44 protein-coding genes and 1 pseudogene are annotated in these 40,892 nt (G+C 57.4%); 18 read left to right on the plus strand and 27 right to left on the minus strand.

Features of this window, described 5'->3' with window-relative positions; translation table 11 throughout:
- Positions 1-183: 183 nt before the first annotated feature.
- Positions 184-498: a flagellar hook-basal body complex protein FliE gene (gene fliE / locus JHD74_RS19580; protein WP_024528887.1), complete on the minus strand. Its 315-nt coding sequence runs from the start codon at positions 496-498 to the stop codon at positions 184-186.
- A 318-nt stretch (positions 499-816) separates the two neighbouring features.
- Between fliE and fliF the strand changes: the two genes are divergently transcribed.
- From fliF to sra, 14 genes are all read left to right on the plus strand, one after another.
- Positions 817-2,505 carry a flagellar basal-body MS-ring/collar protein FliF gene (gene fliF, locus JHD74_RS19585; RefSeq protein ID WP_199063346.1) on the plus strand — a complete coding sequence of 563 codons (1,689 nt, stop codon included), beginning with the start codon at positions 817-819 and terminating at the stop codon, positions 2,503-2,505.
- Positions 2,502-3,494, plus strand: a complete 993-nt coding sequence (fliG, locus tag JHD74_RS19590; RefSeq protein ID WP_024486395.1) for a flagellar motor switch protein FliG — start codon at positions 2,502-2,504, stop codon at positions 3,492-3,494. The genes fliF and fliG overlap by 4 nt, the downstream gene beginning before the upstream one ends.
- The gene (gene fliH / locus JHD74_RS19595) at positions 3,487-4,185 is read left to right on the plus strand and encodes a flagellar assembly protein FliH (RefSeq protein ID WP_021180959.1); all 699 of its coding nucleotides are present in this window, start codon (positions 3,487-3,489) and stop codon (positions 4,183-4,185) included. Before fliG ends, fliH begins: the two co-directional genes overlap by 8 nt.
- Entirely contained in the window at positions 4,185-5,546 is a 1,362-nt protein-coding gene (gene fliI / locus JHD74_RS19600) for a flagellar protein export ATPase FliI (protein ID WP_021805706.1), read from the plus strand. Before fliH ends, fliI begins: the two co-directional genes overlap by 1 nt.
- 18 nt (positions 5,547-5,564) lie before the next feature.
- A complete protein-coding gene (gene fliJ / locus JHD74_RS19605) occupies positions 5,565-6,011 on the plus strand; it encodes a flagellar export protein FliJ (protein WP_024528889.1) in 447 nt (148 codons plus the stop codon).
- The gene (locus JHD74_RS19610; RefSeq protein WP_199063347.1) at positions 6,008-7,228 is read left to right on the plus strand and encodes a flagellar hook-length control protein FliK; all 1,221 of its coding nucleotides are present in this window, start codon (positions 6,008-6,010) and stop codon (positions 7,226-7,228) included. Before fliJ ends, JHD74_RS19610 begins: the two co-directional genes overlap by 4 nt.
- Positions 7,229-7,363: 135 nt before the next feature.
- Positions 7,364-7,855 carry a flagellar basal body-associated protein FliL gene (gene fliL / locus JHD74_RS19615; RefSeq protein WP_021180955.1) on the plus strand — a complete coding sequence of 164 codons (492 nt, stop codon included), beginning with the start codon at positions 7,364-7,366 and terminating at the stop codon, positions 7,853-7,855.
- Between the two features lie 6 nt (positions 7,856-7,861).
- A complete protein-coding gene (gene fliM, locus JHD74_RS19620; protein ID WP_024528892.1) occupies positions 7,862-8,866 on the plus strand; it encodes a flagellar motor switch protein FliM in 1,005 nt (334 codons plus the stop codon).
- The gene (gene fliN, locus JHD74_RS19625) at positions 8,859-9,272 is read left to right on the plus strand and encodes a flagellar motor switch protein FliN (RefSeq protein ID WP_021180953.1); all 414 of its coding nucleotides are present in this window, start codon (positions 8,859-8,861) and stop codon (positions 9,270-9,272) included. Before fliM ends, fliN begins: the two co-directional genes overlap by 8 nt.
- Positions 9,272-9,676: a flagellar biosynthetic protein FliO gene (fliO, locus tag JHD74_RS19630; protein WP_024528893.1), complete on the plus strand. Its 405-nt coding sequence runs from the start codon at positions 9,272-9,274 to the stop codon at positions 9,674-9,676. The genes fliN and fliO overlap by 1 nt, the downstream gene beginning before the upstream one ends.
- Positions 9,673-10,428 carry a flagellar type III secretion system pore protein FliP gene (gene fliP / locus JHD74_RS19635; protein ID WP_199063348.1) on the plus strand — a complete coding sequence of 252 codons (756 nt, stop codon included), beginning with the start codon at positions 9,673-9,675 and terminating at the stop codon, positions 10,426-10,428. Before fliO ends, fliP begins: the two co-directional genes overlap by 4 nt.
- Positions 10,429-10,643: 215 nt before the next feature.
- The gene (gene fliQ / locus JHD74_RS19640) at positions 10,644-10,913 is read left to right on the plus strand and encodes a flagellar biosynthesis protein FliQ (protein ID WP_021180950.1); all 270 of its coding nucleotides are present in this window, start codon (positions 10,644-10,646) and stop codon (positions 10,911-10,913) included.
- Between the two features lie 2 nt (positions 10,914-10,915).
- Positions 10,916-11,698 (plus strand): flagellar biosynthetic protein FliR, encoded by a 783-nt coding sequence (gene fliR / locus JHD74_RS19645; RefSeq protein ID WP_024528895.1) that lies wholly within the window; start codon positions 10,916-10,918, stop codon positions 11,696-11,698.
- 291 nt (positions 11,699-11,989) lie between these two features.
- Positions 11,990-12,115 (plus strand): stationary-phase-induced ribosome-associated protein, encoded by a 126-nt coding sequence (gene sra / locus JHD74_RS19650; RefSeq protein WP_098930689.1) that lies wholly within the window; start codon positions 11,990-11,992, stop codon positions 12,113-12,115.
- A 225-nt stretch (positions 12,116-12,340) separates the two neighbouring features.
- Here sra and flgL read toward each other — a convergent pair whose 3' ends face one another.
- The 11 genes from flgL to flgB form a co-directional block, all read right to left on the minus strand.
- The gene (gene flgL, locus JHD74_RS19655) at positions 12,341-13,303 is read right to left on the minus strand and encodes a flagellar hook-associated protein FlgL (protein ID WP_024528896.1); all 963 of its coding nucleotides are present in this window, start codon (positions 13,301-13,303) and stop codon (positions 12,341-12,343) included.
- 61 nt (positions 13,304-13,364) lie between these two features.
- A complete protein-coding gene (flgK, locus tag JHD74_RS19660; RefSeq protein WP_024528897.1) occupies positions 13,365-15,017 on the minus strand; it encodes a flagellar hook-associated protein FlgK in 1,653 nt (550 codons plus the stop codon).
- Positions 15,018-15,158: 141 nt separating this feature from the next.
- On the minus strand, positions 15,159-16,100 hold the full coding sequence (gene flgJ, locus JHD74_RS19665) for a flagellar assembly peptidoglycan hydrolase FlgJ (RefSeq protein ID WP_074028529.1): 942 nt from the start codon (positions 16,098-16,100) through the stop codon (positions 15,159-15,161).
- On the minus strand, positions 16,100-17,200 hold the full coding sequence (locus JHD74_RS19670; protein ID WP_024528899.1) for a flagellar basal body P-ring protein FlgI: 1,101 nt from the start codon (positions 17,198-17,200) through the stop codon (positions 16,100-16,102). The genes flgJ and JHD74_RS19670 overlap by 1 nt, the downstream gene beginning before the upstream one ends.
- Positions 17,201-17,210: 10 nt before the next feature.
- Positions 17,211-17,864, minus strand: coding sequence for a flagellar basal body L-ring protein FlgH (locus JHD74_RS19675; protein WP_051363241.1), 654 nt, complete (start codon positions 17,862-17,864; stop codon positions 17,211-17,213).
- Between the two features lie 125 nt (positions 17,865-17,989).
- Positions 17,990-18,772: a flagellar basal-body rod protein FlgG gene (flgG, locus tag JHD74_RS19680; RefSeq protein WP_021180943.1), complete on the minus strand. Its 783-nt coding sequence runs from the start codon at positions 18,770-18,772 to the stop codon at positions 17,990-17,992.
- A gap of 17 nt (positions 18,773-18,789) precedes the next feature.
- Complete coding sequence (locus JHD74_RS19685; protein WP_024528900.1) at positions 18,790-19,545, minus strand: flagellar basal body rod protein FlgF; 756 nt, start codon at positions 19,543-19,545, stop codon at positions 18,790-18,792.
- A gap of 12 nt (positions 19,546-19,557) precedes the next feature.
- Entirely contained in the window at positions 19,558-20,796 is a 1,239-nt protein-coding gene (flgE, locus tag JHD74_RS19690) for a flagellar hook protein FlgE (protein WP_024528901.1), read from the minus strand.
- A gap of 79 nt (positions 20,797-20,875) precedes the next feature.
- Positions 20,876-21,586 carry a flagellar hook assembly protein FlgD gene (gene flgD / locus JHD74_RS19695; protein WP_024528902.1) on the minus strand — a complete coding sequence of 237 codons (711 nt, stop codon included), beginning with the start codon at positions 21,584-21,586 and terminating at the stop codon, positions 20,876-20,878.
- Between the two features lie 15 nt (positions 21,587-21,601).
- Positions 21,602-22,006, minus strand: a complete 405-nt coding sequence (gene flgC, locus JHD74_RS19700) for a flagellar basal body rod protein FlgC (RefSeq protein WP_021180939.1) — start codon at positions 22,004-22,006, stop codon at positions 21,602-21,604.
- 5 nt (positions 22,007-22,011) lie between these two features.
- Complete coding sequence (flgB, locus tag JHD74_RS19705; RefSeq protein ID WP_024528903.1) at positions 22,012-22,425, minus strand: flagellar basal body rod protein FlgB; 414 nt, start codon at positions 22,423-22,425, stop codon at positions 22,012-22,014.
- Positions 22,426-22,587: 162 nt separating this feature from the next.
- Here flgB and flgA point away from each other — a divergent pair, with 162 nt between their 5' ends.
- The 4 genes and pseudogenes from flgA to JHD74_RS19725 all read left to right on the plus strand — a co-directional run.
- Entirely contained in the window at positions 22,588-23,244 is a 657-nt protein-coding gene (gene flgA / locus JHD74_RS19710; RefSeq protein ID WP_024528904.1) for a flagellar basal body P-ring formation chaperone FlgA, read from the plus strand.
- Between the two features lie 122 nt (positions 23,245-23,366).
- Positions 23,367-23,678, plus strand: a complete 312-nt coding sequence (gene flgM / locus JHD74_RS19715) for a flagellar biosynthesis anti-sigma factor FlgM (RefSeq protein WP_024528905.1) — start codon at positions 23,367-23,369, stop codon at positions 23,676-23,678.
- A 21-nt stretch (positions 23,679-23,699) separates the two neighbouring features.
- Positions 23,700-24,134, plus strand: coding sequence for a flagella synthesis protein FlgN (locus JHD74_RS19720; protein ID WP_024528906.1), 435 nt, complete (start codon positions 23,700-23,702; stop codon positions 24,132-24,134).
- Positions 24,135-24,297: 163 nt separating this feature from the next.
- Positions 24,298-24,477: pseudogene (locus tag JHD74_RS19725) on the plus strand (LysR family transcriptional regulator); the annotation flags it as partial.
- Between the two features lie 10 nt (positions 24,478-24,487).
- Here JHD74_RS19725 and JHD74_RS19730 read toward each other — a convergent pair.
- The 15 genes from JHD74_RS19730 to flhD all read right to left on the minus strand — a co-directional run bounded on the left by JHD74_RS19730 (position 24,488) and on the right by flhD (position 40,686).
- On the minus strand, positions 24,488-24,889 hold the full coding sequence (locus JHD74_RS19730) for a flagellar protein FlhE (protein WP_199063349.1): 402 nt from the start codon (positions 24,887-24,889) through the stop codon (positions 24,488-24,490).
- Positions 24,889-26,967 (minus strand): flagellar biosynthesis protein FlhA, encoded by a 2,079-nt coding sequence (gene flhA, locus JHD74_RS19735; RefSeq protein ID WP_024528908.1) that lies wholly within the window; start codon positions 26,965-26,967, stop codon positions 24,889-24,891. Before flhA ends, JHD74_RS19730 begins: the two co-directional genes overlap by 1 nt.
- Entirely contained in the window at positions 26,960-28,102 is a 1,143-nt protein-coding gene (gene flhB, locus JHD74_RS19740) for a flagellar biosynthesis protein FlhB (protein ID WP_065684263.1), read from the minus strand. Before flhB ends, flhA begins: the two co-directional genes overlap by 8 nt.
- Before the next feature lie 153 nt (positions 28,103-28,255).
- The gene (gene cheZ, locus JHD74_RS19745; protein ID WP_024485789.1) at positions 28,256-28,900 is read right to left on the minus strand and encodes a protein phosphatase CheZ; all 645 of its coding nucleotides are present in this window, start codon (positions 28,898-28,900) and stop codon (positions 28,256-28,258) included.
- Positions 28,901-28,914: 14 nt separating this feature from the next.
- Complete coding sequence (cheY, locus tag JHD74_RS19750; RefSeq protein WP_021180929.1) at positions 28,915-29,304, minus strand: chemotaxis response regulator CheY; 390 nt, start codon at positions 29,302-29,304, stop codon at positions 28,915-28,917.
- Positions 29,305-29,353: 49 nt separating this feature from the next.
- Positions 29,354-30,403 (minus strand): chemotaxis response regulator protein-glutamate methylesterase, encoded by a 1,050-nt coding sequence (locus JHD74_RS19755; RefSeq protein WP_021180928.1) that lies wholly within the window; start codon positions 30,401-30,403, stop codon positions 29,354-29,356.
- Positions 30,403-31,275, minus strand: coding sequence for a protein-glutamate O-methyltransferase CheR (gene cheR / locus JHD74_RS19760; RefSeq protein WP_199063350.1), 873 nt, complete (start codon positions 31,273-31,275; stop codon positions 30,403-30,405). The genes JHD74_RS19755 and cheR overlap by 1 nt, the downstream gene beginning before the upstream one ends.
- Before the next feature lie 21 nt (positions 31,276-31,296).
- The gene (locus tag JHD74_RS19765; protein ID WP_074031590.1) at positions 31,297-32,928 is read right to left on the minus strand and encodes a methyl-accepting chemotaxis protein; all 1,632 of its coding nucleotides are present in this window, start codon (positions 32,926-32,928) and stop codon (positions 31,297-31,299) included.
- A gap of 87 nt (positions 32,929-33,015) precedes the next feature.
- The gene (tsr, locus tag JHD74_RS19770) at positions 33,016-34,683 is read right to left on the minus strand and encodes a methyl-accepting chemotaxis protein (protein ID WP_024528912.1); all 1,668 of its coding nucleotides are present in this window, start codon (positions 34,681-34,683) and stop codon (positions 33,016-33,018) included.
- A gap of 456 nt (positions 34,684-35,139) precedes the next feature.
- Positions 35,140-35,640: a chemotaxis protein CheW gene (cheW, locus tag JHD74_RS19775; RefSeq protein WP_024528913.1), complete on the minus strand. Its 501-nt coding sequence runs from the start codon at positions 35,638-35,640 to the stop codon at positions 35,140-35,142.
- Positions 35,641-35,671: 31 nt separating this feature from the next.
- Positions 35,672-37,639 (minus strand): chemotaxis protein CheA, encoded by a 1,968-nt coding sequence (cheA, locus tag JHD74_RS19780; protein ID WP_199063351.1) that lies wholly within the window; start codon positions 37,637-37,639, stop codon positions 35,672-35,674.
- 4 nt (positions 37,640-37,643) lie between these two features.
- Positions 37,644-38,720 carry a flagellar motor protein MotB gene (gene motB, locus JHD74_RS19785; RefSeq protein ID WP_024528915.1) on the minus strand — a complete coding sequence of 359 codons (1,077 nt, stop codon included), beginning with the start codon at positions 38,718-38,720 and terminating at the stop codon, positions 37,644-37,646.
- A complete protein-coding gene (gene motA, locus JHD74_RS19790; RefSeq protein WP_024528916.1) occupies positions 38,717-39,607 on the minus strand; it encodes a flagellar motor stator protein MotA in 891 nt (296 codons plus the stop codon). The genes motB and motA overlap by 4 nt, the downstream gene beginning before the upstream one ends.
- Before the next feature lie 144 nt (positions 39,608-39,751).
- Positions 39,752-40,336, minus strand: a complete 585-nt coding sequence (gene flhC / locus JHD74_RS19795; protein ID WP_152529929.1) for a flagellar transcriptional regulator FlhC — start codon at positions 40,334-40,336, stop codon at positions 39,752-39,754.
- Entirely contained in the window at positions 40,336-40,686 is a 351-nt protein-coding gene (gene flhD, locus JHD74_RS19800) for a flagellar transcriptional regulator FlhD (RefSeq protein WP_024528918.1), read from the minus strand. The genes flhC and flhD overlap by 1 nt, the downstream gene beginning before the upstream one ends.
- Between the last annotated feature and the right edge of the window lie 206 nt (positions 40,687-40,892).

Here is a 40,892-nt window from a genome sequence, read left to right on the forward strand (position 1 = left end):
CCCCCCCCCCCCCCCCCCCCCCCCCCCCCCCCCCCCCCCCCCCCCCCCCCCCCCCCCCCCCCCCCCCCCCCCCCCCCCCCCCCCCCCCCCCCCCCCCCCCCCCCCCCCCCCTTTTCAGTTGGCATCGTCGGCAGCGTCAGATGTGTATAAGAGACAGGTGCTATAGCCACCCTTTATTTACCCCTACACCGCCATATTCATGACGTCTTGATAAGCCGCAACCAGTTTATTACGCACCTGCACTCCCAGTTGCAAAGAAACCGAAGATTTTTGCAGATCGACCATCACGTCGTTCAAACTGATCCCCGGCACACCCAATTCAAAATCCTGTGCTTGCTGGCGTGCAGTTTGTTGAGTCTCGCTGATCTTACCGAGAGCCGCCTTTAACTCATTGGCAAAGCTTGCTCCCTGCACCGGATCGTTTTGTCGCAGCGCTCCGGCCTGAACTGCCGTGGCTTGCAACTGCTGCACCACTCCTTCAATACCCTGAATTGCCATCATGACCTCGTCACTTCATTCATAGCCTATGGATTTCATGCGGTGGTCTGAAAGACGACGGGAAAACCGCGCCTTCATTCACCTGCATGATCCCGATGCTGCACACCCTACCACAGTGTTTTCCGGCTAAAGCGGCTAATTAACTGCAAAAACACCGGTTTATCGGGCCATCAAAATTGGTCCCAAGAGCAAATAATGGCATGCCCAAAAATGGGGGCGCTTCTGTTAGGCCGTAAAGAACTGTGTATTCAGGGAGTCTGTTTTGTCATCACTCAACAACGCTAGCCATACCTCGAACCCACCAGAGTGGGTACCAGCATGAATGGTGAAAGCCGTGATAACGGCCTGCTGGCCCTATGGAATCGCCTGCGTGCCAACCCTAAAATTCCACTGCTGATCGCAGCCTCGGCGGCGATCGCCATCGTGGTTGCCCTGACGCTATGGGCCAAAAGCCCGGATTACCGCGTGCTGTACAGCAATCTCAACGATCGCGACGGCGGCGCCATCGTCACGCAACTCACGCAGATGAACATCCCCTATCGCTTTACCGAGAACGGCTCGGCGTTGATGATCCCGGCGGAGAAGGTGCACGAAACCCGCCTGCGTCTGGCGCAACAGGGGCTGCCTAAGGGTGGGGCCGTCGGCTTTGAGCTGCTGGATCAGGAAAAATTCGGCATCAGCCAGTTCAGCGAACAGATCAACTACCAGCGCGCGCTGGAAGGCGAACTGTCACGCACTATCGAATCCCTGGGGCCGGTACAGAATGCCCGTGTGCATCTGGCACTGCCTAAGCCTTCGCTGTTTGTACGCGAACAAAAGAACCCTTCAGCTTCCGTGACGCTAACGCTGCAACCAGGCCGCACCCTGGACGACGGCCAGATCAATGCCGTGGTGTATATGGTGTCCAGCAGCGTGGCCGGTTTACCGCCGGGCAACGTCACGGTGGTCGATCAGGCTGGCCGCTTACTGACCCAATCCGACGGCACCGGACGCGATCTCAATGCCGCACAGCTGAAGTACGCCAATGAGGTTGAGAACCGCTATCAGCGTCGTATTGAAGCCATTCTGGCACCGATCGTCGGCAGCGCGAACGTGCGTGCACAAGTAACGGCACAAATCGATTTCTCCACCCGTGAGCAAACCGACGAACAGTACCAGCCCAACCAGCAACCGGATAAATCCGCAATACGCTCCAGACAGCTCAGCCAGAGTGAACAGAACGGCGGGCAACAGATCGGCGGCGTACCGGGTGCCCTTTCCAACCAGCCGAGTGCAGCACCGACTGCACCGATAGAAACACCAAAAGCTACAGCTGCGGGTAATACTAATACTCCTGCCACGGCAAACAATGCCAATAACAGCACGCGAACCGGGGCTAGCGGTAACGTAGCGCAAAACAGTCGCCGTGATGAAACCACCAACTACGAGGTGGATCGCACCATTCGTCATACCCAGCACAAGGCTGGAGCGGTGGAACGCCTGTCGGTCGCCGTGGTGCTCAACACCCTGGGTACCGATAAAGACGGCAAACCGCAGCCGATGAGCAAAGAGCAGTTGGCCCAGGTGGAGTCACTGGTCCGTGAAGCGATGGGTTACTCCAGCAGCCGTGGCGATACGCTTAACGTGGTCAACACCCCGTTCAACGATGTAGAGCAGACCGGCGGCGAGTTGCCTTTCTGGCAGTCACAGTCGTTTATCGATCAGTTGTTCAACGCAGGCCGTTATTTGCTGGTGCTGCTGGTAGCCTGGATTTTGTGGCGCAAGCTGGTTCGTCCGCAGCTGCAAAGCCGTCAGATCGCACAACAGGCCGCGGTTACTGCTGCCAAGGCACCAGCTAGCCGCCCGGCTGAGGTCAATAAGCCAAGTCATGAAGAGCAGGCGCTGCATAAGAAATCACAGCAGCGCGTCAATGCTGAAGTCCAGGGCCAGCGGATCCGCGAACTGGCAGATAAAGATCCACGCGTGGTCGCCCTGGTGATCCGTCAATGGATGAGTAACGAATTATGAGCCTGACAGGTACCGAAAAGAGCGCCATCCTGCTGATGACGCTGGGTGAAGATCGCGCCGCCGAAGTCTTCAAGCACCTCTCGTCACGGGAAGTGCAGCAGTTGAGTGGCACCATGGCCAGTATGCGTCAGGTGTCTCACAAACAGCTGGGGGAAGTCCTCAGCGAGTTTGAAGACGATGCCGAACAGTATGCCGCGCTGAGTGTCAATGCCAGCGACTACCTGCGATCGGTGCTGGTTAAAGCCTTGGGTGAAGAACGTGCCAGCAGTCTGTTGGAGGATATTCTCGAATCACGCGAAGACACCTCCGGCATGGAAACGCTCAACTTTATGGAACCGCAGAGCGCGGCCGATCTGATCCGCGACGAACACCCGCAGATCATTGCCACCATTCTGGTTCACCTCAAGCGCGGCCAGGCGGCGGATATCCTGGCACAGTTCGAGGAGCGCCTGCGCAACGACGTGATGCTGCGTATCGCCACCTTCGGCGGTGTACAACCGGACGCCTTGGCAGAGCTGACCGAAGTGCTGAACAATCTGCTGGACGGCCAGAACCTCAAGCGCAGCAAAATGGGGGGAGTCCGTACCGCCGCCGAGATTATCAACCTGATGAAAACCCAGCAGGAAGAGGCGGTTATCGGTGCCATGCGCGACTACGACGGCGAGCTGGCGCAGAAGATCATCGACGAAATGTTCCTGTTCGAAAACCTGGTCGAAGTGGACGACCGCAGCATCCAGCGCCTGTTGCAGGACGTGGAAAGCGAATCCCTGTTGATCGCCTTGAAAGGGGCAGAACAACCGCTGCGCGAGAAGTTCCTCAAGAACATGTCGCAACGTGCCGCCGATATCCTGCGCGACGATCTGGCCAACCGTGGCCCGGTGCGCATGTCGCAGGTGGAGAACGAACAGAAGGCTATCCTGTTGGTGGTACGCCGCCTGGCAGAAACTGGCGAAATGATCATCGGCGGTGGCGAGGACACCTATGTCTGATCGCCTCAATACCCTGCCCTGGCAGCCCTGGTCGCTTAACGACCTGGCGGATCCCAAACCGGTGCTGGAACCGGAAAGCCCGCCTGAGGTGATCATCATCCCGCAGGATGACAGCATCAACGAACAGCAACGGCTGGAGATGCTGCGTTTGCAGGCCCAACAGCAAGGTCAGCAACAAGGCTTTGCCGAGGGCCAGCAGAAAGGCTATGACGCCGGTTTCCAGGCCGGGCTGGAGGAAGGCCGTCAGCAAGGCATTCTGGCGGGCCAACAGCAGCAGCAACCGATCACGGAACATTGGCAACAGTTGGTCACCGAGTTCCAGCACACGCTGGACGCGCTCGACAGCGTGATTGCCTCACGCCTGATGCAACTGGCCCTGACGGCGGCCAAACAGGTCATCGGGCAAGCACCAGTGTGCGACGGTACTGCCCTGCTCGGCCAGATCCAACAGCTGATCCAGCAAGAACCGATGTTCAGCGGTAAACCTCAGCTGCGCGTACACCCGGATGATTACGAACGGGTAGAGCAGCAGCTTGGCATGACCCTCAGCCTGCACGGCTGGCGGCTGCTGGCCGACGGACAGTTACATCCAGGCGGCTGCAAGGTCAGCGCAGAAGAAGGCGATCTGGATGCCAGCCTGGCCACCCGCTGGCATGAGCTGTGCCGTCTGGCCGCACCGGGAGAGCTGTGATGACCGTTCGTCTCGGCCGCTGGCTGAACTCGCTGGACAGTCTGGAAAAACGCATTGCCCGTGCGCCAGCGGTGCGCCGCTATGGCCGCCTGACCCGAGCTACCGGGCTGGTACTGGAAGCCACCGGTTTGCAGTTACCGCTGGGGGCCACCTGCCTGATCGAACGCCATGACAGCGGTGTGGTGCAGGAGGTAGAAAGCGAGGTGGTCGGTTTTAACGGCCAGCGACTGTTCCTGATGCCGCTGGAAGAAGTCGACGGTATCGTGCCCGGCGCTCGGGTCTATGCTCGCGTCTCCCCCGAAGGGCAAAGCGCCAGCAAACAGTTACCCCTCGGCCCGGCATTGCTTGGCCGGGTGCTCGACGGCGGAGCCAAACCGCTCGATGGTCTGCCAGCACCCGATACCGGCTACCGTGCGCCGCTGATCACTGCCCCGTTCAACCCGTTGCAGCGCACCCCGATCGAACAGGTTCTCGACGTGGGCGTGCGCACCATTAACGGGCTGCTCACCGTGGGCCGTGGCCAGCGTATGGGCCTGTTCGCCGGTTCTGGCGTGGGTAAAAGCGTACTGCTCGGCATGATGGCGCGTTACACCCAGGCCGACGTGATCGTCGTCGGGCTGATCGGCGAACGTGGCCGCGAAGTGAAAGACTTTATCGAAAACATCCTCGGCACCGAGGGAAGAGCCCGTTCGGTGGTGATCGCTGCACCGGCAGACGTTTCCCCGCTGCTGCGCATGCAAGGCGCTGCCTATGCCACCCGCATCGCCGAAGATTTCCGCGATCGTGGCCAACACGTGCTGCTGATTATGGATTCCCTGACCCGCTACGCCATGGCGCAACGTGAGATCGCCCTGGCGATCGGCGAACCCCCAGCGACCAAAGGCTATCCCCCTTCGGTATTCGCCAAACTGCCCGCGCTGGTGGAGCGTGCCGGTAACGGCATCAGCGGCGGCGGTTCCATTACCGCTTTTTATACCGTGTTAACCGAAGGTGATGACCAGCAAGACCCGATTGCCGATTCGGCACGCGCCATTCTCGATGGCCATGTGGTGCTCTCCCGGCGCTTGGCAGAGGCGGGCCACTACCCCGCCATCGATATTGAAGCCTCGATCAGCCGAGCCATGACCTCGCTGATCGATGAGGAGCATTACCGGCGGGTACGTAATTTCAAACAGATGCTGGCCAGTTACCAACGTAACCGCGATCTGATCAGTGTAGGAGCCTACGCCGCAGGCAGCGATCCGCTGCTGGACAAAGCCATGACGCTATATCCGCAGATGGAAGCCTACCTGCAACAGGGCATCTTCGAGCGCAGCGGCTACGACGATGCCTGCCAGCAGTTACAGCAACTGATTGTTTAACCACGGAGCCTGAGCACCATGAAACCACAGTCACCGCTGATTATCCTGCGCGATCTGGCGCAGGATGCCGTAGAACAGGCCGCACAGCACCTCGGTCAGGCACGTCAGGCGCAACAGGCGGCGGAGCAACAGCTTGCCATGCTGCTCAACTACCAGGATGAGTATCGGCAAAAGCTGAACAACACCCTGTCTAGCGGCATGGGTTCCGCCAGTTGGCAAAACTACCAGCAGTTTATCGGCACGCTCGAGCAGGCCATCAGCCAGCACCGCCAGCAGTTGCTGCAGTGGAGCGAGAAGGTAGAACGGGCGGTCAAGCAGTGGCAGGACAAACAGCAGCGGCTGAACGCTTTTGAAACGCTCAACACCCGTGCCCTCAGCGCCGAGCTGGTGCTGGAAAACAAGCGTGACCAAAAACTGATGGATGAGTTCGCTCAACGCAGTTCACAAAGGAATCTAAACCCATGAATCTCAACGTTCTCTCTGGCTTGCCGGCGGCCGCTGACGGCACGGAGACTGGCCTTACCGCGCTGTCGTTGGATGATGCCGGGCTGTCTGCCAGCTTTGCTCAACTGCTCGGTGAACGCTTCGCGCCTGAAGGTCAACTGAAAGGCAAGCCGAACGTGGCACAGCTACTGGCCAAAGATCCACAACTCTCAACCCTCAGCCGCCAGCAGCTTAACCAACTGCTGACCTCGTTTAGCGATCGTGGCCGATTGCAGGCTGCCCCGCAGGATCTGGATACGGCAGACGATAACCAAACCCGGTTAACCAAGCGAGATGACGAACAGCCGTTGCACCCTGTCGATACTTTGGATGCGGCCAGTTTGCAGGCCCTGTTTGCCATGCTGCCTGCCGCCGTTGTGCAGCCGCTACCGGGAAATGGGGTAGCAACCGCCGCTGAGCCAAGCGGGGATGAAGCGCCGCTGACGGGAGCTGCATCACTGTTAGCCACCCTGAGCGAAAAACCCGCGTTATCCACTGCCAGCCTACCAGCGTCAAAATCGCAGCCGCACGCAGACGATAAATCCGCCTTGGCCGCCAAAACTGACGCAGCGGCGGTACTGTCTTCTCAGGCCGATGACAATCAGGATCGCGGCACCTCCCCACTGAAATTGGTGGCCGAATCGGCGCAATCTTCTGCAACGCCACAGCACGCAGCCCCTGCACCAGTGTCCAGCCCGGTGATCGCCAGCCAACCTGTCAGCGCGACGGTAAGCGCACCGGCAACGCCACAGTTGAACGCTCAACTCGGCAGCCCTGAATGGCAGCAGGCGCTGAGTCAGCAGGTGCTGATGTTCCACCGCAACGGCCAACAGAGCGCCGAATTACGCCTGCATCCGCAGGAACTGGGTGCCTTGCAAATCACGCTGAAGCTCGACGATAACCAGGCCCAGTTGCATATCGCCTCGGCACACGGCCAGGTTCGTGCGGCGGTGGAAGCCGCGCTGCCCCATCTACGCCATGCGCTGGCGGAAAGTGGTATCAACCTTGGCCAGAGCAGCGTTGGCGGTGAGTCACTGCCGCAGCCGCAACAGTCACAGCAGCAAGCCTCTCACCAAGGCGGGCAGCCTTCTTACCGTGAACAGCACGGCAGCGCCGAAACCGGCGTTGAAGCCCTGAGCGCTCCAGCAGCGCTGCAGGCAATGGCTCGTTCGGTCGACGGCGTTGATATTTTCGCCTGACGGCGTGCAAACGCCCAAGCTGGCACGCTTTTCCCCGCCTATTCTGGCTATTGCAGCCTGGAATAAGCGGGATAATAGCTTTACATGTATTGCGTGCTGCCTATCTGCACGCAGAGAACAGGATTTGACTTGGTAATGTCTCAGAACTCCCTTCCAACAGCAGCAACAAAGAAACGTCCAATACTGGTGATCCTGCTGGTACTGATCGCCTTGGGCGCATGTGGTGCCGCAGGCTATAGCTGGTGGTTGATGCAGCAGCATAAGAACGGTCAACCCGCCGCCGAGGAAAAAAAGCAGCCGCCTCCGGCACCGGTGTTTATGCCGCTCGATACCTTTACCGTCAATCTGGTGACGCCGGATAATAATCTGGACCGCGTGCTGTATATCGGCCTGACGCTGCGCCTGCCAGATGAAGAAACACGCCGCCGGCTGAACGATTTTCTGCCGGAAGTGCGTAGCCGTCTGCTAATGCTGCTTTCACGGCAGGAAGCAAGCCAACTGGCCAACGAGCAAGGGAAACAGCAACTGGTGGCACAGATTAAAGACGTGCTCAGCCCACCGCTGGTAACGGGACAACCGAAGCAAGTGGTCAGCGATGTGCTGTTCACTGCCTTCATACTGCGGTAATTAACCATGGGCGACAATATTCTTTCACAGGCCGAGATCGACGCACTGCTCAATGGCGACAGCGCGGGGGATGAACCCGCCGCCGTCATCGGTAATGAAAGTGAGGTCAAACCTTACGATCCCACAACCCAACGCCGCGTGGTGCGTGAGCGCCTGCAAGCCCTGGAGATCATTAACGAGCGTTTTGCCCGTCAGTTTCGCATGGGGTTGTTTAACCTGTTACGCCGTAGCCCGGATATCACCGTCGGGGCGATCAAAATCCAGCCATACCATGAATTTGCCCGCAACCTGCCAGTGCCGACCAACCTGAACCTGGTCCACCTGAATCCACTGCGCGGCACGGCGCTGTTTGTGTTTGCCCCCAGCCTGGTGTTTATCGCCGTGGATAACCTGTTCGGCGGCGATGGCCGTTTTCCTACCAAGGTGGAAGGCCGGGAATTTACGCCAACCGAACAGCGGGTGATCAAGCGCATGCTGCGCTTGGCGCTGGATGCCTACGGCGATGCCTGGAGCGCCATCTACAAGATCGACGTGGAATACGTACGTGCCGAAATGCAGGTCAAGTTCACCAATATCACCACCTCTCCCAACGATATCGTGGTAACCACGCCGTTCCAGGTGGAGATCGGGGCGCTGAGCGGTGAATTCAATATCTGTATTCCATTCGCCATGATCGAACCACTGCGCGAGTTGCTGACTAACCCACCGGTGGAGAACTCCCGCCAGGAAGACAGCCAGTGGCGAGAAACGCTGGTGAAACAGGTTCAGCATTCCGAACTTGAACTGATAGCCAACTTTGTCGATATCCCGATGCGCCTGTCGAAAGTGCTGAAACTGCAACCGGGCGACGTGTTACCGATCGATAAGCCGGAACGCCTGATCGCTCATGTTGACGGCGTCCCGGTATTGACCAGCCAATACGGCACTTTGAACGGGCAGTACGCCCTGCGTGTTGAACATTTGATTAACCCTATTTTGAATGCCCTGAGCGAGGAACGGCCCAATGAGTGATCCTAAACAACCGTCTGGCGAAGAGAAGGACTCCGTAGACGATCTGTGGGCTGATGCGTTTAACGAGCAACAGGCGACCGAAAAATCCGCCTCTACCGAAGGCGTATTCAAGTCGCTGGAAGCTCAGGATGCGTTGGGTAGCCTGCAAGATATCGATCTGATCCTGGATATTCCGGTCAAGCTGACCGTGGAGCTGGGCCGCACCAAGATGACCATTAAAGAACTGCTGCGCCTGTCGCAAGGCTCGGTGGTGGCGTTGGATGGTCTGGCCGGTGAACCATTGGACATCCTGATTAACGGCTATCTGATTGCCCAGGGCGAAGTGGTGGTGGTCGGCGACAAGTTCGGCGTACGCATCACCGATATCATCACACCTTCCGAGCGCATGCGCCGCCTGAGCCGCTGATGAACCCCAACGCCAGCGTGCAGACGCAAAGCACTCAGCAGCCCGTCGGTACGGCGCTGCCCACCGGCTCGGTATTGATGCAGGTCAGCAGCGCGCTGGGCGCTATTTTGTTGCTGATCCTGCTCGCTGGCTGGTTGTTTCGTCGGCTGGGCTTTGCTCCGCAGGCCCGTGGCAATCAAAAATTGCTCAACCTGCGTGCCAGTTGTCAGGTTGGCCAACGCGAACGCGTGGTGGTGGTTGAAGTGGATAACACCTGGCTGGTGCTGGGCGTTACGGCTCAGCAGATCACCCCGTTGCACACCCTGCCCGCACCACCGGTACAGGAAGCAACCGACCATAAATCACCGGCAGATTTCCGCCAGCTGATGCAAAACGTACTAAAACGCCCGGATAAATCGGCATGAATCCATTCTCCCTCCGCCGGGCTTTTGGCCCGCTGCTGGCCGCAGGCCTGCTACTTCTCAGCCCTGCCGCCTTGGCACAGTTGCCGGGGCTGATTAGCCAACCTACGGCCAACGGCGGCCAAAGCTGGACGCTGCCGGTACAGACGCTGGTACTGATCACCTCACTCAGCTTCCTGCCCGCAATGCTGCTGATGATGACCAGCTTTACCCGCATCATCATCGTGCTGGGGCTGCTGCGTAACGCCCTCGGCACCCCGTCGGCACCCCCCAATCAGGTGATGCTGGGGCTGGCGCTGTTTCTGACCTTCTTTATCATGTCACCGGTGTTCGACAAGGTGTACCAGGATGCCTATCTGCCGTTCAGCCAGGACAAGATCAGCATGGAAGTGGCGATCGACAAAGGTTCGCAACCGCTGCGCGAGTTTATGCTGCGCCAGACGCGGGAAAGCGATCTCGCCCTGTATGCCAGGCTAGCTAACCTGCCCGCGTTGGAAGGCCCAGAGGCCGTCCCGATGCGTATTCTGTTGCCCGCCTATGTCACCAGTGAGCTGAAAACCGCCTTCCAGATTGGTTTTACCGTGTTTATTCCTTTCCTGATCATCGACCTGGTGGTAGCCAGCGTGCTGATGGCGCTGGGGATGATGATGGTGCCGCCCGCGACTATCTCGCTACCGTTCAAGCTGATGTTGTTTGTGCTGGTGGATGGTTGGCAGTTGCTGTTGGGTTCGTTGGCGCAGAGTTTTTATAGCTAGATCGGTGTTGCCCCCTCGCCCTCACCCTAACCCTAACCCTATCCCCCAGGAGAGGGGACCGATCGAGCTTGCTGAAAATTTAGTTATCCATCTGAAAGAAAAGAATGACTAACAGCACAATATTCTTTCCGAAAGAGCACAGACTAGCCCCCTCTCCCTTTGGGAGAGGGTTGGGGTGAGGGGCAGAACGCAACCTCCCATATTGGAGAAAAGAGATGACACCTGAATCGGTAATGGCGCTGGGTACGGAAGCGATGAAAGTGGCACTGGCGCTGGCCGCCCCGCTGCTGTTGGCCGCGCTGTTCAGCGGGCTGATCGTCAGCCTGTTGCAGGCCGCCACGCAAATTAACGAAATGACGCTGTCGTTCATTCCCAAAATTCTCTCCGTGGTCGCTACCCTGATCGTTGCCGGGCCGTGGATGCTCAACCTGCTGCTGGACTACATGCGCATGCTGTTCAGCAACCTGCCGAACCTGATCGGCTAACCATGCTGACCTTTGACAGCGCCCAACTCAGCGTCTGGCTCAGCCAGTTCTTCTGGCCTCTGCTACGCGTCCTGGCGCTGATTAGCACCGCCCCGCTGTTCAGTGAAAAGCAGATCTCCAAGCGGGTGAAAATCGGCCTGGGCGGTCTGATCGTTTTGCTGATCGCTCCCACTCTGCCCACCAGCAATATCCCCCTGTTTTCCGTCACCGGCCTGTGGCTGGCCGTGCAGCAGATCCTGATCGGTGTGGCGATCGGTTTGACGATGCAGTTCGCCTTTGCGGCGGTGCGCTTGGCGGGTGAGGTGATCGGTATGCAGATGGGGTTGTCCTTCGCCACCTTCTTCGATCCCTCCGGCGGCCCCAATACGCCGCTGTTGGCGCGCCTGCTGAACCTGCTGGCGATGCTATTGTTCCTAACCTTCGATGGTCACCTGTGGCTGATCTCGCTGTTAGCCGACAGCTTTCACACCCTTCCTATCCAGGCGCGGCCGCTGAACGGCAACGGTTTCCTGGCGCTGACCCAAGCGGGAACGCTGATCTTCATTAACGGTATGATGCTGGCGCTGCCGCTGATCTGCCTGCTGCTGACGCTGAACCTGGCGCTTGGCCTGCTTAACCGCGTTACCCCACAGCTTTCAGTGTTTGTGATCGGTTTCCCGGTCACGTTAACCATCGGCATGTTGACCCTTGGCATGATGATGCCGATGCTGGCCCCCTTCTGCGAACACCTGTTCGGTGAGTTTTTCGATCGACTGGCGGCGGTGATCGGCGGCATGACCCCTTAACGCTGAGGTTACCCGCGAGACAAACTAGCAGGGAAAGATATTTTCCGAGATAAAAAGTTGAAAAAGCGAAATTAACCAGATTTAGCGGCGATTATTCTGCCGGGCTTGAATAATAAAATACCCCCCTTAGAATGGCCTCATTAAATAAATCCCATGCCGTATAAAAAAGCGGTAAAAGACCATTAAATGGGTCACGTGATTTATTAACACTAACGGAACACCAAGAAAATAAAATAACCGCACCTTAGGGCGGCGGAATTTTATTTATCTCAATATAGCCAGGAGCATCAAATGAAAGCGAAAACTAACAGGAAAGCACGCAGAGCCTTGGGCATGGCGCATTGGACCACTAATCGCATTCAGATCACGGCGTCCGCCTGCGGAAAAATCTGGACCGTAGCCAAAAAGAAAAAATAATCTGTTTTTAATGCGTGACGTTAAAAATAGCATGATCGCTTATCCAGCCTGAATATCCTGACGATTCCCGCCGTTAAATCAGGCTGTGCAAAAACGGCACTGCGCTCTATATCCACGTTATAGGGCGCAGTGCCCTATGACTTGAATATAGACATTATCTAGAATTAATACCCTATGGATTTCAAGCTGCAGCGTTGTTACCTGCAGCTTGAAAGACGACGGGTATTATCGATTCATTTGAAATAGCGACATACCCTGCATATCGCTGAAGGTCTTATACGATGCCTGCAAGGCCGCCTGTTGCATGTAGTAAGACGAGATCGCCTCCACCACATCCGCCTCCACCAGCGCGGTCAGCTGATTTTTGTTAGCCGTATTGTTTTCGATACCGATGCTGTCCAGCACGTCCAACTCTTGCAGTTGAGTCCCCAGCACCGCGTTGGTGCTCAGCACGTTGTTATAGCTGTTATCCAGACCACGGGTTGCCTTATCGAGCGCCGCCGTCACCTGTGCGCGAGTAGCCTCATCGGCCCCTTGCAGCGGGGTTTTCAACGCTTTCAGTGCCGTGTCGATACTCTCGAACACGTTTGTTTCGGAAGCGCTGCCGTCCGGCTCCGGTTTGATATTGCTGGTCAGCGACATAAATATCGAGCTGCCGGTGTGGCCCACGGTCATGGTGCGGTTGGCATCCACTTTCTGCTCAATGGCCGAGTTGCTGCCCTGATAAACCACCTTGCCGCCCTGCTCGACAAACGGGGCTTTGTCATTGGCAAAGCCAGCAAAAATGAAACGGCCGTTACCGTCGGTACTGTTGGCCTGGCTGAGTAGCTGATCTTTCAGCCCCTGCAACTGGGTGGCCAAAGAGTCACGGTCATTATCACTGAGCGTGCCGTCACCGGCGTTGACGATCAGCGTTTTCATGTCCTTGATGCCGTCGGCAGCGCTACGCAGCACGGTTTCTTCCATCGAGATATTCTGACGGGCAAAGGTGCGCGCCAGCGCGTACTGGCTGTTTTCTGACATCGACTGCGAGATCATCACCGCCTGTGACGCCGCTAACGGATCGTCCGAAGGGTAAAGCACGCGCTTGCCGCTGGAAAGCTGCTGCCCGGACTGCATCCACAGAGACTGATTATTGGTGACCCCCGACAGATTCTGCTGGTAGATCATGCTGGTGCTCATGCGCATGGGTTGGATTCCTCACTAAGGGCATCCGCAGCCGGTATACCGGCTGCAGTTAACGGTAAAATCAACGAATATTCAGTATGGCGTCAAACAACGAGCTGGCGGTCTGGATCACCTGCGCATTGGCCATGTAATACTGTTGGAAACGCAGCAGTTCGCCGTACTCTTCGTCCAGGTTAACCCCGGAGATGGACTGCTGTTGGGTTTGCAATTGGGTCACAATATTGGTTTGTGCGGTGGCGTTGACCTTGGCGGTAGCGGTCTGGTTACCCACGCTGCTGACCAATCCGGCATAGGCGCCGCTCAAGGTTGCTTTACCCTCCACCACTTTGGCGGTTTGCAGATCGAGCAGTTTCTTGACGTTGTCGTTATCACCCTTACCGCCATCTTCCGTTCCTGCGGCCGCAAACTTGGCCGAGTCGCTGATCGCGACCTTCAGGGTTCCGGCCACATCGCTAACCGGCTTCACGGTAAAGCTGTCATTCTTTTGCGCGTTGCCCGTCACGCCGACCTGCAGGCCATCAAAGCTCAGCGTCGGTTTGCCATCCGCATCAGTGCCTGCGGTGGCAGGCACTTTGACGTTGTCGGACAGGCGCGTAACCTGCCAGTTGGCACCGTCAAACTCCATGCGGTAGTCGCTGGCCTTGACCTTGCTGGTATCGGTAAAGGAGACCGACAGCGAGGCATTGCCGGTGTTATTGGTATTGTTGACCGTACGCCCACCCGAGAAGCTGAAGAAATCTTCCCCCGGATCGCCGTTGATATCAAAGCCTTCGCGATGCTGCTGGTTAAAGCTATCGGCCAGCGCCAGGGCCAATTGCCCCAACTGGTTACGTGCGCCGTCCAGTGATTCACTGCGGAACTTCAGCACGCCGCTGACGCTGCCGCTACCAATCTGACTTTCCGGAATTTCGCTAGCGCCATTGCCGCGATCGTAACCCAGCGTCAGGCGGGACGGGTCTTTGCTGGAAGGCATCGCCGTCACCTGATAGGAGGAGTTGCCTTGCACCAGCGTCAAGCCGTTGGCGAAGGTCACGGTATAGGCATCACCGTCCTGCTGAGTGACCTGAACGCCGACCACTTTGTTAAGCTCTGTCACCAACTGATCGCGCTGATCCAGCAAGGCGTTCGGCTCGCTGCCGCCGCTGCTGGCCCGCACCTGGGTGATTTCGTTATTCAAACGGGCGATCTGCTGGCTGTAAGTATTGATCTGGTTGGCGCTGTCGCTCAGTTGCTGATTGACGCCCGCATCCATATCGCGCAGATATTTATCCGCATTGTTGAACTGATTCACCAGGCCGTTGGCCTTGCCTAACACGGTCTGACGGGCAGCGTCATCCCCGGCATTGCTGACAACGTTTTGCAGATTTTTGAAGAAATCTTCCATCCCCGATGCCAGGGTATTGGTTTTGGACGCCAGCAGGTTGTCGATCTGGGAGACTTTTTCGAAGTAGCTGCTCTGGGCCGAAGCTTCGCTTTGCGCTCCGCGCAACTGGGTCATGATGAACTGGTTATACTCGCGATTGACCGTAGTCACGGTGGCTCCGTTGCCGATAAATCCGTTCATGGTGCCCAGGCCGCCGTTTTGCGCCAGGATCGCGGTCTGGCGGTTATAGCCCGCCACGTTGTAGTTGGAAATGTTATTACTGACGGTGCTAAGCGCAACCTGCGCCGCATTCAGGCCACTCATCGCGGTATTGATTAAGCTGTTGGACATAGAGGTTCCTTATGCTGCGGTGCCAGCGGCCCACAGAGGTCAAAAATTGTGCCGGGCGTTGCCATCCAGCCTGTTTGGGTTATCGGCCATCTGACGGCAAACTTGAGTAAAAAAATGGGCGCTGCATGCAGCGCCCGACAGCTAAAACAGATCCTGCAAATCGTGGGTATAGGCTTTGGTTACCTGCTCCCCGGCGTTTTTCATCTGCTGGATCATGCTGACCAGCTTTTTGGCATACAGCGGATCGGTCGCATAACCGGCCTTTTGCAGCGCATGGGCCGCCTGCTCGGGGCTGCTGGCACTGGCAACGTTGGCGTAACGCGGGTTGTTGGTCAGCAATTTGACGTAATCCCCAATCGCTTCCATATAAGAGCCATACACGCGGAAGCGTGCCTTGACCTTCTTCGCCACCCCTTCCTCGAACTCGGTAGTGGTGATCTCCGTCACCGGGCCATCCCAACTGCTACCGGCCTTGATACCAAACAGGTTATAACTGCGTGAGCCATCCGCCGCCGGGATCTCGCGTTGCCCCCAGCCAGACTCCAGCGCGGCCTGCGCCACAATCAACTGGTGCGGAATACCGCTTTGCTGGCTGGCAACCCGTGCCGGAATGGACAACTGCGCCACAAAGTTGCCGTTGCTCAACGGCAAGGGAGGCGCCGAAGGTATTTTGGGCACTGCCCGGCGGACCATCTGCTCCAATGCCTGACGCGGCAGGGTCTGTAACACCTCGTTGTCCAGCGCCATCGGCACCGTCCCTGCGGTTTCGCTTGGGCGGCTGTTTCCGGCGGAGAGCTGCTTGACCATCATGTCCGCCAGCCCCAGGCCTTTCTGCGACATCTGTTGGGCGATTTGCTGATCGTACATCGAGGTATACAGCCGCGTCTGGTCGCTGCTCAATACGCCATCCTGCGGCAATGCCGCACGCATGCTTTTCAGCATCATCTGCACGAACATACCTTCCACCTGCTGGGCCACCTGCTTGATATTGCCCTGCGGATCGGCGGCAACATCGCGCTTCAAGCCGTTTAGCGACTGGGTGTCATAGGCAGCCCCCGACATGGCCATCAGATCGCTGCTCATCAGATAATTTCCAGTTTGGCACGCAGGCAACCAGCGCTCTGCATTGCCTGCAAGATAGACATCAGGTCGATCGGCGTCGCCCCCAGCGCATTCAACGCGCGAACCACGTTATTGAGGTTGGCACTGGCGTTCACTTTTTGCAGTGAACCTCCCTGCTGCTGCACGGAAATCTGGGTATTCGGCGTCACCACGGTCTGGCCACCGCCGAATGGCGTATCCGGCTGGCTAACGGTGTTTTGCCGATCGACCACCACCGACAGGTTCCCTTGTGCCACCGCGCAGGAGTCCAGTACCACATCGCGGTTCATTACCACCGAACCGGTCCGGGAGTTGATGATCACTTTGGCATCCATCGCCCCAACGTTAATGCTGATATTCTGAATATCCGCCAGGAAGCGCACTTGCGAACTATTGCCGCGCGGCACCAATACCTGCACGGTACGGGAATCGAGCGGAGAGGCGGTGCCGCCGCCGCGCTGGCGGTTGATGGCGTCGCTGATCTGTTGTGCCAGGGTGAAATCATCGTCGTTCAGTTGCAGGTTGATCACGCCATCCTGGCCGAAGGTGGTCGGCAATTCGCGTTCGATGGAAGCGCCGTTGCTGATACGACCACCGGCCAACTGATTGACCTGCACGCTGCTGCCCCCGGAGGACGCACCGGCCCCGCCGACCAGCACGTTACCCTGTGCCAACGCATAGACCTGATTATCAACACCTTTCAGCGGTGTCATCAGCAGTGTCCCGCCACGCAGGCTTTTGGCGTTACCCATTGAGGACACCACCACGTCGATATTCTGCCCCGCACGGGAGAACGGCGGCAGCTTGGCGGTTACCATCACCGCCGCCACGTTTTTCAACTGCATGTTGGTGCCTGGCGGCACGGTGATCCCCAGCTGCGACAGCATGTTGCTCAGGCTCTGGGTGGTAAACGGGGTTTGCATGGTCTGGTCGCCAGAGCCGTCCAATCCCACGACGAGGCCGTAACCAATCAACGCATTGTCACGTACGCCTTGTACCGTCACCAGATCGCGGATGCGTTCCGCCGTCGCGGGCAGGCAAACCAGCATCATGGACAGTGTGAGAAGAAACTTTTTCAGCATCGGTCAATCCTTAGAACGGTGAAACATTTAAGAAGAAGCGCTGTAGCCACCCCATGGTCTGCGCTTCATTGATATAGCCGTTGCCGACGTATTCAATGCGTGCATCCGCCACCTGGGTGGACGTGACCGAGTTATTGCCACTGATGGTGCGGGGGTTAACCACACCGGAGAAACGGATGAATTCGGTGCCCTGATTGATGGCAATTTGCTTTTCGCCCACCACGTGCAGGTTGCCGTTGGCCAAGACCTGATTGACCGTGACGGTAATGGTGCCGTTAAAGGTGTTGTTGGCGTTCGCCCCACCCTTGCCGCCGAAGGTGCTGTCGCCGGAGATATCCATGTCGGCTCGCGCGTTACCAAGCAGCCCTTCGAGGTATCGCGGTGAAGTGGCTACGCCAAATTTGCTGGCCCCATTGCGGCTGGCGTTGGCGGATGAACTCTTGCTGGCACTGACGTTTTCTTGCAGCACGATGGTCAGGGTGTCGCCGATATTACGCGGGCGACGATCTTCAAACAGCGGCTGATAGCCGTAGTTCATCGGCTGTACCGTCTGGAAAATCGAACCGTTCGGCACCGGAGCGCCTGCCGGAGCGGGCTGAGCCGTGGTAGCTCCGTCAACCAGGGGGGTATGCGGAATATAGGCACAGCCGCCGACTGTCAGCATCAGCAGCCCGGCCAGGACGCGTTTGCCTTGCTGCGGCACGCTGGCCGCTAAAAAGGTGGTTACCACGGGTATCGCCTTTGTTGCTCAGGATAAGGATTACGGGCGCAGCCTGCTGCGCCCGTCGATTACAGTTGCGTCAGCTTTTGCAGCATCTGGTCAGACGTTGATACCGCTTTGCTGTTGATCTCATAGGCACGCTGGGTCTGGATCATGTTGACCAACTCTTCCGCCACGTTGACGTTAGAGGTTTCAACATAACCCTGATACAACAGGCCTGCCCCGTTGAGGCCAGGGGTACTTTCGTTAGGTGCGCCGGAGCTTTCGGTTTCCTGGTACAGGTTTTCACCCATGCTTTCCAGGCCGCTATCGTTGATAAAGGTGGTCAACGTCAGTTGCCCGACCTGCTGCGCCGCCGTCTGGCCCTGCTGGGTCACGCTGACGATGCCATCACGGCCCACGGTAATGCTCAGGGCGTTGGCCGGAATGGTGATCGCCGGTTGCACCTGAAAACCACTGGCGGTCACCAACTGGCCATTCTGATCGATCTGGAATGAACCATCGCGGGTATAGGCCTGGGTGCCATCCGGTAACACCACCTGGAAGAAGCCCTGCCCCTTGATCGCCACGTCTTTGCTGTTGTTGGTCTGCGACAGATTGCCCTGGCTGTGGATGCGCTCGGTCGCCACCGGACGTACACCGGTACCAATCTGCAAACCGGAAGGCAGCGTGGTCTGCTCGGAAGACTGAGCTCCGGGCTGACGCATGGTCTGGTACAGCAGATCTTCAAACACCGCACGCTGGCGTTTAAACCCGTTGGTACTGACGTTCGCCAGGTTGTTGGCGATCACGTCCATATTGGTCTGCTGCGCATCCAGACCGGTTTTGGCAATCCATAAGGATGGGATCATGATTTATTCCTCTGCACTCAGCTCATTGACAGCAATGAGTTGGCGCGCTGTGCGTTTTCATCCACGCTGTGGATGACCTTCATTTGCATTTCGAACCGGCGAGCGTTGGCGATCATATCCACCATTGTCTCCAGCGGTTTGACGTTGCTGCCCTCCAACACTCCCGGCATGATCCGCACTTCGGGATCGTTCGGTAGTTGGTTGCCACGCTGCTGCTGAGCCTCGGCAGTCAGATGGAACAGGCCGTCGTCCCCGCGCACCACTTCCCGCGCATCGGCCTTCACCAGCTTCAAGCGGCCAATCTGGGAAATGGTGTTTGGCGGATCGCCCGGATTTAACGCCGAGATGGTACCGTCCGCCGCCAGCGTCAGTTCTGCCTGCGGCGGGGCTTCGATCGGCCCGCCATCACCCATCAGCGGCACGCCCTGCACCATCAACTGCCCGGTGGAGGAGATCTGGATGCTGCCGTTACGGCTGTAAGCTTCAGTGCCGTCCGGCAGCCTTAGCGCCAGAAACCCGTCCTGCTGCAATGCCACATCCAGTGGCCGCCCGGTGTAGTTCAGCGGCCCTTGGCTCATGTCTGCCCCAGGCGTCGAAGCTGCCACCAGCGTACGGGTCTGCATGCTTGGCCCATCAACCGGCACTGCACGCAGTGCCGAAAGCTGTGCGCGGAACCCCGGCGTGGAGGCATTGGCCAGGTTGTTGGCCGTGACCGACTGCTGCTCCAGCGTCTGCCGGGCTCCACCCATCGCGGTATAAATCGCGTGATCCATAAATCAATCCTATTAGCGCAGGCTGACCAGCGTTTGCAGGATCGAATCCTGTGTTTTGATGGTTTGCGCGTTTGACTGGTAGTTACGCTGTGCGACGATCATGTTTACCAGTTCTTGACTCAGATCGACGTTGGAAGACTCCAGCGCTCCGCTGGTCAGTGAACCGAAACCGCCACCGCCCGCCAGGCCTACACGTGGCTGACCTGAAGCACCGGTCTCCTTCCAGACGTTATCACCCTGTGAGGCCAGCCCTTCCGGGTTGGAGAAGTTGGTCAACACGATCTGCCCCAACAATTGGGTCTGCTGGTTGTTGTATACCCCGACCACGGTGCCGTCTTTGTTGATCTGGAAGCCCTGGTATTCCCCGGTGGCATAGCCGTCCTGGGAAATCTTGCTGACAGAGTCACTACCAACGTTCTGTTGCAGGCTACCGGCAAAGCTCAGGTTAAAGTTTTGCGCCAGCGCGCCGTCTTTAGCCGACATTGGCACGACCAGGTTGAATGGCGTGGCGCTTGGTGTGCCATCTGGCTTCAGCGTCCCAGTCAGTGTACCGCTGTTGTCAAAGTTCAGGCTGCCCGCTTTGGCAGACGGAGCACCTGTCACGCTGCCGTCCTGGGTATAAACGTCCCACTTGTTATCAGCTGTTTTAACAAAGTAGGCGTTGATGTTGTGTGCATTGCCCAGGGTGTCGTAGGTGGTAATGGTGTTGACGTAGTTAAACGAGTCGGTCTTGTTGGGATCGAAAGGCGTCACCGCCGGTGGCTTATGGGTCGATTTCAGGTTGGCCACCATATTGCCGCTGGTGCTGGCTTTGGCGTTCATCATGCCTTCAGGGATGCTCAGCGGTACCGGATCGGCCCCCTGCTGGATGGTTGGCGGCGAGCCAGCCGCCGGGTAGCCGGTCAGGCTCAACCCTTGCATGTTGGTGATGTTGCGGTTGGCATCCATGATGAACTGCCCATTACGCGTATAGAAGATGCCGCCATCGGCGTCTTGCATACGGAAGAAGCCGTTCTGGCTGATGGCGATATCCATTGCCCGGTTGGTGTTGGTGGTAGTACCGCCGTTGAAGTTCTGGGTGATCCCCGCCACTTTCACCCCCAGCCCGACCTGCGAGCCAGCAAACATATCGGCAAAGGATACGCTGCCGGATTTAAAGCCATAGGTGGCGGAGTTGGCGATGTTGTTACCAATCACATCCAGGTTGGTTGCAGCCGCGTTTAAACCGCTGACCGCTTGAGAAAAAGCCATGTCGTTCTCCGAAATAGGTCATTTAAAAAGGTGTCTTCAGGATCGAGCGATCCATTGCCGACGTGGAAAATCACTGCGCTTAGTTTGACGAACCCAGTTTGGACAGGATCAGGCGCACGTCATCCAGCGTTGAGGTCCCCGCCACGCCCAGATCCAGTTTTGCCCCATCCGTACCGCGCGTGACGCCGTTAACCATGGCGAAACGCAGTGGCTGCGCCACCAACTGCTCACCACCGTTTTTGGCGTTGATCGCCACGGTGTAAGAGCCATCGGGCGCATTGGTGCCATCCTCCAGCGAACCGTCCCAGGAGAAGGAGTGCACACCGGCGGTCAGCCCGCCCAGATCGATGGTGCGTACCACTTTGCCGGTGGCATCGCTGATGGTCGCCGTGACCGCATCGGCGGTGCGTTCCAGCTCGATGCCAAACGGTGTGGTGCTGACCTTGCCAGCGTCATTCCCCACCAGGATCTCCTTGCCCGGCACCATCACACCGTGGCCAATCAGCGAACTGGCCTGGATTGACTGGTTGCCGCTGATCTGGCCGGAGATCGACCCCAGCGTGGTGTTGAGCTTCTCGATCCCGCTGACCGTATTGATCTGGGCCAGTTGGGTCGTCAGTTCGTTGTTTTGCATCGGGTTGGTGGGGTCCTGGTTTTTCAACTGGGCCACCAACAGCGTCAGGAAATTGTTGCTCAGATCCTGGCTGGTATTGCCATTCGCACCGCTTTTGGCGCCGGTACCGGCAATGCTGTTGTCGAGTGATTCATTGGTGGTGGCGGCAATGGCCATAAATAAAAGCTCCGGTTACTGACCCAGCGTCAGGGTTTTCATCAACATGGATTTGGTGGTATTCAACACTTCGACGTTGGCCTGATAGCTGCGCGAGGCCGAGATGGTGTTGACCATTTCCCCTACAACATCGACGTTGGGCATCCGCACGTAGCCTTTGGCATCCGCCAGCGGGTTGCCCGGCTGAAACACCAAGCGCTCCGGCGAGGGGTCGTCTACTACCTGCGCAACGCGCACGCCACCGGTCGACTGGCCTGGTGCCGCCGCGACCTCAAACACCACCTGTTTGGCCCGATAAGGCTGGCCATCCGGGCCGGTGGCGCTGTCGGCGTTGGCCATATTGCTGGCGCTGACGTTCAGACGTTGGGATTGTGCGGACAGGGCCGAACCGGAAATATCAAAAATATTCAATAACGACATGGAAATTATCCTCCTTGCAGCACGGACATCATGCCTTTGATCTGGCCGTTCAACAGCGTCAGGTCGGTTTGATATTTCAGGCTGTTATCAGCAAAGTTGGTGCGCTCACGGTCCATATCCACCGTGTTGCCATCCAGGGAAGGCTGATCCGGTACGCGGAACAGAAGATCCAGCGACGGTGGCTGCATATTCTGCGCCGGGATATGGCGAGCCGAGGTCAGGTTCAGCGCAACGCCGCTGCCGTTGACGCGCCCCTGTTCCATGACCTTGTTCAGTTGGCTGGCGAAATCGATATCACGAGCCTGATAGCCCGGCGTATCTGCGTTGGCGATGTTGGCCGCCAGGATTTCCTGCCGCTGGGCGCGCAGGTTCAGCGCCTCCTGGCCAAAACGCAGAGCAGCGTCCAATTTGTCGAGCATGCTCCCTCCGCGAGGTTAGAATTTGGAGCCGACAGCATAAACGCCCTACCTGTCAGCCTATCGTGGGAATAAGGGCAAAATGCGTCGCTATTTGTCTGCTTAGCCTGCGCGCGTAACGGTTACACTTGTCCCCCTGTGGTCGCTGCGTCTGTGAGGCAAAATATGAAAAGGATCCTGCTGTTGGTCGGCTTGCTGATCGGCCTGAACGCGCACGCCGAGGGCCTGGACGGACAGGTGGAGAGCTTTATCAAGTCTCAATTTGCCACCAGTACCAACGTGACCGACGTCAAGGTGCTGGTGCGCACGCCAGCAAGCCGTTGGCCGCAGTGCGAATTGCCGCAGCTTTCGATGCCTCAGAATGCTCGCCGCTGGGGTAACATCAGCATCTCGGCCCGTTGTGGCCAGGAGCGACGCTTTATTCAGGCGCAGGTGCAGGTAGCGGGACATTATCTGGTGGCAGCACGGGGGATCAGTGCTGGCAGCAAAATCACGGCCAATGATATCAAGCTGAAAACCGGCCGATTAGACACCCTGCCGGCGCGTACCCTGACCGATAACGCCAAGGCGATCGGAGCCGTCAGCCTGCGCAATATCAGCCCAGGGCAACCCTTGAACATGGTCATGCTGAGACGGGCCTGGGCGATCAAGGCCGGGCAAACGGTACAGGTGATGGCGCAGGGCGATGGATTTAATATCAGCGGCGCAGGGAAAGCGATGAATAACGCCGCCGCCGAAGACAGCGTGCGCGTGCGCATGGCCTCCGGGCAGATTGTCAGCGGCACCGCCAATGACGATGGCACAATTCGTATTACTCTATAAAAAAATAAAGCTTTGCCAATACTTGTCGATAACCAAGTCATAGCAGCATTTATCCGGCCACCAGGGCCACAGAATTGAACTCCCCGTTGCCTCGGCGACGGTGGTACAGATGGAGATTGAACATGAGTATCGATCGTACCCAACGGTTGCAACCCGTGCCCACGGTGCATCCGCGAGAAACACAGACAGACAGCACGTTGCAAGCACGTAAAAAGGTATCGACGGAAACTGCGGTCAGCGGCACCCAGGTTAAGCTGAGTGATGCACAGGCTCGCCTGATGCAGCCGGGTAGCCAAGATATCAATATGGAGCGAGTGGAAAGCATCAAGCAAGCGATCCGCAACGGCGAATTGAAGATGGATACCGGCAAGATTGCCGACGCCTTGTTACAAGACGTGCAAAGCGAATGGCAGTCCGGCGCCGATCGGGGTTAACACCAAGGGTGAGTCATTGATATGGAAAACCTGGCACAACTGCTGGATAAGCTGCTGGACACCTTGCAGGCATTAGGCACGGTGCAGACGGAGGAGCACACTTTACTGTGCTCGAAAACCTTGGCTGGCGTGGCTCTGCAACGCGTGACCGATGCTAAAAGCCAACTGCTGGCGACGGTCAATTATCTGGACCAACAGCGGCTGGAGATGGAGCGGCTGCAACACTGCCAGGCACCTTATGATGGCCAACCGCAGTTGGCGACCCGCTGGCAGCAAGTGCAACAGCAAAGCCTGCAACTGCGCGAACAGAATCACCATAACGGCATGCTGCTCAATCATCATATTGAGCACAATACGCAGGCACTGGCGATTTTAAACAAGCAAAATAAATCGCTGTACGGCCCCGATGGCCAGTCCCGCGCGGGGAGCCTGCTGGGCCGTAAGATTGGGGTTTAAGCACGGCCCCTCACCCTAGCCCTCTCCTAAAAGGAGAGGGGACAGAACGTGCCGCAACTCTGCTACTGAGTCTGCATCTCATACCATTCCCACAATTTCATTTGCACCTGAACTAGCGCCAGCTGGAATTGGCTCCTGTACCTAGCTGTACGAGGATCGCTTTATCGTGGTTGCCAGCCAGTTGCTGGCGCGAGATTTGTTACAACGCGGCGTATTAGCCGCGCCGTTCGAGATGTCATTACCCGATGCCCGCGATTACCTGGTCACCACGGAAGAAAACGCGCAGCGCGCCGATATCATGAAGTTGCGTGACTGGCTGTTAAGGCAAATCGCACCAGGGTGACCGCTCGTCCTCACTCATAATTCACAATCACCTGATTAGAGATCGCCCGCAGCGGAGGATTTAACGCGCCGCGAGACTGCACGTAATAAATGAAGCGGAACTCGCTGTCTGCGGGAAGACCGTTGAAGGCCTCACTTCGGCCGCTGCCCGCGCCGAGCGGTAGGCAGCGTGAGGAGGTACAAAGCTGCACCTGTAATCCGGCAGGCGCGCCTGCCAGCAACTGATAACGCCAGCTTACGCTGGTCACCCGAGCATCCGCCGCCGGTGGATTAGCTGGCCGCAGGCTGGGGGAAACATCACGCACGCTCCCCGTTTCCAGCGTGACGCCGCTGGCATCGGCGGCCCAAGAGCCCGACACCGCCTGCGCAGCCAAAGGAGTGAACAACACTAACAAAGGAAGGAAAGCTTTCATCAGGCGGCTCCTATGGTTGAGGTCATGCGGATCTGACGTTCGTCGTTGATTTCCAGGTTCGACAGCACCACCAACTGCGGCAAGGTACGGCGCAGGAAGCGCGCCAGCAGGGCACGTAACGCATGGTTTACCAGCAGCACCGGCGGTGCGCTGAGCATTTCCTGACGCTGCAGCGCCTGCTTGGCCTGATCCAACAAGCGGTCCGCCAGCCCCGGCTCAAGACCTCCGCCCCCTTGCAGAGCCTGCAACAGCAGGCGCTCAAGCGGCGTATCCAGACCAATGACCTGGATCTCACCGTTACCTGGGAACCACTGCTGGGTGATGGCCCGCCCAAGCGCCACGCGCACCACGGAGGTCAGTTCGAAAGGATCGCTTTGCGTTGGCGCATGTTCCGCCAGCGTTTCTATAATGGTACGCATGTCGCGAATCGACACTCTTTCGGCCAGCAGATTCTGTAGCACCTTGTGCAACGTGGTCAGCGAAACTACGCCAGGCACAAAGTCCTCCGTCAGTTTCGGCATCTCCTGCGAGACACGATCCAACAATTGCTGGGTTTCCTGGCGGCCAAACAGCTCGCTGGCAAACTGACCGAGCAAATGGTTAAGGTGAGTGGCGACTACGGTGCTGGCCTCCACCACCGTGAACCCCTGGATCTGCGCCTGTTCACGCAGTGCGCTATCGATCCACACCGCCTCCAGCCCGAAGGCCGGATCGACGGTTTTGTCACCGGCCAGCTCACCCACCGCATTGCCCGGATTTATCGCCAGCCAGCGCCCCGGATGTGCTTCACCGCTGCCGATCTCCACCCCTTTCATCAGAATGCGGTAACTGGCCGCCGACAGTTCGAGGTTGTCGCGAATATGCACCACCGGCGGCAGATAGCCGGTATCCTGAGCGAATTTTTTACGGATGCCACGAATACGCCCCAGCAGCTCGCCGTTTTGCTGAAAGTCCACCATGGGGATCAGGCGGTAACCGACTTCCATACCCAACGGGTCCTCCAGCTGTACATCAGACCAGCTGGCCTCCACCGCCTGCGGATTTTCCTGCGGCAGCGGCGGCTCTTTGACTTTCGGCGCCTGCTGTTCACGCCCGCGTAACCGCCAGGCCAGCGCCAGCAGTGCCGCCGTGAACAGCAGGAACACCAGGTTTGGCATACCAGGAACCATCCCCAACAGCCCCAATACCCCAGCACTCAACACCATCACACGCGGATTGTTGAACAGCTGGTTGACCATCTGCTCGCCAACGTCCTCATCGGTCGCTACGCGGGTGACGATCACACCGGCCGCCGTCGAGATCACCAACGCAGGGATCTGGGCGACCAGGCCATCACCAATGGTCAGTAAGGTATAGGTTTCAGCCGCGGTACCCAACTCCATACCGTGCTGGATCACGCCGACCAACAGGCCACCCACCACGTTAATCACCATGATCATCAAGCCTGCTACCGCGTCACCGCGCACAAACTTGCTGGCACCGTCCATCGATCCGTAGAAATCCGCTTCCTGCGTCACTTCGGAGCGGCGCTTTTTAGCCTCGTCTTCGCCGATCAGCCCGGCGTTCAGATCGGCATCGATCGCCATCTGTTTGCCCGGCATCCCGTCAAGGACAAAACGGGCGCCCACTTCGGCAATACGCCCGGCCCCTTTGGTGATCACCATAAAGTTGATCAGCACCAGAATGATGAACACCACGATACCAATGGCGAAGTTGCCGCCCACCAGGAAGTGACCGAACGCTTCAACCACCCGCCCCGCGGCCGCCGCGCCGGTATGACCTTCCATCAGGATGATCCTCGTGGAAGCGACGTTCAGCGATAGGCGTAACAGGGTTGAGAACAGCAGGATGGTCGGGAAGGCGGCGAACTCCAGCGTCCGCTGGGTAAACATCGCCACCAACAGCACCATAATCGACAAGGCAATATTGAAGGTAAACAGCAGATCGAGGATAAATGCCGGTAACGGCAGCACCATCATCGACAGGATCATCAGGATCAGTATCGGGCCAGCCAGCACCTGCCACTGCGTATCTTTAAAATTACCCGGCAAACGAAGCAGGGAGGCCAAATTAGCCATCTGAGTTATTCTCTCCAGCAAAATCCAGTGCTTCAGGCACCGGTAAACGTTGAGGTTTTTTCGGGATCAGGCCACCTTCACGCTGCCAACGGCGCAGCTGGTAGACCCAGGCCAGGACCTCGGCCACGGCGGCATACAAGGTCGTGGGAATGTGTTGCCCAATCTCACTGTGACGGTATAGCGCCCGCGCCAGCGGCGGAGCTTCCAGAGTCGGGATACGGTGTTCATTCGCCAATTCGCGGATACGCAAGGCGATCTCCCCAGCCCCTTTGGCAAGGACTTTTGGCGCACTCATGTTCTTGTCGTTGTATTGCAATGCCACGGCGTAATGTGTCGGGTTGGTGACAATCACGTCGGCCTTCGGCACGTCGGACATCATGCGGCGGCGAGAGATGGCCCGCTGTTGCTGGCGAATACGCCCTTTGACATGAGGATCGCCCTCCTGCTGCTTATGTTCGTCGCGGATTTCCTGCTTGGTCATCTTCAATTTCTTGAAGTGGCTCCATAGCTGATAAAACACGTCGAAGGCCACCATCGGCACCAGCCCAAGGACGATCAGCATGCCGCAGAAGATCACAATCTGTAGCGCATTGCGCAGTGCGTCCTGCGGTTGCTGGGTGACCAGATGCAGCATCGCCGCCCAGTTGTGCCACAGGTAAAGCCCGGCTACCCAACCCACCAGCGTCGCTTTGAGAATGGCCTTCAACAACTCTGCCAGCACCTGGGTGGAGAACATCCGTTTTAATCCGGAGATCGGGTTCATGCGCTTGGCATCAAACTTAAGGCTGAAGCCCACGCCACCCAGCAGCATCGGGGCCGACAGCGCCACCAGCACCAATCCAGCGAGGATCGGCATCAGCGCCCACACCGCCTGACGCAGCAGCATGGCAAACTGGCGCAGCATCTGCTTATCGTTGCTGACCATGTTGTGATCAAAATGCAGCCCTTCCGATAACATCCTCGCCAACTGTTGCGCGATATGGCCGCCCGCTACCCACAAGATCGACAACCCCGCGATCAGCATCAGGATCGAAGTCAGTTCACGCGAACGCGCAATCTGGCCCTCTTCACGCGCCTTTTCCAGCCGGTGGGGTGTGGGGGCCTCAGTTTTTTCCATATCACTGTCTTCGGCCAAGGCGAGGGTTCCCATGCGTGCGAAGAATAGAATTGCCGCCAGCATGCCAAAAAAATGCGGATTTCATTGCGGGAACAACGGCGCAAAAGGCCGGTTATTTCGGGGATGGGCTAGCGAAAAGATTTAGGGCGCAGGGTGCGCCCTAATAAATGATCAAAAACCTAGGCTGTCGAGCAGATCGTCCACCTGGGCCTGATTGGCAATTACGCCAGCCCCGTTCTGATCCAGCTGCGGGCCATTGAGCAGGCTGTCGTTCGGCCTTTTCTCTTTGGCAGGCTGATCCGGGATGTTTTCCATCAGTACCATCAGCAGCTGCTTTTCAATCTCCTGCACCACGTCCATCATGCGCTTGATCACCTGGCCGGTGAGATCCTGGAAATCCTGCGCCATCATGATCTCCAGCAACTGGGCGTTGGTGAATGCGGTGTGCTCCGGCACCCGATCCAGATACTGACGGGTATCCGTCACCAGTGAACGGGCATCTGCCAGCTCGATAGGGTTGGCAAACCACTCGTCCCAGCGCCCTTTTAGCGTATTGGCCTGCGACTCCAACTCCGCCTGACGGGGTTGTGCCGCCTCCACGCAGTTGAGCGCCCGCTCCGCCGCCTGCGCCGTCATGGTGACAACATAATCAAGACGGTCGCGTGCGTCCGGGATCGCTTCGGCAGCCTGAGCGATAGCCTGATCTAGCCCCAGCTCACGCATGCTGTCACGCAGCATGCGGGTCAGTTGACCGATGCGGGAGATGATCTCACCCGCTGTCGCTGCATCGCTGGCAGGCATTGGAATATCTCTCATCGCCCTCTCCTTTTTTACATGCCCAGTTTTTCAAAGATCTTGTTGAGCTTCTCTTCCAGCGTCGCCGCCGTGAAGGGTTTCACCACGTAACCACTGGCACCCGCCTGAGCGGCAGCAATGATGTTCTCTTTCTTGGCCTCTGCCGTCACCATCAGCACCGGCATAGATGCCAGCGCACCGTCGGCGCGGATGGTTTGCAACAGCTCGAGACCATCCATGTTCGGCATATTCCAGTCCGATACCACGAAATCGAAGCTGCCGGCGCGCAGTTTGTTCAACGCATCCGCCCCGTCTTCCGCCTCTTCGACGTTGTTAAAACCCAGTTCTTTCAGCAAATTTCTGACGATGCGGCGCATGGTAGAAAAATCATCCACCACCAGAAATTTAAGGTTTTTGTCTGCCATTATTGCTCCTAAGGTTAATCATTTTTGCCCCGTGGTTAGGGGCATAACATCAAATACGCAGCGCCTGACCACCCGCGATCTGCGCCAACATGCGTTGGCTCATGCGCTCCAATTCCACCACTTCATTGACTCCGCCGGTGGCAATGGCCTCACGCGGCATGCCAAACACCACACAACTGGCTTCGTTCTGCGCCAGGGTGTACGCCCCGGCACGGTGCATTTCCAACATGCCTGCCGCACCGTCATTCCCCATGCCGGTGAGGATCACCCCCACCGCATTGCGCCCCGCAAACTGGGCCACCGAACGGAACAGCACATCAACCGAAGGACGATGCCGGTTCACCGGCGGGCCATCATGCAGCCGAACCTGATAGTTGGCACCGCTGCGCGTCAGCTCCAGATGACGATCTCCCGGCGCGATATAGGCATGACCAGGCAACACGCGCTCGCCGTCTTCGGCTTCTTTTACCGTGATCTGGCACAGCTTGTTGAGCCGCTCGGCAAACGAACGGGTAAACCCTGGCGGCATATGCTGGGTGATCAATAACGCCGGGCTGGTAGCCGGTAACGGCTGCAAGACGTGGCGGATTGCCTCGGTACCGCCGGTAGACGCCCCGATAGCGATCAGCTTCTCACTGCTCAACAACGGCGTATGGCTGAGGATCTCCGGAGCCGGTGCCGTTGAACGCTGCGGCAGGCGCGCCTTGGCTGCCGTGCGGATCTTTTCGGCAATCAGCTCGCTATAGGCCAGCATGCCTTCGCGGATCCCCAACTGCGGCTTGGTGACAAAATCCACTGCGCCCAATTCCAACGCCCGCAGGGTGATCTCCGATCCCTTTCCGGTCAACGACGACACCATCACCACCGGCATCGGCCGCAGGCGCATCAGTTTTTCCAGAAAATCCAGCCCGTCCATACGCGGCATTTCGACGTCCAGCGTCAGCACCTGCGGGTTGAATTTTTTGATCAAATCACGCGCCACCAGCGGATCGGGGGCGGTCGCCACCATCTCCATATCGGGATGGCTATTGACAATCTCGGTCATCAGCTGCCGCATCAGGGCAGAGTCGTCTACGCTTAATACGCTGATTTTATTCATTACCTCTCCTTGGTCAGGCCATACACGGTCTGCCCACGCAAGTAGAAATCCCGGCTGAGCTGGCTAAAGTTTTCGGAATGGCCAGCAAACATCAGGCCCCCCGGTTTAAGCAGCGGCACAAAGCGCCGCAAAATGCGCTCTTGTGTTTCCTTGTCAAAATAGATCATGACGTTACGGCAAAATATCGCATCAAATTGCCCCGGCAACGCCCATTCAGGGGCCAGCAGATTGAGCGGCTGGAAATGCACCTGTGCCGCCAGTTCTGGCCGAACCCGAACCAGACCATGGTGAGGCCCGGTCCCTCGCAGGAAATAACGCTGCATCTGCGCCGGTGTCAGGGTGCGCAGATCTTCCTGGCGATACACCCCCGCTTCGGCCTTTTCCAATACCTGAGTATCAATATCGCTGGCCCACACCTGCGTCCCCGTCGCCCGCTGACCCAGCGCCTCATTCAAGGTAATGGCGATCGAGTAAGGCTCTTCACCGGTCGAGGCGGCGGTACTCCACACGGAGTAACCGTTGGGTCGCGAACGCGCATGTTCCGCCAGGATCGGGAAATGGTGCGCCTCACGGAAGAACGCCGTCAGGTTGGTGGTCAGGGCGTTGACGAATGCCTGCCACTCGGCGCTGTTGGTGTCACTTTCCAGCAGCACCAGATAACTACCAAAATCGGGTATTCCCAGCAGCCGCAGACGGCGAACCAGACGGTTGTAAACCATCTCGCGTTTGTGCTCGGCCAACACAATACCGGCACGCTGATAGATCAACTGGCTGATCCGTCGGAAATGCACATCCGACAGGGGCAGCCGTTGCACCATCTGAGTCAGTAAAGACGCAGGCTCTTTATTGGTGGGTGAAGAGGAACTACTCATAGCCCTTCACCCAATGGGTTGTTACTTGCCATACAATTCGACACTAGTTGCTTCCTTTGCCACTGATAAAACTCCGTTGTTAAGACTTTCTGATAAGGTGATGTTGTCGTCCGCCAGGCGGAATACCGCTACCGCATCGGCCAGCGTAATAGCCTGCTCTTCCAATGCCGCCGCCGCAGAGGCCGCTTGTTCCACCAGCGCGGCGTTCTGTTGCGTCACCTGATCCATCTGGGTCACGGCCTGAGTGACCTGCTCGATACCGCGGCTTTGCTCATCGGAAGCCGAGGAGATCTCGCCCATGATGTCGGTAACGCGGGTCACCGAACGCACGATATCCTTCATCGTGGCACCGGAGTTTTCGACCAACACCGACCCTTGCTTAACACGGCCGACCGACTCATCGATCAGCACTTTGATTTCTTTGGCTGCCTGGGCGCTACGCTGTGCCAGATTGCGTACCTCTGCCGCCACCACGGCAAAGCCCCGCCCTTGTTCACCCGCCCGCGCCGCTTCAACCGCCGCGTTCAATGCCAGGATATTGGTCTGGAAGGCAATACCGTCGATCACGCTGGTAATGGCGCCAATTTTCTGCGAGCTGCTGGCAATATCGTGCATGGTGGTTACCACATCGTCGGCCATTTCCCCGCCTTTGGCCGCGGTGGCTGAGGCATCGCGCGCCAGCTTTGAGGCCTGGCGGGCGTTGTCGGCATTCTGTTTCACCGTGGCGGTTAACTGCTCCATACTGGCGGCAGATTCTTCCAGCGACGCGGCCTGCTGTTCGGTGCGGGAAGAGAGATCGTTATTACCTTCCGAAATCTCCTGTAGCCCGATCAGGATCGACTCGGCACCTTCGCGCACCGCACCCACTGTGCCAATCAACGAGTTCTGCATGCGGTGCAGGCTGGCAAACAGCTGGCTGATCTCGTTGCGGCCATACACCTGGATCGGCGCGGCCAGATCGCCGTCGGCGATACGGTCAAAGTGGCTGCGCATAATATTCAGCGGCTGAACCAGCATATTGCGCAACCACCACATGGCACTGGCGGTCACCAGGATCAGCATCAGCACTGCGCCGCACACCAGCCAACCGGCCAGCGTGAAGGAGCGCTGGTTGGCCGCATTGGCCTGGGCGATATTTTCGTTGACCAGTTGCAGGTACTGGACGAAGTCGGCTTCGAACAGGTCTTGCATTTTCTGCGTGGGTTGATCCATAAAGCCCTGCAGGTTGCCACCTTCCAGGAAGACGACTAACTCACGCAACGCACCGCGTAGCCGCTCATAGCTGGCTTGTGTGGTTTCTGTCAGTTGCTGCTCCTGGTCGCTGTTACGGGAAACGGCCAGGAACTGATTAAAATAGAGATCGGCTTTCTGCAACGAACTGCGGGCGTTGCCCATCAGAGCATCGACCTGCTCTTGCGGCAATTTCAGCGCTGCACGGGTGCCGGCCCGGTTCAAGGTGTTGCGCGCCTGTAGCAGGGAAACCCAGCTCAGGCTGAGAGCATCACGCTGCTGGCTACCCAGACTAATCAGATTAAGATTTTGGTTATCGGAGCGGGAAGCGGTATACGACAAGCCGGTGCTAACCAGTTGCATCAGGCAAAAGGTCAGCAGTAATAAAAACAGACTGGTAGAGATACGGACTCGGTTAAACACGATAAACCTCCAGGTAGCCGCGGGTTAACACGGCTTAGGACGGAAAAAAGGGCCACGCCTTCACGGAAGAACGCAGCCCAATGCCGGTTAGAACGTTTCCCAGTTCTCCTGCGGATCGCTGGCGCTCATTTTTTTATGATTGATTACCGGGGTAACGACTTTACTGTTGGCGGATGACTTGAACTCGTTTTGGCCTTCCGCTTTCAGTCGGAATACCGCAACGGACTGGGTCAGGCGGCTGGCCTGCTCTTCCAGAGCTGCTGCCGCAGAGGCCGATTCTTCAACCAAAGAGGCGTTTTGTTGGGTGACACGATCCATTTCTGCTACCGCCTGGCCAACCTGATCGATACCACGGCTTTGTTCGTCGGAGGCCGAAGCGATTTCACCCATGATGTCGGTAACGCGGGTGACGGCATTGACGATATCGCCCATGGTTTCACCGGCGCTTTCCACCAGCACCGAGCCCATATCAACACGGCTAACCGAGTCTTCAATCAGGCCTTTGATCTCTTTGGCTGCCTGCGCGCTGCGGCTTGCCAGGTTACGTACCTCACCGGCCACCACGGCAAAGCCACGGCCCTGTTCACCGGCACGAGCAGCTTCTACTGCCGCATTCAACGCCAGGATGTTGGTCTGGAAGGCGATGCCGTCGATCACGCTGGTAATATCGGCAATTTTCTGCGAGCTGCCAGCGATGTCGTGCATGGTTTGCACTACGTTGGCGACCACTTTGCCGCCTTTCTGCGCGGTTTCTGAGGCGCTCAACGCCAGTTGGCTGGCCTGACGGGCATTTTCGGCGTTCTGTTTCACCGTCGCGGTCAACTGCTCCATGCTGGCGGCGGTTTCCTCCAGCGAGGCGGCCTGCTGTTCGGTACGGGAAGAGAGATCGTTGTTACCTGCGGCAATCTCGGAAGCACCGCTGTAGATGGCATCGGCCCCCTGACGCACGCCGCTGACGGTGTCGATCAGTTCGCCTTGCATATGCCGGAGGCTGGCTGCCAACACGCCCATTTCGTTGCGGCTATTGACGTCGATCTGGTGAGTCAGATCGCCTGCGGCGATCAGTTTGATGTGCTCAATCATACGGTTGAGTGGGCGCACCAGAATATGGTGGATGCCGAACCAGACCATAGCGATCACCGCAACCACCAGTACCAGCACCACGCCCAGAGTCCAAACGGCGAATTCGAAAGAGCTGTCGCCATCTTCGACCGCGATCTGGTATAGCTTGTCGTTCTGAGTCAGGTAGCGGTTATAGAGCTGTTCAAATTCAGTCTGATAACGCTGAGTGGGCTGTTCAAAGAAGGCGTCCAGCTTGCCGTCACCCAACAGCGGGATCAGTTCCGACAGTGCAGTGTGCAAAGTGGTATAACGCTGCTTGAGTTCGTCTGCCGCTGCGGCATCCTGTCGAGCATCCAGAGGGATTTTCTCATAGGCAGCGTAGTGCTGTTCCGCCATGCTCAAGGTGTTTTTCGCCGAGACCAGCAGTTCATCAACGGTGGCACCGGTGCCCGCTTTATTGAGGTCCATCATGTAGCGGATACCGGCACGATTGAGGGTATTGCGGGTTTGCAGCAGGTTTACCCAGCTTTCATTCAGCTCTGACTGCTGCTGTCGGATAGTTTGCAGTACGGTAAAATTTTCTTTGTTATCTTTCAGCGAAGTGAAAAACAGCCCACCGGAAACCAGCTGCAAGGCACCGAATAACACTAGCACCAGCAATAAGCTGGTGACCACCTTCATACGATTAAACATTTTTACCCTTCTTGGAAGCCCGCACAGACAAGCGCTGTGTACGTTAACTGTCTGGGTTATCGGCGTGGCAGAAGAGAACTTTAAGAAAAATCTGTAACTATTTTTTTGTATTGTGCGGGGGGTAAGATTTTAGCTCGGCGAAGGGATGGCCCCCTCACCCTAACCCTCTCCCACAGGGAGAGGGAACAGAACGTGCGACTGATTAGTACCGTATGCGTCCTTCACGTCATCCCGATCACAGCTTTCCCAAAGGGCAAAGGAAACGAAAGTACCACTGATTAACTACAGCCAATATCGCACGTTTTACAGATTAGCTTCTGCACCTGAACACAGCGCCGTACCAGCTCCCTCTCCCTGTGGGAGAGGGTTGGGGTGAGGGGAACTGACGCCAATACGCCTCACCAGTTACACCATCACACACAGCAACTTAGTCAATCAGCGGTGCATTTAAGGCAATCAGGCGCTTTTTGCTACGTTGTCTACCAGCGACATCTCTTCGCTGCTCAGCAGCTTTTCGATATCCACCAGGATCAGCATACGTTCACCGAGCGATCCCAGACCGGTGAGATATTCCGTTGCCAGCGTGACCGCAAACTCGGGGGCCGGGCGGATCTGATCCGCCGTTAACGACAGCACATCAGACACGCCATCCACCACGATCCCCACCACCCGCTGGCCAAAGTTCAGCACGATCACCACGGTGTTTTCATCATAAGAGACGTCCTGCTGGGCAAACTTCACGCGCAGATCGATAATCGGCACGATCACCCCACGCAGATTGGTCACGCCCTTGATAAACGCCGGGGTATTGGCGATACGCGTTACCTGATCGTAACCGCGGATCTCCTGAACCTTGAGGATATCAATGCCATACTCTTCGTTACCCAAGGTAAAAATCAGGAACTCCTGACCTACCGTTTCGCCCGCCAGTTTGCTGACGGCTGCCAGTCCTGCCATTTCGATCACCTTTAAATCAGTCGGTTAATAATTATGCGGCAGCGTCCGTCAGACGCTTTTCCCGGTTCAGCGTTTGCAGCGCCGATACATCTACAATCAGCGCCACGCTGCCATCCCCCAGAATGGTTGCGGCGGAAATCCCCGGCACCTTGCGATAATTGCTTTCCAGATTTTTCACCACCACCTGGTGCTGACCGATCAACTGATCGACCAGCAGCGCATAGCGACGGCCTGCACTTTGCAAAATCACCACGATACCCTGGGTGGCTTCGGTTTTGGCTCCGTCAACCTCAAACACCCTATACAGCTCAACCAACGGTAGATATTCGCCGCGAACCTGAAGCACACGCTCCCCACCGGCCAGCGGATGCAAATCCTCGGCCTGCGGTTGCAATGACTCCATCACGGCATTCAAGGGCAGAATGAACACTTCCTCATTCACCTTGACCGACATGCCGTCAAGAATGGCCAGCGTCAGCGGCAGTAAAATGCGGATTGAGGTGCCTTTCCCGGCCTGGAAATGGATTTCGACATGGCCCCCCATCTCCTGAATATTTCGCTTCACCACGTCCATGCCCACTCCGCGCCCGGAGACGTCGGTCACCTGCTCAGCGGTGGAGAAACCCGGGGCAAAGATCAACATGCCGACCTCTTCATCGCTCATGTTGTCACTCACCGCCAGCCCCTGTGAGGCAGCCTTGGCGAGAATTTTCTGGCGGTTGAGGCCAGCACCGTCATCGGTGACTTCAATGCAGATATTGCCGCCCTGATGTTCGGCGGACAGGATCAGATTACCGACTTCGGCCTTACCGGCGGCCAGGCGCGCAGCAGGTTCTTCAATACCGTGATCCAGGCTGTTGCGCACCAGGTGTGTCAACGGATCGATAATGCGTTCAATCAGGCTCTTGTCCAGTTCGGTAGAGCTGCCCCGTAGCGTCAACTCCACCTGCTTGTCCAGCTTACTGGCCAGATCGCGCACCAGACGTGGGAAACGGCTGAAAACGTACTCCATCGGCATCATGCGGATCGACATCACCGACTCTTGCAGGTCGCGAGCGTTACGCTCCAACTGGCTCATGCTGTTAAGCAGATCGCCATGGTTGACCGGATCCAGGGAGCCTGAACGCTGGGCCAACATCGACTGAGTGATCACCAACTCACCCACCAGGTTGATCAGTTGATCGACCTTTTCTACCGCCACGCGGATGCTAGTGGACTCGCTAGCCTTGGCTTTGGGCTTCGGCGCTTCTGCCGCCGGAGCAGGCGCGGTGGGTGTAGCAACGGCCACGGGTTCCGGCGTGCTAACTTTCGCCACGACCTTCGGCGGTGTGGAAAAGGCAATCTGCTCCGGTTCCAACACAAAGCACAGCACCGCGCTGATATCCTCCTCACTGGCAGAAGTCAGTAAAGTCACCTCCAGGCTGCTCTCGGTCTGCTGCGGGTTTTCCACCTCGCCCAGATTGCCCAACTCTTCCAGCATCAGAGGAATTTCATTTGGCTTCAGGCCGCTCAGGCTGATCCGCATCCCGCCTTCGATCGCGGCCGGAGCAGCGGCATGAACCACCGGTGAGGTTACCGTTACCGCCGCCGCAGGAGCATCCTGCTGTTGCGCTTCCAAAGCCAACTGCCGCAATGCCTGACAAATATACTCAAAGCTCTCGCTATCAGGCTGTTGCGACGTTTTATAGGCGTCCAGTTGCTCCTGCATAATGTCTTTGGTTTCCAGAAACAGGTTGATAATTTCAGTGCTCAGGCTCATTTCCTGACGCCGGGCACCGTCCAGCAAATTCTCCAGCAGGTGGGTAGTTTCCTGCAGAACGCTAAAGCCGAAGGTGGCCGCCCCACCCTTGATCGAGTGGGCAGCGCGGAAAATCGCGTTCAGTGTTTCAATATCCGGGGCCAGCGGGTCCAGCTCCAACAGATGTTGCTCCATATCGGCCAGCAGCTCGTCTGCCTCATCAAAAAAGGTCTGATAAAAAGCGCTAATGTCCATGCTCACGGGGTCACCTCTGCTGTGAGTCGCTGTTAGTCGGTGAAGTGGCGGAAGGTGCCGCCGGAATAGCCGCTGTCGGCCCGGTGTCTGCGGCTTTCACCGCTGCCGGAGGTTGCTCTGACGTCCCCTGCGTTGCCGGCAGTTCGGCGGTTGGAGCAGGTGACGACGGCGGTAACTCTGGTGTCGCTATAGCCGGTGCCGTCGCCTGCGGAGCCAGCTGCTTCAGGCCTTCCGGCTGGTCGATTTCCGTAGCGCTGCTCTCCGCATTCTCGTGTTCTATCCCCTGCTGGGTTGCTTTGTTCAGCACCAGAATGGTGATCCGCCGGTTAACGGCATCATCACCGCCGTGCTGTTTCAGGTTCATGGTCGAGGCCATCCCAACCACCCGCAATACTTTGCCTTCGGCCAAACCACCGGCGATCAGTTCACGCCGCGAGGCATTGGCACGATCGGCGGACAGTTCCCAGTTGCTGTAATAACGCTCACCGGTAGCATAAGGCAGATCGTCGGTATGGCCCGACAGGCTGATTTTGTTAGACAATCCATTGAGGATCGGCGCTATCCCGCGCAGGATATCGCGCATATAGCTTTCCACCTGTGCGCTACCGGTCTTGAACATAGGCCGGTTCTGGCTATCGATAATTTGAATGCGTAATCCTTCGTCCATCATGTTGATCAGCAAATGTGGCCGCAGCGCTTTCAGGCGCGGGTCCGACTCAATCAGCTCATCGAGTTTCTCGCGCAGCTTGTTCAGGCGCAGCTCTTCCGCACGCTTTTCCGGTGAATCCATCTGCTTTTTGACCAACCCTTGCTGCTGGGTTGGGTCGTCCCCACCGCCTGGGATTGGGCTGCTTTCCGAGCTGCTCTTGTCGCCGCTGGTCAGCGCCACCTTCAATGGGGTACGGAAATATTCGGCTATCTGCGTCAACTCCTGCGGGCTGGCAATCGCCAGCAACCACATCACCAGAAAAAATGCCATCATCGCCGTCATAAAATCGGCATAGGCAATCTTCCAGGAGCCGCCGTGATGACCGGCATGATGGGCTTTGCGTTTTCTGACCAGAATAACCGGGTGATTCTGTTTCATGCGTCCTGCTCTTCCGTCGCCTGCTGTGCCGGAGCTTTCACCTTACGCACATGCTCTTCCAACTCAACGAAGGAGGGGCGCTCCGTGGTGTACAACGTTTTACGGCCAAACTCGACCGCGATCTGTGGAGCATAACCATTCAAACTCGACAGTAAGGTGACCTTGATGCACTGCATCATCTTGGTGGTTTCGGCACTCTTCTGGCGCAGCAACGTGGCCAGCGGCGAGATGAACCCATAGGCCAACAGAATACCGAGGAAGGTGCCCACCATCGCATTAGCGATCAGTGCCCCCAATTCCGCCGCAGGCCGGTCAGCCGAAGCAAGCGCGTGCACTACCCCCATCACGGCGGCCACGATGCCGAAAGCCGGCAACGAATCGCCGACCATCGCCAGGCTCCCAGCGGGTACCTCGCTCTCCTGTTCGAAGGTTTCGATCTCTTCATCCATCAACGCTTCGATCTCAAAGGCGTTCATATTGCCGCTCACCATGAGCCGCAAGTAGTCGGTAATAAATTCCACCAAATGGTTATCGGCAAGAATGCGCGGATAATTAGAGAAAATTTCGCTTTCCTGCGGATTATCGATATCAAACTCAAGCGACAACATGCCCTGCTGGCGGGATTTGGCCATTAGCCGATACAGCAGCGCCATCAGATCCATATACAGTTCTTTGTTGTATTTTGAGCGGCGCATCAGCTTGGGAAGAGCGCGCAGCGTGGATTTGATCGCTTTACCGTTGTTGCCGACGATAAAGGCCCCCACACCGGCCCCCCCGATGATCAAAAATTCGGCAGGCTGATAGAGCGCACCGAGGTGCCCCCCGACAATCATATAGCCGCCAAACACGGTTCCCAGAACCACGAGATAACCCAAAATAACTAGCACACGTATTCCTTAAATTCACAATGTGGATGGAAGGTGAGTCAACGCGGATGAAATTCGGCTACAGCACGGGCCGCACCAAAGGGCTCGGAGTACCGAGCCCTTGAGTTTCACCAGTCTGTGTTGTTGCTTAGCCTGCAAACAGGCTCAGACCACGCGTTTAACCTGCTCGTCCAGCAGTTGTGGAATAATATCGGCCAGTTGCGGAGAAAGTTTACGTCTTTTTACTGCGCGGGATGGGGGTTGGCATAAACTGCAGACAAAACTGTTAAGCGGCTGGTGCGCATGGGTGATAAACGTCCCACCACAGCAACTGCAAGCGGAAAGCTGTAACATACCGCTGTCGACAAAACGCACCAGCGTCCAGGCCCGGGTCAGCGCCAGCAACGGGGGTTCGCCTGGCTGCTGCGGACACTGTTCCAAATACAGTCGATAGGCTTTGACCACGGCTTCAACCCCGTGGCACTGACCGCATTTGAGCAGGAACTGATAAGCATTGAAAAACATCGACGAGTGGATGTTTTGCTCCCAGGTCATGAACCAGTCGGTCGAGAATGGCAGCATGCCTTTGGGCGGCGGACTGCCGCGTAATTCTTTGTACAGTTTGATCAATCGCCCACGGCTAAGCTGCGTTTCGCTCTCCAACATCTGCAAGCGCGCGCCCAGCGTGATCAGTTCCATGGCGAGTTGAATGTCCTTGGCTTCCTGAACAATACTTTTCTCACTCATCATCAGGCTCTTTTCTTCGTCACACTACCGCCTTTACCCGATAGTTCTTTGAGTAAATGGCTCGATAGCAAAATGCCGGTGTGGATCTGTTGCAGATCGTCCACGCGGGATTCTTTCGTCAGACGCTCGATAGTATTGTGGTCGTCGAAACGGAAGTGGCAAACCAGTTGATTAGTTTCTGCCAGTTTTACCATTTGTGGCAACGTGAGCTGCGACAGCGCATCCGCCATCGAGTTATCAATACCCAGACGAAACATTGCCGACGCTTTTTCATCGTTAATCAGACGCTGTGCCAGAAGCAAATATGACAAGTTAATGTCATAAATATGTTTAAGTAGTTCAGACGTACCCATATTCCCATCCCGACAGACTATGTTTAAAAACATACGCTGGGTGATAAATTATCGCCCATGACTTGGGTTCATTCCCAAAGCTGTCTCTTATACACATCTGAAAGGGGGGGGGGGGGGGGGGGGGGGGGGGGGGGGGGGGGGGGGGGGGGGGGGGGGGGGGGGGGGGGGGGGGGGGGGGGGGGGGGGGGGGGGGGGGGGGGGGGGGG

This window comes from Serratia sp. ASV30, assembly GCF_016428815.1.
GTDB classification, from domain to species: Bacteria; Pseudomonadota; Gammaproteobacteria; order Enterobacterales; family Enterobacteriaceae; genus Chania; species Chania fonticola_C.

What these genes read in the sequence shown, in the direction of transcription:
- sra (WP_098930689.1), top strand. Translation starts at nt 11,990, where the DNA reads ATGAAAGCGAAAACTAACAGGAAAGCACGCAGAGCCTTGGGCATGGCG.
- flgC (WP_021180939.1), bottom strand. Translation starts at nt 22,006, where the DNA reads ATGTCGTTATTGAATATTTTTGATATTTCCGGTTCGGCCCTGTCCGCA.
- flgG (WP_021180943.1), bottom strand. Translation starts at nt 18,772, where the DNA reads ATGATCCCATCCTTATGGATTGCCAAAACCGGTCTGGATGCGCAGCAG.
- JHD74_RS19720 (WP_024528906.1), top strand. Translation starts at nt 23,700, where the DNA reads ATGGAAAACCTGGCACAACTGCTGGATAAGCTGCTGGACACCTTGCAG.
- tsr (WP_024528912.1), bottom strand. Translation starts at nt 34,683, where the DNA reads ATGTTTAATCGTATGAAGGTGGTCACCAGCTTATTGCTGGTGCTAGTG.
- fliN (WP_021180953.1), top strand. Translation starts at nt 8,859, where the DNA reads ATGAGTGATCCTAAACAACCGTCTGGCGAAGAGAAGGACTCCGTAGAC.
- JHD74_RS19730 (WP_199063349.1), bottom strand. Translation starts at nt 24,889, where the DNA reads ATGAAAGCTTTCCTTCCTTTGTTAGTGTTGTTCACTCCTTTGGCTGCG.
- flgK (WP_024528897.1), bottom strand. Translation starts at nt 15,017, where the DNA reads ATGTCCAACAGCTTAATCAATACCGCGATGAGTGGCCTGAATGCGGCG.
- JHD74_RS19610 (WP_199063347.1), top strand. Translation starts at nt 6,008, where the DNA reads ATGAATCTCAACGTTCTCTCTGGCTTGCCGGCGGCCGCTGACGGCACG.
- motB (WP_024528915.1), bottom strand. Translation starts at nt 38,720, where the DNA reads ATGAAACAGAATCACCCGGTTATTCTGGTCAGAAAACGCAAAGCCCAT.
- fliM (WP_024528892.1), top strand. Translation starts at nt 7,862, where the DNA reads ATGGGCGACAATATTCTTTCACAGGCCGAGATCGACGCACTGCTCAAT.
- flgB (WP_024528903.1), bottom strand. Translation starts at nt 22,425, where the DNA reads ATGCTCGACAAATTGGACGCTGCTCTGCGTTTTGGCCAGGAGGCGCTG.
- flgE (WP_024528901.1), bottom strand. Translation starts at nt 20,796, where the DNA reads ATGGCTTTTTCTCAAGCGGTCAGCGGTTTAAACGCGGCTGCAACCAAC.
- flgA (WP_024528904.1), top strand. Translation starts at nt 22,588, where the DNA reads ATGAAAAGGATCCTGCTGTTGGTCGGCTTGCTGATCGGCCTGAACGCG.
- fliJ (WP_024528889.1), top strand. Translation starts at nt 5,565, where the DNA reads ATGAAACCACAGTCACCGCTGATTATCCTGCGCGATCTGGCGCAGGAT.
- flgJ (WP_074028529.1), bottom strand. Translation starts at nt 16,100, where the DNA reads ATGAGCAGCGATCTGATGGCCATGTCGGGGGCTGCCTATGACACCCAG.
- JHD74_RS19675 (WP_051363241.1), bottom strand. Translation starts at nt 17,864, where the DNA reads ATGCTGACAGTCGGCGGCTGTGCCTATATTCCGCATACCCCCCTGGTT.
- flgM (WP_024528905.1), top strand. Translation starts at nt 23,367, where the DNA reads ATGAGTATCGATCGTACCCAACGGTTGCAACCCGTGCCCACGGTGCAT.
- flhD (WP_024528918.1), bottom strand. Translation starts at nt 40,686, where the DNA reads ATGGGTACGTCTGAACTACTTAAACATATTTATGACATTAACTTGTCA.
- JHD74_RS19755 (WP_021180928.1), bottom strand. Translation starts at nt 30,403, where the DNA reads ATGAATAAAATCAGCGTATTAAGCGTAGACGACTCTGCCCTGATGCGG.
- fliQ (WP_021180950.1), top strand. Translation starts at nt 10,644, where the DNA reads ATGACACCTGAATCGGTAATGGCGCTGGGTACGGAAGCGATGAAAGTG.
- flhC (WP_152529929.1), bottom strand. Translation starts at nt 40,336, where the DNA reads ATGATGAGTGAGAAAAGTATTGTTCAGGAAGCCAAGGACATTCAACTC.
- cheY (WP_021180929.1), bottom strand. Translation starts at nt 29,304, where the DNA reads ATGGCAGACAAAAACCTTAAATTTCTGGTGGTGGATGATTTTTCTACC.
- fliG (WP_024486395.1), top strand. Translation starts at nt 2,502, where the DNA reads ATGAGCCTGACAGGTACCGAAAAGAGCGCCATCCTGCTGATGACGCTG.
- fliL (WP_021180955.1), top strand. Translation starts at nt 7,364, where the DNA reads ATGTCTCAGAACTCCCTTCCAACAGCAGCAACAAAGAAACGTCCAATA.
- cheZ (WP_024485789.1), bottom strand. Translation starts at nt 28,900, where the DNA reads ATGAGAGATATTCCAATGCCTGCCAGCGATGCAGCGACAGCGGGTGAG.
- flgL (WP_024528896.1), bottom strand. Translation starts at nt 13,303, where the DNA reads ATGCGCATGAGCACCAGCATGATCTACCAGCAGAATCTGTCGGGGGTC.
- flhA (WP_024528908.1), bottom strand. Translation starts at nt 26,967, where the DNA reads ATGGCTAATTTGGCCTCCCTGCTTCGTTTGCCGGGTAATTTTAAAGAT.
- fliF (WP_199063346.1), top strand. Translation starts at nt 817, where the DNA reads ATGAATGGTGAAAGCCGTGATAACGGCCTGCTGGCCCTATGGAATCGC.
- JHD74_RS19670 (WP_024528899.1), bottom strand. Translation starts at nt 17,200, where the DNA reads ATGCTGAAAAAGTTTCTTCTCACACTGTCCATGATGCTGGTTTGCCTG.
- fliI (WP_021805706.1), top strand. Translation starts at nt 4,185, where the DNA reads ATGACCGTTCGTCTCGGCCGCTGGCTGAACTCGCTGGACAGTCTGGAA.
- fliE (WP_024528887.1), bottom strand. Translation starts at nt 498, where the DNA reads ATGGCAATTCAGGGTATTGAAGGAGTGGTGCAGCAGTTGCAAGCCACG.
- flgD (WP_024528902.1), bottom strand. Translation starts at nt 21,586, where the DNA reads ATGGCCATTGCCGCCACCACCAATGAATCACTCGACAACAGCATTGCC.
- fliH (WP_021180959.1), top strand. Translation starts at nt 3,487, where the DNA reads ATGTCTGATCGCCTCAATACCCTGCCCTGGCAGCCCTGGTCGCTTAAC.
- cheW (WP_024528913.1), bottom strand. Translation starts at nt 35,640, where the DNA reads ATGGCAGGACTGGCAGCCGTCAGCAAACTGGCGGGCGAAACGGTAGGT.
- JHD74_RS19685 (WP_024528900.1), bottom strand. Translation starts at nt 19,545, where the DNA reads ATGGATCACGCGATTTATACCGCGATGGGTGGAGCCCGGCAGACGCTG.
- fliR (WP_024528895.1), top strand. Translation starts at nt 10,916, where the DNA reads ATGCTGACCTTTGACAGCGCCCAACTCAGCGTCTGGCTCAGCCAGTTC.
- fliO (WP_024528893.1), top strand. Translation starts at nt 9,272, where the DNA reads ATGAACCCCAACGCCAGCGTGCAGACGCAAAGCACTCAGCAGCCCGTC.
- fliP (WP_199063348.1), top strand. Translation starts at nt 9,673, where the DNA reads ATGAATCCATTCTCCCTCCGCCGGGCTTTTGGCCCGCTGCTGGCCGCA.
- cheR (WP_199063350.1), bottom strand. Translation starts at nt 31,275, where the DNA reads ATGAGTAGTTCCTCTTCACCCACCAATAAAGAGCCTGCGTCTTTACTG.